Here is a 55,018-nt window from a genome sequence, read left to right on the forward strand (position 1 = left end):
CCGGTGCGCGACGAGGTCGTCGGTCCGGCGGGCCCGACCACCGCGACGCGGATGGACAAGTTCACCGAGATGATGCTCGACCAGACCGGCCTGATCGCGATGGTCGGCAAGGCCGAGCGCGGCCCGGCCGCGATCGAGGCGATCCGCAAGCACAAGGCCGCCTATCTGATGGCGGTGGGCGGCGCCGCCTATCTGGTCGCGCGCGCGATCAAGGGCGCCAAGGTCGTCGGCTTCGCCGACCTTGGCATGGAGGCGATCTACGAGTTCGAGGTGAAGGACATGCCGGTTACCGTCGCGGTCGACGCGACCGGCGAGAGCGTCCACCACACCGCCCCGCTCGTCTGGCGCGAGAAGATCGCGCGGGAGAAGCTGCTCGAAAACGCCTGATCCCGAGCGTCGCCCCGGCGGAGGCCGGGGCGACGCTTTTCAGGCGGGCCAGGCGAAGGTGAGGCGGGTCTCGCCCGTCGCCGCGCCGTCCGCGTCGAAGCGGCGCTCGAGGAACAGGCCGCGCCCCTCGCGGTCGATCGCGATGATCGAGCTGCAGCGCGTCCCGTAGACCGGATCGAGGATGAAGATCGGGCTGTGGTTCGGCTCGCGCGGCACGTCCGAGGGCGTCGCGGGATCGAGGCCGATGTCGGGCAGACGTTCCTCGCGCAGCGGGCCGAACAGCCGCTCGGGCTTGTCGGCCGGGCCGGTCAGCCAGTCGAGCAGCGCCGATTTGAGCCGCATCGTCTTGGGCCAGGGCTCGTCGAGCCGGCCGTTGGACAGGCCGTAGAGGCCGGGAGCGAGCGCGGTGCGCAGCGGTTCCGGCCGGTTGCTCAGGAAATGCGCCCGATCGCGATCGAGCGCGATCAGGTTGACCGGGTTGTAGGCATCGATCGCGACGCTCTCCGGATCGTCGCCGTCGAGCAGGCCGGTGACCAACGCGCCGCGCGAAGGGCGGCCGGGCTCGGGCAGGCCGAAGCCGCGCAGGTTGGTGACGACGACGCAGCGACCCGCTTCGGAAACGCCGAGCCAGGTGCCGCCCGATTGCAGGTCCCGCCCGGCGATCAGCGCGGGCCGATCCTCCCAGCGGGCGAGCGGCGCGGCCGGGCGGCGATGATATTCGTCGCGATTGCCGGCCAGCACCAGCCGCCAGTGCGGATGGGCGTTCCAGGCGAGGGCGACGACGCACATGGTCAGGCGCCGCGCGTCGGCCGCCGTCCGCCGGGCCAGCGCGTCTCCGGCACGAAGAAGGTCGTCACCAACGCCACCGCCATGCAGCCGGTGACGTACCAGAAGAAGGCGGATTCGATGCCCGCCGCCTTGAAGCCGAGCGCGACCGATTCCGCGGTGCCGCCGAAGATCGCCTGGCTGACCGCATAGGGCAGGCCGACGCCGAGCGCGCGGACGTGCGGCGGGAACAGCTCGGCTTTCACCACCGCGCTGGTCGCGCTCGATCCGGAGATGATCAGATAGGCGACGCAGAGCAGCAGGAACGCCCCCAGCCCGCTGGTGGCGGCGCCGAGCGCGGTGAACAGCGGCACGGTCGCGACGATCCCGCCGATCCAGCACCAGTAGAGCAGCGGCTTGCGTCCGATCCGGTCGGACAGCGCGCCGAGCATCGGCTGGATGACGATGTAGAAGATCAGCGCGCCCGAGCAGATCAGCGAGGTCAGGTCCTTGGCGAAGCCCGCGCTCGCGACCAGATATTTCTGCATATAGGTGGTGAAGGCGTAGAAGCTGACATTGCTGCCGATCGACAGGCCGAACACCAGCGCCACCTGCTTCGGCTGCTCGCGCAGCAGGGCGACGAGGCCGCCCTTGCGCCGCTCACCCGCCGTCTCCTCGATGAAGTCCGGCGTCTCGTCGATCCCGCGCCGCAGCCAGAAGACGCTGATCGCCAGCACCGCGCCGGTCGCGAAGGCGAGCCGCCAGCCCCAGGCTTCGAGCTGCGCCTCGTCGAGGAACAGGAATTGCAGCGCGACCAGCAGGCCGAGCGCGAGGAGCTGGCCCGCGATCAGCGTGACATATTGGAAGCTCGACCAGAAGCCGCGCCGGTCGGGCGGGGCGATCTCGGTCAGGTAGGTCGCCGCGGTGCCGAACTCGCCGCCCAGGCTCAGCCCCTGCGCCATGCGCGCGAAGGTGAGCAGCAGCGGCGCCCAGATACCGATCGAGGCATAGGTGGGCGCGCAGGTGATGATCAGCGATCCTGCGCACATCAGCGTGATCGACCAGGTGAGAGCGGCCTTGCGCCCGTAGCGGTCGGCCAGGATGCCGAGCAGCCAGCCGCCGAGCGGGCGCATCAGGAAGCCGATCGCGAAGACGATGCTGGTCGACAGGAGCTGCGCGGTGGGATCGGCCTCGGGAAAGAAGCTCTTCGCGAAATAGAGCGAGAAGGCCGAATAGATGTACCAGTCGTACCACTCGACGAGGTTGCCGAGCGATCCGCCGATCACCGAGCGGACGGCGTGACGGGGGCGGGCGGCGGCGCTCAATATAGTCCCAGGCCGTTCACCTCGACCTCGTCGAGGGCGATGCCGAAGACGAAGTTGAGGCGCAGGCGGTAGGCCTTGGCGCTCTCGATGTCGGCCTCGACCGCCTGGTCGCCCGCGCGGCGGCTATAGTGGCGGTCGGTGAGCGCGGCGAAGCCGGTCGGCAGGCACAGGCTGACGATCGTCAGGGTGGTGAAGCGCGTGTCGGGCCGGGTCGCGGTCCAGTGGTTCGCCATCTCCAGGTCGGACGGTGCGACCTCGTCGAGTGTGAAGCTGTATTGTGGATGCCAGTCGGCCCCCGGTTCACTTTGGCGTTCGAGCATCCAGTCGTGGCGCTCGTGCCGGGAGAGGCGGAAGGTTGCGCCGTCGGGCGCGGTCGCGGCCGATCCGTCGGCGAGCGGCATCGGCGGGGTGTAGCTGCCGCCGAAGCCGGCGTCGGCGATCCAGTCCTGACCGTCGATCCGGACCAGGTTGAGCGTGTGGGTGCGCGGCGGCGTCTCCTCTGTCGCCATCAGCCAGACGCGCGCGAGCAACGGCCGCGCCTCGAAGCCGAGCGCGTGGAGCGCGCGCAGGAACAGGCTGTTCTGCTCGAAGCAATAGCCGCCGCGCCGGCGGTGGACGAGCTTGTCGAAGACATGGGCGGGATCGATGCTGATCCCACGACCGAGCGTCACGTCGAGATTCTCGAACGGGATGGTCAGACGCTGCCCGCGCTGGATCGCGGCGAGGCCGTCGGCATCGGCGGCGGGCGGCGCCTTCGTCGCGATGCGAGCGAGATAGGCGTCGAGATCGAAGGGAGGGGTCATTTCTTGCAGGTTCCGATGCGTCGTCCGGTGCCGGTGGTCTCGATCCTGACCGGTTCGCCTTCCTTGGTGCCGGTCGACAGCGTGGAGATCGCGTAGCCGTCGGCGGTGTAGCTGCCCTTCGACGCGACCAGCAGCCCTTCGGGGAAGCGCTTGTTGGTGCAGAAGGTGTCGTACACCAGCTTGCCGCCCGCCATCGAGAAGCGTCGCAGCTTGCAGACGGCTGCATCGTCCTGGGTCAGCAGCGCCTCGGGTCGCGCGGCAAGCTCGGCGGCGCTGTGGCAGCTGCGGCGGGTGCGGTTGCCGGCGAACATCTTGATCACCCATTGCGGAACCCCCGGCACGTCGGCGCTGACGGTCACCGTCCGATGCTCCCATTGGCCGGGTGAGAAGCTGTCGGCGAGCGCCGGAGCCGCGCCGGTCAGCAGCAGGAAGGCGAGGATGGCCGGGGGACGGCCGATGATGCTGACGCCCCTGCGAAACCTGTCGTTCATTCCGGCATTTCTCCCTGTCGCGGGCGATCCTTAACGCCTGGCGACCAGGGTTCAAGCGCCAGCCCGTCGGGCGCGGGCGATTTCGATCGAAGATAAAAGGTGAACATCCGCCTCCGCTATCCTACATAGGCACAGCCATGACGATCCAGATCCGCACCAGCCTCGACGACGTCGACCTCGGCCAGACCTTCGTTCCGCATCGGCCCGAGCGGCCGGAGAAGACCGAAGGCGGCAAGCCGTTCAAGCTGGTGTCCGACTATGAGCCATCGGGCGATCAGCCGACCGCGATCGCCGAGCTGGTGGCCCAGGCCGCGGCGGGCGAGCGCGACCAGGTGCTGCTGGGCGTCACCGGATCGGGCAAGACCTTCACCATGGCCAAGGTCGTCGAGCAGCTCCAGCGCCCGGCGCTGGTGCTGGCGCCGAACAAGATTCTCGCGGCGCAGCTCTATGGCGAGTTCAAGCAGTTCTTCCCGGAGAACGCGGTCGAGTTCTTCGTCAGCTATTACGACTATTACCAGCCCGAGGCCTATGTGCCGCGGTCGGACACCTACATCGAGAAGGAAAGCTCGGTGAACGAGGCGATCGACCGGATGCGCCACTCGGCCACCCGCTCGTTGCTCGAACGCGACGATGTGCTGATCGTCGCGTCGGTCTCCTGCCTCTACGGCATCGGCTCGGTCGAGACCTATTCGGCGATGATCTTCGATTTGAAGAAGGGCCAGACCGTCGACCAGCGCGAGATCATCCGCAAGCTCGTGGCGCTCCAGTACAAGCGCAATGACGCCGCCTTCTCGCGCGGCAATTTCCGGGTGCGCGGCGACAATCTGGAAATCTTCCCGTCGCACTATGAGGACAGCGCCTGGCGGATCGCCTTCTTCGGCGACGAGATCGAGGAGATCGTCGAGTTCGATCCGCTGACCGGCAAGAAGGCGGCCAGCCTCGACCATGTCCGCGTCTTCGCCAATTCGCACTATGTGACCCCCGGGCCGACGATGAAGCAGGCGATGGAGGCGATCCGCTTCGAGCTGGCCGAGCGGCTCAAGGAACTCCACGCCGAGGGGCGGCTGCTCGAGGCGCAGCGGCTGGAGCAGCGCACCAATTTCGACCTGGAGATGATCGCCGCGACCGGCAGCTGCGCCGGCATCGAGAATTACTCCCGCTTCCTGACCGGGCGGCTGCCGGGCGAGCCGCCACCCACCCTGTTCGAATATCTGCCGGAGAACGCGCTGCTGTTCGTCGACGAGAGCCACCAGACGATCGGCCAGATCAACGGCATGGCGCGCGGCGACCACCGGCGCAAGATCACCCTCGCCGAATATGGCTTCCGCCTGCCGTCGTGCATCGACAACCGCCCGCTGCGCTTCAACGAGTGGGAGGTGATGCGGCCCCAGACCGTCTATGTCTCGGCGACGCCGGGCGGGTGGGAGATGGAGCAGACCGGCGGCGTCTTCACCGAGCAGGTGATCCGCCCGACCGGCCTGATCGATCCGCCGGTCGACGTGCGGCCGATCGAGAGCCAGGTCGACGACCTCGTCCACGAGGCGCGCGAGACGGCGAAGCAGGGCTATCGCACCCTCGTCACCACGCTGACCAAGCGGATGGCGGAGGACCTGACCGAATATCTGCACGAGGCGGGGCTCAAGGTCCGCTACATGCATTCGGACGTCGAGACGCTGGAGCGCATCGAGCTGATCCGCGACCTGCGGCTCGGCGTCTACGACGTGCTGGTCGGCATCAACCTGCTGCGCGAGGGGCTCGACATCCCCGAATGCGGGCTGGTCGCGATCCTCGACGCCGACAAGGAGGGCTTCCTCCGTTCGGAGACCTCGTTGATCCAGACGATCGGCCGCGCCGCGCGCAACGTCGACGGGCGGGTGATCCTCTATGCCGACAGCATCACCGGATCGATGGAGCGGGCGATGGCCGAAACCTCGCGCCGCCGGGAGAAGCAGCAGGCCTATAATGAGGAGCATGGCATCACGCCGGAGACGATCCGGCGTTCGATCACCGACATCGTCGGCCATCTGGCCTCGAAAGACCAGGTCACGGTCGACACCGGCATCGACGAACGGCCGCACATGGTCGGCCACAATCTGCGCGCCTATATCGAGGAGCTCGAGGGCAAGATGCGCACCGCGGCGGCCGATCTGGAGTTCGAGGAGGCGGCCCGGCTGCGTGACGAGATCCGCAAGCTCGAGCAGGAGGAACTGGGCTTGCCGGTCGAGCAGCACCATGCTCCGGTCAAGAGCCATAGTATCAGCGGCAAGCCCGGCACCCGCACTACCAAATATGGAAAGATGCGCGCGGCGCGCCGCAAATAATCGGCCCGTTGCATAAAGCCATCCAAAGGAGGCGCGATTTTAAGTGCAATATCCGCCTCGATGGCGTATGATCGGGCAAGCGCAGAACGCGTAACAGGAGGGAAGCAATATGCACGAGATCATTCGTGCGCCGCGGCAATTGCGAGCCCGTACAGCGCAGCTGACATATGAAGCCTGGCATGACCTCAGCCGTTATGTCGTCGCCTGCAAGGCGGCATCGGAACGGCGGACCGTCCCGCCGGGCGGCGGTTCGGACGACCGGAACGGGTAGGCGGATATCGGCTCCCGGGGGCGGGAGCCGGTCATGACGGTAATTTGAACGCGCCGCGCCGTGCGCGGCGTGCTCCTTCAATCTTCGTCCGGCCGATCCGGGGCGCGCGCCTCACCCTTGTGCTCGCTGTGCACCCATGCCGCGGGGTCGTCGTCGGCACGTCCGGTCGGGGGTAGGACGTCGCCTTCCTCGTCGGGGCCGTTCCATTCGGGTGGCGTGGCCGATGGGGCCTTTTCCCGGGCGAGCTGGGCACGGACCGAGGTTTCGGTGCGACCCAGCCGTGGCGCGATCTCGTCCGGCGACCGGCCGGCCGCGGCCAGCCCTCGCAATATCTCGATCTCTCCGCTCGTCCACCGGTCGGGCCGCTGCGCCATGCCTGTCTCCCGCTGTCCGCAACGCACCGGCGTCCCCGCCGTTCCGGCGGAGGGGCTTGAGGTTGTTCCTATTTCGTTCTAGACAGCTTCTGTCACGAACAGGGGATATCATCGCGAATGCTGAGGGGCGGCCAGAGGGCGGAGGAGATCATGGAGCAACGCTTCGATCTGGACCGGTTCGTGTCCGCGCAGGAGGCGAGCTACGAGGCGGCGCTCGCCGAAATCCGGCGCGGCCGCAAGCGCAGCCACTGGATGTGGTTCATCTTCCCGCAGCTTGCCGGACTCGGCCGGAGCACCACCGCCCAGCATTATGCGATAGCCTCGCTCGACGAGGCGCGCGCCTATCTCGCCCATCCGCTGCTGGGCGCGCGCTTGCGCAGCTGTGTCGAGGCGCTGCAGGACCTCGACCATGGCAGCAGCGCCGAGGCGGTGTTCGGCGACATCGACGCGATGAAGCTGCGTTCCTCGCTGACGCTGTTCGAGCAGGCGAGCGGCGAGCGGCTGTTCGCCGCCGCGATCGAGCGCTGGTTCGACGGCCGTCGCGACGAGGCGACCCTGCGCCTGCTGGGCCGGTCGGCGGCATGAGCGAGCGGACGCGCTGCCGCTGGGCCGATCGCGATCCGCTCGAGGCCGTCTATCACGACACCGAATGGGGCGTGCCCGAGCGCGATCCGCGCATGCTCTGGGAAACGCTGATGCTGGAGGGGTTCCAGGCGGGCCTCTCCTGGACGATCATCCTGCGCAAGCGTGAAGGCTTCCGCGCCGCCTTCGCCGGCTTCGACCCGGAGACGGTGGCGCGCTTCGGCGAGGCGGATGTCGCGCGGCTGATGGCCGATCCCGGCATCGTCCGCGCACGCGCCAAGATCGAGGCGACGATCGCCGGCGCGCGCATCTATTTGGCGATGCGCGACGCGGGCGAGGATTTCGCCGCCTATGTCTGGTCCTTCACCGACGGCGAGCCGCTGCGCGGCGACGGCGTCCATGTGCCGGCGAAGACCGAGCTGTCCGAACGCATCTCGAAGGACCTCAAGAAACGCGGCTTCAAATTCGTCGGGCCGACGATCGTCTATGCCTGGATGCAGGCGATCGGGATGGTCAACGACCATGCCGATTACTGTTTCCGGCGTGAGGCGGTGTAGGGACTCGACCTCTCCTTCCCGGTCATCCCAGCGAAAGCTGGGATCTCGCTTCTTCTGTGCTTCGCAGCCGGAACGAAGGCAGGAGATCCCGGCTTTCGCCGGGATGACGTGAGGGCGGCAATGACAATCCCACATGACAATGTTCCGCTTGCGTTCGCTTCGTGCGGGTGATCTGAACGGGATATGCAGATCGCGGTCCTCACCTTCGACGGCTTCAACGAGCTCGATTCGTTCATCGCCTCGTCCATGCTCAACCGGATGCGGGCCAGAGGATGGATGGCGCATATCGCGTCGCCGTCGGAGACGGTCACGTCGATGAACGGGGTGACGATCGCCCGCCAGAAGCCGCTCGAATTCGCGGCCGAGGCCGATGCCGTGGTGATCGGCAGTGGGATCAGGACCCGCGAGATCGCCGCCGATCCGGCGATGCTCGCCCGCATCCGGCTCGATCCCGTGCGCCAGCTCATCGCCGCGCAATGCTCGGGGACGCTGCTGCTGGCCAGGCTCGGCCTGGTCGGCGCGCTGCCGGCCTGCACCGATCTCACCACCAAGCCCTGGGTGATCGAGGCCGGGGTCGAAGTGATCGATGCGCCGTTCGTCGCGCACGAAAATATCGCGACGGCGGGCGGGTGCATGGCGTCGCACTATCTCGCCGCCTGGATGATCGCGCGCGGCGGATCGATCGAGGATGCCGCGGATGTGCTCCACTATGTCGCGCCGGTCGGCGAGAAACAGGCCTGGATCGATCGCGCGCTGGGCGTGATCGCGCCGTTCGTGCCGGCGGCAGAGATTAGCGCAGCCTGAACTCCCTTACCGCCCCTGCGGAGGCAGGGGCCCATGTCTCTCATCGCCCGAGATGGCATCTGAGAAGAATATGACATGGTAGCCAGCCTTCAGCCTCTGGCTGAAGTTTATCCCGAGCGCCTGCCTTGCAGGCAGGCGAGGGGCTGGCATGACGGCTATTGGTGCGTGCGGCGGGCAATCAATCCGCGAAGGGGTCGCGGACCAGGATCGTGTCCTCGCGCTCGGGGCTGGTCGAGACCAGCGCGACCGGGCACTGGATCAGCTCTTCGACGCGGCGGATATATTTGATCGCCTGGGCGGGCAGCTCGGCCCAGCTCCGCGCGCCGGCGGTCGACTGGCTCCAGCCCTCGATCGTCTCGTAGATCGGCGTGACGCGCGCCTGGTCCTGCGGGTGCGGCGGAAGATAGTCGTAGGTCTTGCCGTCCAGTTCGTAGCCGGTGCAGATCTTGATCTCGTCGAAGCCGTCGAGCACGTCGAGCTTGGTCAGCGCGACGCCGGTGATGCCGGAGACGGCAGCCGACTGGCGCACCAGCACCGCGTCGAACCAGCCGCAACGGCGTTTGCGACCGGTCACTGTGCCGAACTCGTGGCCACGCTCACCGAGCCGCTGGCCCATCTCGTCCTCCAGCTCGGACGGGAAAGGCCCCGATCCGACGCGGGTGGTGTAGGCCTTGACGATGCCGAGCACGAAGCCCGCCGCCGACGGGCCGAGGCCCGATCCGCCCGAGGCGGTGCCGGCGATCGTGTTCGACGAGGTGACGAACGGATAGGTGCCGTGGTCGATGTCGAGCAGCACGCCCTGCGCGCCTTCGAACAGGATGCGGCGGCCCGCCTTGCGCGCGTCGTTGAGGGTCAGCCAGACCGGCTTGGCGAAGGGCAGGATGAAGTCGGCGATCTCGGCGAGCTGGGCCTTGAGCGCTTCGCGGTCGATCGGCGCTTCGTTGAAGCCGGCGCGCAGCGCGTCGTGATGCGCGCAGATGCGGTCGAGCTGCAGCTCGAGATCGTCGAGATGGGCGAGGTCGCAGACCCGGATCGCGCGGCGGCCGACCTTGTCCTCATAGGCCGGGCCGATGCCGCGCCGGGTGGTGCCGATCTTGCCCGATCCGCTGGCGTCCTCGCGCAGCCCGTCGAGGTCGCGGTGGAAGGGCAGGATCAGCGGCGCCGTCTCGGCGATCTGGAGGTTGTCGGGGGTGATGGTGACGCCCTGGCCCTGGAGCTTGGCGACCTCGTCGCGGAAGTGCCAGGGGTCGAACACCACGCCGTTGCCGATCACCGACAGCGTGCCGCGGACGATGCCCGAGGGCAGCAGGCTGAGCTTGTAGGTCTGGTTGCCGACGACCAGCGTGTGGCCGGCATTGTGGCCGCCCTGGAAGCGGACGACGACATGGGCGCGCTCGGCGAGCCAGTCGACGATCTTGCCCTTGCCCTCATCGCCCCACTGGGCGCCGATTACCGTGACGTTGGCCATTGTTCCATCCTGTAAAAGCCGGTCCGTTCGTCCCGAGCGAAGTCGAGGGACGTTCGCTCTCGCAGGCGTGTCTCGACTTGGCTCGACACGAACGGGTGGAGGTCGTTCAAATCGGTTGGGGTATATTTCCCCGCAAGATATGCGTGCAGCCGAGTGCCGCGGCGTCGTCGCTTTCCGACAGCGCCGCGATCGTGATCCAGTCGTCGGCGCGCAGCGCCGCGCCGGTCGCGGCATCGGTGCCGAGCGGCAGGAACACCCGGCGATGCTCGACCACGCCGAGGCCGACGTCGACCAGCGGATCTATGAACAGCGAGAAGCCGATCGCCTTCTCCTCCGTCCCGTCGGGATGGACGATCGTGTAGCTGCCGCCGCGGCCGATCTCGCCCGACAAGCCGTCGCCGAACAGCGAGAAGCCGATCCACGTCTGATATTCGAAGCCGTGCCGCTCGGTCGGGTCGAGCGTCAGCGCGACGCGGTCGCCGATCGCGGCGACGATCGCCTCGATCGCTTCGAGCCGCTTGTCGAGCGTCTGCGCGCCGGCGATCGCACGCAGCTTGGCAAGCGCCGGGCCGACCGGGCCGGCGGCCTCGATGAAGGGGAGATAGGCGTCGGCGCCGAGGCTCGCGAGCCCGCCCGCATCCTTGGCGTCGAGCATCGCGCGCACCGCGTCGACCTTGTCGGCCGGCAGCGGCATCGCCCCGGCCGCGAGCGTCTCCACCAGATCGGGCAGAGTGAGGTCGACGGTGATGCCGGTGACGCCCGCCACTTCGAGCGCCTCGACCGCGACGCGCAATATCTCGATCACGGCGGCCAGGCTGTCAGTGCCGATCAGCTCGGCCCCCGCCTGGGTCAGCTCACGCTCGGGGCGAAGCTGGGTGGCGCGCAGCTTGAGCACCGGGCCGCCATAAGCGAGGCGGAGCGGGCGGGGGCGATGGCCCATCCGGGTCGCGGCGATGCGGCCGACTTGCGCGGTGATGTCGGGGCGCAGCGCCAGGGTGCGCTGCGAGACCGGATCGACGAAGCGGAGCAGGTCGCGCGCGCCAGCCGACTTGAGCTGGCCGACCAGCCCCTCCTCGAACTCGGCGAGCGGCGGCGACACCCGCGCATAGCCGTGCCGGCCGATCGCGACGATCACGCGATGGAGCAGCCGCGACCCGGCCTCCGCCTGCGGGGGCAGGCGATCGCGAAGTCCTTCGGGCAGCAATCCGGGGGCGATGGTCATGCGGAGAGGCTCATAGCGGCATGTGCGCGGCATTCAACATAATCGTCGCACCAGCGAAGGCTGGTGCCCATGTCTGTTTTCCCGCACGATGGCCTTCATGAAAGGCGGTTACGTCTACATCATGAGCAATGCGTCTCGGGAACGCTGTACGTCGGCGTGACGGCCGATCTCGCTGCCCGAATCTACCAGCATCGCATCGGCGAGGGCTCGACCTTCTGTCGCGAGCATGGGCTGACCCGACTGGTTTATGCCGAACAGCATGAGCGTATCGATGCGGCGATTGCCCGAGAGAAGATGTTGAAGGCCTGGAAGCGAGCCTGGAAGATCAACCTGATCGAGAAAGCCAATCCCGGCTGGCGCGATCTCTATGAGGAGATCATCGCCTAGCCGGGAGAGACATGGGCCCCAGCCTGCGCTGGGGCGACGGTTCTCCGGATCAGAAGCTCAGCGCCTTGGCGGTCTTCACACCGGGGAGCTGGGCGATCTTCGCCTTCAGCGCATCGTCGACCGGGGTGTCGACCGACAGCAGCAGCACGGCCTCGCCGCCGGCCGAGCGGCGGCCGAGGTGGAAGGTGCCGATGTTGACGTTCGCTTCGCCCAGGGTCGAGCCGAGGCGACCGATGAAGCCCGGCGCGTCGACGTTGACGATGTAGAGCATCGTGCCGCCCAGGTCGGCTTCGACCTTGACGCCGTAGATCTCGACGAGACGCGGCTCGGCGTTGGCGAACAGCGTGCCGGCGACCGACTTGGCGCCTTCGGCGGTGGTGACGGTGACGCGGACCAGGGTCGAATAGTCGCCCTCGCGGTCATGGCGCACCTCGCGCAGGTCGAGGCCGCGTTCCTTCGCCAGGAAGGGCGCGTTGACCATGTTCACCGTATCCGAATAGACGCCCATCAGCCCGGCGAGCACCGCGCCGGTGATCGGCTTCTGGTTGAGTTCGGCGGCGGCGCCTTCCACCTCGATCGCGACCGCCTTAATCGCGTCGCCCTCGAGCTGGCCGACCAGCGCGCCGAGATGCTCGGCCAGCGCCATGTACGGCTTCAGCTTCGGCGCTTCCTCGGCCGACAGCGACGGCATGTTGAGCGCGTTGGTGACGCCGCCCGACAGCAGGAAGTCGGCCATCTGCTCGGCGACCTGGATCGCAACGTTGACCTGCGCCTCGTTGGTCGACGCGCCGAGGTGCGGGGTCGAGATGAAGCCGGGGGTGCCGAACAGCGGCGATTCGGTCGCCGGCTCGGTGACGAACACGTCGAGCGCGGCGCCCGCGACATGGCCGCTGTCGAGCGCTTCCTTGAGCGCCGCCTCGTCGATCAGGCCGCCGCGCGCGCAGTTGATGATGCGCACACCCTTCTTGGTCTTCGCCAGATTCTCCTTCGACAGGATATTCCTGGTCGAATCGGTCAGTGGCGTGTGGAGCGTGATGAAGTCGGCGCGGGCCAGCAGGTCGTCGAGGTTGACCTTCTCGACGCCCATCTCGACGGCGCGCTCGGGGGTCAGGAAGGGATCATAGGCGACCACCTTCATCTTCAGGCCGATCGCGCGGTCGGCGACGATCGAGCCGATATTGCCGGCGCCGATCAGGCCGAGGACCTTGTTGGTCACCTCGACGCCCATGAAGCGGTTCTTCTCCCACTTGCCGGCCTGGGTCGACTTGTCGGCTTCGGGCAGGTCGCGGGCGAGGGCGAACATCAGCGCGATCGCATGCTCGGCGGTGGTGATCGAGTTGCCGAACGGGGTGTTCATGACCACCACGCCCTTGGCCGAGGCGGCGGGAATGTCGACATTGTCGACGCCGATGCCGGCGCGGCCGACAACCTTCAGGTTGGTCGCGGCGGCGAGGACGTCCTTGGTGACCTTGGTGGCCGAACGGATGGCGAGGCCGTCATACTGGCCGATCATCGCGATCAGCTCGTCCTTGGTCTTGCCGGTGATCTCGTCGACCTCGATCCCGCGGTTGCGGAAGATCTGCGCGGCGAGCGGGTCCATCTTGTCGGAAATCAGTACCTTGGGCACGGTGATTCATCCTTTGTCTGAACCGTCATGCCAGCGGAGGCTGGCATCCATGTCTGTCGTCTCTCGCGATGTCGTTCCATGTGGAGAGAGACATGGACCCCAGCCTTCGCTGGGGTGACGCAATAGGGGAGGGTATGCGGAGGAAGCCCGGCTTACGCCGCGCGGGCCTGGGCCCAGGCCCAGTCGAGCCAGGGGCCGAGCGCCTCGACATCGGCGGTGTCGACGGTGCCGCCGCACCAGACCCGGAGGCCCGGGGGCGCATCGCGATAGCCCGCGACGTCATAGGCCGCGTCCTCGAGTTCGAGCGCGCCGGCGATCTTCTTGACGAGCGCGAGCTTCGCCTCGTCGTCGAGACCCTCGACCGCACCGTCCGCGAACTTCAGGCACACCGAGGTGTTCGAGCGCGACGCCGGGTCGGCCGCGAGATGATCGATCCAGTCGGTCTTCTGCACCCAGGCGTCGAGCGCCGCGGCGTTGGCGTCGGCGCGGGCGATCAGCTCGTCCAGGCCGCCGATCGACTTCGCCCATTCGAGGCTGTGGATGTAGTCCTCGATGGCCAGCATCGACGGCGTGTTGATCGTCTCGCCCTTGAAGATCCCCTCGATCAGCTTGCCGCCCTTGGTCATGCGGAAGATCTTCGGCAGCGGCCATGCCGGGGTGTAGCTCTCCAGCCGCTCGACCGCGCGGGGGCCGAGCACGAGGATGCCGTGCGCGCCTTCGCCGCCCAGCACCTTCTGCCAGGAGAAGGTGACGACATCGAGCTTGTCCCAGGGCAGGTCCATGGCGAAACAGGCCGAGGTCGCGTCGGCGATGGTCAGGCCCTCGCGGTCGTCCTTGATCCAGTCGCCATTGGGGACGCGGACGCCCGAGGTGGTGCCGTTCCAGGTGAAGACGATGTCGGTCGACTGGTCGAGCGCGGCGAGGTCGGGGAGGCTGCCATAGGGCGCCTTGACCACGTCGGCCTCGATCTTGAGCTGCTTGACGACATCGGTGACCCAACCCTCACCGAAGCTCTCCCAAGCGACCATCGTGGCCTTGCGCGCGCCGAGCAGGCTCCACAGCGCCATCTCGACCGCGCCGGTGTCCGATCCGGGGACGATGCCGATGCGATGGGTGGCGGGGATACCCAGGATCTCGCGGGTCAGGTCGACGGCATGGTTGATGCGCGCCTTGCCCAGCTTCGACCGATGCGAGCGGCCGAGCGATCCGGTAGCGAGTTTTTCGGGGGACCAGCCGGGCGGCTTCGCGCAGGGGCCGGAAGAGAAATGGGGACGTGCCGGCTTGGAAGCCGGGCGAGCAATATCAGTCATGTAGACTCTCCTCACAGAGAGCACGCGCTGCGTTGGGACAGCGTGGCCCGCCGCCGCTTCTAGAGATGGAATGGGGCAAGTCAATGACCGAAAGGGTCGGCGACGAAAATATCCTTCGCTGTTGCGGCGAAGGGGTGAAGGCTGGAATATCAAAGGGTTATGTAGGCAAACTGTCACCCTGCGAAGGCAGGGGCCCATGTCTCTCCTCAGCCGGATGGCCATTGGGGGGGAAACAGACATGGGTGCCAGCCTTCGCCGGCATGACGCGAGGGGGGGTGGAGGGAAGGGCGCGCGCAAAGAAAAAGCCCCGGAGCCGAACCCCGGGGCTTCTATCCAGTCGCGATGCGTGCCGCCTTACTTGGCGGGCGCCGCCTCGTTGCCGCCCTCGGCCGGAGCCGCGGCATTGTCGGCCGCGCCGCCCTCGGCCGCCGGGGCCGCCGCTTCGGCGGGCACCGCCGGCATCGGCCGCGGCGCATTGCTCTGCTGGTTGAGATAGGCGATGACGTTGGCGCGATCCTCGGGCTTGGAGAGGCCGGCGAAGGTCATCTTGGTGCCCGGCGCGAATGCCTTCGGGCTCTTCAGCCAGTCGCTGAGATTCTGCCAGTCCCAGGTGCCGCCCTTCGACTTGAGCGCATCGGAGAAGGCGAAGCCATGCGCGCCCTGCCCGACGCCCTCGCCGAGGACGCCCCACAGATTCGGGCCGAGGGCGTTCGGGCCGCCATTCTCGGCATTGTGGCAGGCGGCGCACTTCTTGAAGACCTCGGCGCCCTTCGCCGGATCGGCGCTGGCGAGGTAGAAGGCGATCGGCTTTTCGGCTGCGGCGCCACCGGTGTCGCCCTCTTCCTCGACGCCCTCGACCACATAGCCCATCTTTTCCGGACGCTCGGCCTTGAAATATTCGCCGCTGAGGATCGAAAGGCCCAGTGCGGCAATGCCGCCAGCCAGCGCCCAGCCGGCAATAGTGTTCGCGCGATCGTCCATGTGCCCCTACAGCTCCCATTGGCAGCGTGGGGGGGAAGTGCCCACGCCGAATTCGCGCCCCCTTTAGAATCGCTTCCGGTGCTCCGCAAGCGTTGGAACGCGCTAATATGTCGCCGGGCGGCTTGCAGCCGGCGCGGCAGCCGCCTAATCCGCGCTCGTCATGCAGAACTATCCAGCTCCCGCCCAGGCGCTCGTCGCCGAAATGACCGCAGCCGCAGAGGCCGATCCGGCCCGGGCGGTAGCGTTTCAGGGCGCGCCCGGCGCCAATTCGCATATCGCCGTGTTGGAAGCCATTCCCAACGCTCTGCCCGTTCCCTGTTTCAGCTTCGAGGACGCGCTCGACGCGGTGCGGGATTTCCGGGCGGATTGCGCGGTGATCCCGATCGAGAATTCGCTGCATGGCCGGGTCGCCGACATGCATTTCCTGCTGCCCGAGTCGGGCCTGGTCATCACCGGCGAGCATTTCCTCCACATCAGCTACACGCTGATGGCGCTGCCCGGGCACGGCAAGATCACCAAGGTGATGAGTCATCCGCAGGCGCTGGGCCAGTGCCGCCATTGGCTGCGCGCCAACGGCATCGCGCCGGTCGCCTTCCCCGACACGGCCGGTGCCGCCGCCGCGGTGGCGGAGGCGGACGATCCGCATCTCGGCGCGCTGGCGCCGTCGATTTCGGCCGGCATCTACGGGCTCAAGGCGGTCGAGGAGAATATCGTGGACTCGGCCGACAACACCACCCGCTTCGTGGTGCTCGCCCGTGAAGGACGCGACATCCCCGCCGACGATGGCCCGGTGATGACCACCTTCATCTTCGAGGTGAAGAACATCCCGGCGGCGCTCTACAAGGCGATGGGCGGCTTCGCGACCAACGGCGTCAACATGACCAAGCTCGAAAGCTACCAGCGCGGCGCGAGCTTCTCCGCGACCGAGTTCTATGCCGACATCGAGGGGCACCCCGACGAGCCGCACGTCCGCCGCGCGCTGGAGGAACTGGCCTTCCACACCAAATGGGTTCGCCTGCTCGGCACCTATCCGCGGGCCCGCGAGCGCGGCTTCGGCTGAGGGTGGCCTATGCCCCGTTCACCCAGGCGGTGAGCAGGGTGTGGGCGATCGCGATCGGAAAGGGAACGCGGAAGGCGGTGTCGGGATCGCCCGCCAGCGCCGCGCGAACCTCGTCCTTCGTCGCCCAGAGCGCGTCGCCCAGCTCGTTGGTGTCGAGCGTCAGCGCGTCGCTCTCGACCGTGGCGATGCATGCGATCATCAGCTGTGAGGGGAAGGGCCAGGGCTGGCTGGTGACGTAGCGGACGCTGGTGACGACGACGCCGGCCTCCTCGTTCAGCTCGCGGGCGACGGCCTCCTCGATCGACTCGCCGACTTCGAGAAACCCGGCCAGCGCCGAGTAGAAGCCATAGGGCGCGCGGACGTTCCGGCCGAGCAGGACGCGGCCCTCATGCTCGGCGAGCATGATCACCACCGGGTCCGTGCGCGGGAAATGCTCGGCGCCGCAGCCCCCTTCCACCGCCAGGCAGAAGCGCGCCCAGCCGGATCGCGCGACGCTGGTCGGCCGGCCGCAATTGGCGCAGAAGCGATGGCGCGCATGCCAGTCGACCAGCGAACGGGCCGCGGCATAGGTCGCGCTGGCGCCGGGCTCGGTCATCGTCCGGGCGATCGCGATCGACTCGCCGCGCTGGTCGCCTTCGGCGGGGCTGGCGGTCAGTGCGACGAAGCGCGGTGCGTCGTCGATCAGGCCGAGCAGGGCGAGCCCGACGCCGGCCGGCGCCTCCGACAGCGGTCCCCAGCTTAGCCGTCCGTCCTCGTCGAGCACCGGCTTCAGGCCGTCGAGCCGCAGCAGGCGGGCGGCGGGGTGGATACGCTGCTCCTCGAACCAGGCGGGCTTGTCGCGTTCGATGTCGACCCGGGCGAGCGGCGATCCGGTGAACCCCGGGACGGGGAAGCTGGCCATGATATGCTCCTATACGCGGCTGGCGATGGCGCGCGCGGCGGCGCGGGCGAAGAGAGTGGGGAGACCGGCCTGCTCGATCTCGTCGATCGGCCACCATTCGCCGTCATTGGCGCTGAGCGCTTGCACGGCGGTGACGACGCGGAGCCGGAGCGCGAAATGGGTGAAGACATGGTCGACCGACCCCGCCTCGCGCCACGGCGCGTCGACCGGCGCGTCGGCGAGGCCAGGGTCCTCGTCGGTCCAGGGGCCGGAGGGCAGCGCGCGCATGCCGCCGAGCATGCCCTTGTCGGGCCGCCGCACCAGCCAGACGCGCGCGCCGTCCTCGATCCAGAAGGCGGTGCCGAGCCGTTGCGGCTTGGCCTTCTTCGCGGCCTTCACCGGATAGTCCTCGGGATTGCCGGCGATCCGCGCGGCGCAGCCGTCGCGCAGCGGGCAGAGCAGGCATTGCGGCGCGCGGATCGTGCAGATCGCGGAGCCGAGGTCCATCATCGCCTGGGCGAAGTCGCCGGCGCGCGCGTCGGGGGTGATCCGGTCGACCAGTGCGCGCAGCGCCGGGCGGGCCTTGGGCAGCGGTTCGTCGAACGCGAACAGCCGGCTCGCCACCCGCTCGACATTGGCGTCGACGACGACCGCGCGGCGGCCGAAGGCGATCGCGGCGATCGCGGCGGCGCTGTAGTCGCCGATGCCGGGCAGTGCGCGCAGTCCCGCCTCGCTGTCGGGAAAGCGCCCGCCATGATCGTCGGCGACGGCGCGGGCGCAGGCGATCAGGTTGCGGGCGCGGGCATAATAGCCGAGCCCCGCCCAGGCAGCCATCACTTCGCCCTCGTCGGCGCGGGCGAGGTCGGTGACGGTCGGCCACCGCGTCGTGAAGCGATCGAAATAGGGCTTCACCGCCGCGACGGTGGTCTGCTGCAGCATGATCTCCGACAGCCAGACGCGATAGGGATCGGTCGGCGCCTCGCCCGGCGCGGCGCGCCACGGCAGGCGGCGATGATGGGCATCGTACCAGGCCAGCAAATTTTCGGGGACGGCATCGACGGACATGGGGCGCCTATGGCATGAAGCGCGCAATGAGCGAAACCGGCAAGACACGATCCTCGACCAAGGGCCCGGGGACCCCGACCGCGAAGGCGGCGCGCGAATCCCGTCCGCGCGGCGGCGGCGCGCGGCGGGTGGCGGACATGGTTCCCGATATCGGCCGTGCCGCCTTCCGCCGCTTCGGCTTCGTCCAGAGCTCGGTCGTCAGCCGCTGGGCGGAGATCGTCGGCGAGCGTTACGCCCGCGTTTCGACCCCCGAATCGATCCGCTTCCCGCAGGGGCGGCGCGCCGACGGCGTGCTGACGCTGACGGTCGAGGGATCGCACGCCACCATGTTGCAGCATGTCGCGCCGACGATCATCGAACGCGTGAACCGTTTCTTCGGCTATTCGGCGGTCGCCCGGATCGCGATCAAGCCCGGTACCTGCGCCGCGCCCCAGCCGCCACGCGGCCGAGCCGCGCCGCCGTCCCTCCGGCCGGTGCCGGTCGATCTGGGCGAGAGCCTGCGCACGGTCGGCGATCCCGAGCTGCGCGCCTGCCTCGAATCGCTGGCCGGCGCGCTCGCCGCGACCAGCGGACCTCCCGTCATCGCATCCGGAGACAGCGACCGGTGACATCGATCCTCGTCCGGGCGGGCCTGTCGCTCGCCCTGCTTTCGCCCGCCGCGCTGCTTGCGGCCACCCCCGCCAAGCCTGCGCCCGCTGCGAAGCCCGTCGCCGCCGCGAAGAAGAACTGGCTGGCGACGACGAGCCGCACCGCCGAGGGCGCGATCGTCGTCGGCAATCCGGCGGCGAAGGTGAAGCTGGTCGAATATCTCTCGCTGACCTGCCCGCACTGCGCCGACCTGTCGACCCAGTCGATGCCCCCGCTCCAGCGCGATTACATCGCCAAGGGGCTGGTCAGCTTCGAGGTCCGCCACGCCGTCCGCGACGGCTATGATTTCGCAGCCTCGCTGCTGCTGCGTTGCGAGCCGCCGACCCGCTATCTCGAATCGCTGGAGGCACTGTTCGCGACCCAGGGCGACTGGATGGAGAAGGCGCTGACCGCCAAGGACATCCCCGGCTTCGACGGCAAGTCGGGCGACGAGAAGATGGTGGCGGTCGCCAAGGCGGCCGGCTTCGACAGCTTCTTCGCGAAGCGCGGCGTGACGCCCAAGGCCTATGCGGCGTGCATGGCCGACACCAGGGCGAAGGAGCAGCTCGGCCGGATGGCCGGCAACGCCTGGCAGCGCGACCAGATCCCCGGAACCCCGCTGGTGCTGATCAACGGCCAGCGGCAGGAGGCCGTCCATAGCTGGGCGGATCTCGAACCGCTGATCAAGGGCGCGTTGAAGTAGGCCGATCGGCCCGGAGGCCCTTGCGCCGACCGCCACCACGGCTATCACTATCGGCAACGGCCGGGTTCGGCTGCTTGGAGACTAGGATCTGATGAAGAAGCTGCTTCCCGTCGCTGCGATCGGCCTGGCGCTGGCGCTTACCGCCTGCGGCAAGAAGGATGCGGACAACGCCGCGACCAACACCGTCGCCCCGGTGGCGCCCGCCGCGCCCTATACCGGCAAGGACTGGACGGCGACGCTGGTCAAGACGCCCGAGGGCGGCTTCCGCATGGGCAATCCCGACGCGCCGGTGAAGCTGGTCGAATATGCCTCGATCACCTGCCCGCACTGCCGCGACTTCAGCAAGACCGGCGGCGACCCGCTCCGCCAGACCTATGTCCGCACCGGCAAGGTAAGCTGGGAATATCGCAACTTCGTGCTCAACCCGCTCGACGTCGCCGCGACCCTGGTCGCGCGCTGCCAGGGCGCCGAGACCTTCTTCCCGTTCATCGACCAGCTCTATGCCACCCAGACCGAATGGGTCGGCAAGTTCAACTCGGTCGACGAGGCGACGCTGCGCTCGGTCGGCGGGCTGCCGCAGCAGGAGCAGTTCACCAAGCTGATCGAGCTGTCGGGGCTGGGCGACTTCTTCAAGGAGCGGGGCGTGCCCGCCGACCGCATCCAGGCCTGCCTGTCCGACAAGGCCGCGCTCGCCGAGCTGCTCAAGATCCGCGACCATGGCGCGAACGAGGACAAGGTCGACGGCACCCCCAATTTCCTGATCAACGGCGAGCGCCAGGAAGGGGTCTACGACTGGCCGGGCCTCGAGGCCAAGCTGCGCGAGCGCGTTCGCTGACATGACGCGCGGGGGCGCATCGGTGGAGACGGATTGAACCGCCGATGCGCTTCCGCAAGCTCCGCCTGTCCGGTTTCAAGAGCTTCGTCGAGCCGGCCGAGCTGATCATCGAGCGCGGGCTGACCGGCATTGTCGGCCCCAATGGCTGTGGCAAATCCAACCTGCTCGAGGCGATTCGCTGGGTGATGGGCGAATCGAGCGCCAAGTCGATGCGCGGCGGCGGCATGGAGGACGTGATCTTCGCCGGCACCACGACCCGGCCGGCGCGCGACTTCGCCGAGGTTACTTTGTTCACCGAGCGGCCCGAGGCGGAGGCCGACGAGGATCGCGAGGTCGAGGTCACCCGTCGGATCGAGCGTGGCGCCGGTTCGGCCTACCGTATGAACGGGCGCGACGTGCGCCAGAAGGACGTCGGCCTGCTGTTCGCCGACGCCGCGACCGGCGCGCATTCGCCGGCGTTGGTCAGCCAGGGGCGGATCGCGGCGGTGATCGCCGCCAAGCCTGCCGAGCGGCGTCAGATGCTGGAGGAGGCGGCTGGCATCGCCGGCCTCCACGTTCGCCGCAAGGATGCCGAGCAGAAGCTGCGCGCGACCGAGACCAACCTGGCGCGGCTCGACGACCTGATCGCCGACATGGAGAACCGCACCGCGTCGCTCAGGCGGCAGGCGCGTGCGGCCGAGCGCTACAAGGCGCTGAGCGAGCAGATCAGGCTCGCCGAGGCGCGGCTGATCTATTCGCGTTGGCGCGACGCCGCCGCCGCTGCCGAGGCGGCACGCAAGGAGGCGACCGCCGCCGAGACGGCCGTCGCCCAGGCGACCGATGCGCAACGGGCGATCGCCGAGAAGCAGGCGGAAGCGGCACGCAAGGTCGGCGACGCGCGACAGGCGGCGCAGACCGCGCGCGAGCGATCGACCGGGCTGGCCCATCGCCTCGCGACGCTGACCGGTGAGCTGGAGAGCGTCCGGCGGCGGATTTCGGACATCGCCCAGTCGCGCGATACGCTGAGCCGCGACCGGGCGCGCGAGGACCGGCTGGCGATCGACGCGGCCGCGGCCTTGTCGGCGCTGGCCGAGGAGGAGAAGGAGCTCGCCCGCCGGATCGAGGAGGCGACCGTCCGCCAGGCGGCGATCGACGGGCAGGTCCGCGACGCCGAAACCGAGGCACGCGAGGCCGAGCTGGCGGTCGCCAAGGCACAGGCCGCCCATGCCGCCGAGCAGGCCGACATGCGGGTCGCCCAGGCCAATGTCGCGGCCGCGCGTCAGCGGCTCGATCGCGCCCAGGCGGAGATGCAGCGCATTGCTCGCGAGCTGGCGGCGCTGGGCGACGAGGCGCCGCTGGTCGCGCGCCGCACCGCCGCCGTCGCGGCGCGCGAGCTGGCCGAGCGCGCTATCGCCGACGCGATGGCGGCGATCGGCGCGGGCGAGGAGGCGCGCGCCGCCGCGGCCCAGCGCCGCGACGAGGCCGAGGCGGCGAGCGGCGCGGCGCGCGCGGCGCTGGCTGCGCTCGAATCGGAGGCGCGGTCGCTGGAGAAGGCGGCGAGCGCGGCGGGGAAGGGCGATCGTGCGATCGACCAGGTCCGCGCCGCGTCGGGGTACGAACGCGCGCTGGCGGCGGCGCTCGGCGACGATCTCGATGCGGCTGTGGGCGGTGAGGGGCCGTTGCGCTGGTCGGGGGCGGCGGCGGGCGACGATCCCGCGCTGCCCAAGGGGACCGAACGGCTGGCCGACCATGTCCGGGGGCCGGCCGAACTGGCGCGGCGGCTGGCGCAGGTCGCGGTGGTCGACGCCGACGACGGATCGATCGCGCTCGCGGCCGGGCAGCGGCTCGTCACCCGCGACGGGCGGATGCGACGCTGGGACGGATTCTTCGCCGCCGATGTCGGCGCGGCGGCGGCCGAGCGGCTGGTCCGCGCCAACCGGCTCGCCGAGCTCCAGGCGGCGCTGCCCGGCGCGCGGGCCGAGCTGGAGGCTGCGCAGGCGGCGCTGGCCGAGGCCAATGGCGCGACCCAGGCCGCCAGGGTCGCGATCGACGCGGCGCGCGCCGAGTTGGGTCGCGCCGAGAGCGCGCAGCGCAACGCGATCCGCGACGAGGACCAGGCCACCACCGCGATCGAGCGGCTCGCCGCCCAGCAGGCGGCGATGGCCGAGCGCCAGGCGCGCGCCAAGGCCGAAGCCGACGAGGCGGGCGCGCTGGTCGAGACGCAGATGGCGGCGATGCTCGTCTTGCCCGACGGCGAGGCGACCCGCGCCGAGGTCGAGCGGCTGCGGCAGGCGAGCGAAGCCGTGCGCGCGCGACTGTTCGAGGCGCGCGGCATGGCGATGACGCTGGCGCAGGCCGCCTCGGCGGACGCGCAGCGCCAGCAGGCGGCGCGGGGCGAGGCCAAGAGCTGGAAGACGCGCGCCGGCGACGCCGCCAACCGCATCGCCGAGATGGACGCGCGCGCCGTCGCGATCGAGACCGAGAGCAAGGCGCTCGAAGGCCGACCCGAGGAGCTGGAGGCGCTGATCGCCTCGGTCGGCGCCGACAGCCGCGCCGCCGAGCAGCAGGCCGAGACCGCGCGCGAGGCCGAGCGCGTCGCGGAGAACGAGCTGCGCACGATCGAGGCCGGCGTCGCCCAGGCCGGCGAGGCGCTGGCGGCGGCGCGCGAGGCGCGGGCCGGCGCGCAGGCGCGGCTGGAGAACCAGGAGCAGCGCCGGGTCGAGATGGGGCGCATCTCGGGCGAGCGCTTCGAATGTCCGGCGCCGGTGCTGCCGCAGAAGGTCGGCTTCGTCTCCGACGAGGTCGGCGATGCGGGGACGGAATCGGCGCGGCTCGAACGGCTGACCGCCGACCGCGAGCGGCTCGGGCCGGTCAACCTCGTCGCCGAGATCGAGCTTGCCGAGATCGAGGGCCAGCACGCGACCAGCATCACCGAGCGCGACGAGCTGTACGAGGCGATCAACCGGCTGCGCGGGTCGATCGGCAGCCTGAACCGCGAGGGGCGCGCGCGGCTGCTGGCGGCGTTCGAGGCGGTCAACGGCCATTTCCGCCGGCTGTTCACCACCTTGTTCGGCGGCGGCGAGGCGCATCTGGCGCTGATCGACAGCGACGATCCGCTGGAGGCAGGGCTGGAGATCATGGCCCAGCCGCCGGGCAAGAACCTCAGCTCGCTCACCTTGCTGTCGGGCGGTGAGCAGGCGCTGACCGCGGTCGCGCTGATCTTCGGCCTGTTCCTCACCAACCCGGCGCCGATCTGCGTGCTCGACGAGGTCGACGCGCCGCTCGACGATGCCAATATCGAGCGCTTCTGCGACCTGCTCGTCGCGATGACGCACGAGACCGAGACCCGCTACCTGATCGTCACCCACAATGCGGTGACGATGAGCCGCATGCACCGGCTGTTCGGCGTGACGATGGTCGAGCGCGGAGTCAGCCGGCTGGTGTCGGTCGACCTCTCTGGCGCGGAACAACTGCTCGCCGCCGAGTGATCCGGCCGGAGAAACAGGGATGGCTTCCGCATCCGCAGAAATGACTGCCGATAGTTTCGCCCCTGCGGCTTTTCCCGTTTCCGTGGCGCTGGTAAACAGGACGCAGCGGGCGGGTTTCGGTGCAGATGAAGCGGGTCTTGTCGGCGGTCATGATGATGACGGCTGCGGTGGCAGCGGCGGAGCCCCCCAAGGGCCCGGCCAAGGTCACGCCGCGCTTCGATGCCGAGGTGGCGGCGCTGGCGGCCCGGCCGCTTCCGATTGACGGCGTATCCACCCTGTTCCTCGGCAGCTCCAGCATCCGGCTGTGGGACGTGGGGATGAGCTTCCCCACGCTGCACGCGCTCAATCGCGGCTTCGGCGGCGCCACCACCGCCGATGTTCTCTACCATTACAACCGCGTGGTCGCGGGGCTGCAACCGGCGACGGTGGTTGTCTATGTCGGTGAGAACGACATCGCCGCCGGCGCGACCGCCGAGGCGGCGACCACCGACGTGCTGACCCTGCTCGCGCGGCTTCGGACCGACATGCCGCGCGCTCGGATCGCCTATCTGTCGATGAAGCCGACCCCGCTGCGCTGGGACCTCTACGCGCGGATGATGGCCGCCAACGCCGCGATCAAGGCGCAGGCGCCGACGATCGGGTTCGACTTCATCGATGTCGGCGGCGCGCTGCTCGACGAGGCGGGCAAGCCCGACTCTCGCTATTTCGGTGTCGACGGCCTGCACCTCAACGAGCGCGGCTATGAACGCTGGACGACGATCATCGAGCGCTATCTGAAGCCCAAGGCGCCGATCGGCGCAGCCTTGCCGGCCAAGGCGTCCTGACCGGGCGGGGCGCGACGTCGATCAGAGGATCTCGCGCACCTTCTCCGGAGGCCGGCCGAGGCGGACACCCTTCGGCGTCTCGACCAGCGGGCGCTCGATCAGGATCGGGTCGGCGGCCATCGCATCGAGGATCGCGTCGTCGCTTGCGCCTTTCAGGGCCTTGGCGCCGTCCTCGGCCTTGCGCAGTCCCTCGGCGGCGCTCATGCCCGCCTTGCGATACATTGCGGCAATCTGCGCGCGGCTCGGCGGCGTCTTGAGATATTCGACCACCTCGACCTCGACGCCCGGCGCGGCTTCGAGGATCGCCAGCGTCTCGCGCGACTTCGAGCAGCGCGGATTGTGCCAGATGGTCGCCTTCATGCACGTTCTCCCAGGGTCGCGAGTGCCGCCAGCGCGTCGTGCCGACGCGGCCAGGGCACGAAGATATGGTCATGGCGCCAGGCGGCGACGACGTTCGCGCTGATGCCCGCCTCGGCCAGCGCTGTCGACAGCGCCGCCGTCAGGCCCACCGCCGCGAGGTCCGAATGCACCGTCAGGCTGATCCGCGCCCAGCCGCCGTCGGACTCGGCCGCGATCAGGGTGCGGCCTTCCTCCTCGGCGATCAGCGCGAAGGCGCCGGCGGGCGGCGCCTCGCCGTCCGCCAGCGGCCGGATCGCATAGGGGCGGTCGTGCAGCCTCGGCTCCATCGTCGCGAGCAGCCGGGCGAGATCGCTCTCGCCGGTCAGGCCTGGTCCAGCCTGGCCAGCCATTGCTCGAGCCACTTGATGGTGTAGTCGCCCTTCTGGAAATCGGGATCGTCGAGCAGCGCCTGGTGGAGCGGGATCGTCGTCTTGACGCCTTCGACCACGAACTCCTCGAGCGCACGACGAAGGCGGCGGAGACAGCCTTCGCGGTCGCGCCCGTAGACGATCAGCTTGGCGATCATCGAATCATAATAAGGCGGGATGCGATAGCCGGCGTAGATTCCGCTATCGACGCGGACATGCATGCCGCCGGGCGCGTGGAACGCCTTCACCGTGCCGGGGCTCGGCATGAAGGTCTTCCAGTCCTCGGCGTTGATCCGGCACTCGATCGCATGGCCGCGGAATTCGAGGTCCTCCTGCGCGACCGAGAGCTGCTTGCCCTCGGCAATGCGGATCTGCTCGCGGACCAGGTCGAGGCCGGTGATCGCCTCGGTCACCGGATGCTCCACCTGCAGGCGGGTGTTCATCTCGATGAAGTAGAACTCGCCATTCTCGTAGAGGAACTCGATCGTGCCGGCGCCGCGATAGCCCATGTCGGCCATGGCGCGGGCGACGATCGTGCCCATCTCCGCGCGCTGGGCGTGGCTGATGACGGGGGAGGGGGCCTCCTCCAGCACCTTCTGGTGGCGGCGCTGCAGCGAGCAATCGCGCTCGCCGACATGGATGGCGTTGCCGTTGCCGTCGCCGAACACCTGGAACTCGATGTGGCGGGGGTCGGCGAGGTATTTCTCCATATAGACGGTGCCGTCGCCGAACGCCGCCTTCGCCTCCGAACTCGCCTGCGCCATCAGCGTCTCGAGCTGGGATTCGTCCGGTACGACCTTCATGCCGCGTCCGCCGCCGCCCGACGCTGCCTTGATCAGCACCGGATAGCCGATCTGCGCGGCGATCGCCTTGGCCTCCTCGATCGAACTCAGCGGGCCCGGCGAGCCGGGGACGAGCGGCAGGCCGAGCTTGGCGGCGGTCGCCTTCGCCTCGATCTTGTCGCCCATCGTGCGGATATGCTCGGGCTTCGGGCCGATCCAGATCAGGTTGTGCGATTCGACGATCTCAGCGAATAGCGCGTTTTCCGACAGGAAGCCGTAGCCGGGATGGATCGCGTCCGCGCCCGAGATTTCGGCCGCGGCGATGATGCTGGGGATGTTCAGGTAGCTCTCGGCCGCTGGCGGCGGGCCGATGCACACCGACTGATCGGCCAGGCGGACATGCATCGCATCGGCGTCGACGGTCGAATGGACCGCGACGGTCTGGATGCCCATCTCGTGGCAGGCGCGGTGGATGCGGAGGGCGATCTCACCGCGATTGGCGATCAGGACCTTGCTTATCGCCACGCCGGTTTACTCGACGACCGCGAGCGGCTGGTCATATTCCACCGGCTGGCCGTTCTCGACCAGCAGCGCCTTGACCGTGCCGGCGCGCGGAGCGGCGATGGCGTTCATGACCTTCATTGCCTCGACGATCAGCAGCGTCTGGCCGGCGGCGACCTTGTCGCCGGGCGCGACGAACGATTTGGCGCCGGGTTCCGGCGACAGATAGGCGGTGCCCACCATCGGCGACTTGACCGCGCCCGGATGGTCGGCCGGCGCATCGGCGGCGGCGGGCGCCGCGGCAGCCGCCGGAGCGGCGGCGGGGGCCGGGGCGGCGGCGAGGGCGGGCATGGCGACCTGCGCGGCGCCGACCGTCACGTTGCGCGCGACCTTGATCCGCCGTTCGCCGTCCTGCACCTCGATCTCGGTGAGGTTGGTGTCGTCCAGGAGCTGGGCAAGCTGGCGCACCAGTTCTGGGTCGACCTGCATTGCTTTCCCCTGCGTTTGATCGGCCATCGGTTGCTCTTCTATTGTTTCAACGAGTGTCGTGTGGCGCCCGCCATTGTCAGATGCGGGCGGCGGCGTCCAGCGCAAGCATGTAGGATTGCGCGCCGAACCCCATGATCGAACCCTTCGCCGCCTGTCCGACATAGCTGACGTGGCGGAAGGCTTCGCGGGCATGCGGATTGGACAGATGCACCTCGATCACGGGGATCGAAACGCCCTTGATGGCGTCGTGGAGCGCGATCGACGTATGGGTATAGGCGCCCGGATTGATCAGCACCGCCCTGGCGCCGGAGGCGTTCGCCTCCTGGATCCAGTCGACCAGATGCCCTTCGTGATTCGACTGGCGCATGTCGATCTCGAACCCCAGTTCGAGCGCACGGTCCTCCAGCATTCCGGCGATGTCGTCGAGCGTGGTCGTCCCGTAGATCTCCGGCTCGCGGGTGCCGAGCATGTTGAGGTTCGGGCCGTTGAGGACGAAGATGACCGGACGATCCGCCACGCGGCAAGCCTTTCCGTTGCGATGGTGCGACCCGCACCCCTATATGGCCCCCCGACGCAAAGCGAAAGCGCATACGGCGACGCGCATTGGAGAACTCATGACCAATCCCGACGGCACGATCCAGGTCCGCATCAACGGCGAGCATCGCCGGGTCAGGGCCGGGTTGACGATCGCCGACCTTGCGCTCGAGCTGGGGCTGGAACCGGCCAAGGTCGCGGTCGAGCGCAATCTGGAGGTTGTGCCCCGGTCGACCTTGGGGCAGGTGCTTCTCGACGACGGCGACGAGCTGGAAATCGTCCATTTTGTTGGTGGTGGAGATCATGGCGTGACGCTTGACGACGATAGCTGGACGGTGGCGGGGCGGACCTTCCGGTCGCGGCTGATCGTCGGCACCGGCAAGTACAAGGACTTCGCCCAGAACGCCGCCGCGGTGGAGGCGTCGGGGGCGGAGATCGTCACCGTCGCGGTCCGCCGGGTCAACGTCGCCGATCCCAAGGCGCCGATGCTGACCGACTATATCGACCCGAAGAAGATCACCTACCTGCCCAACACCGCCGGCTGCTATACCGGCGAGGAGGCGATCCGCACGCTGCGCCTGGCGCGTGAGGCGGGCGGCTGGGACCTCGTCAAGCTGGAGGTGCTGGGCGAGGCGAAGACGCTGTATCCCGACATGGTCGAGACGCTGCGCGCGACCGAGATCCTGGCCAAGGAAGGCTTCAAGCCGATGGTCTACTGCGTCGACGATCCGATCGCCGCCAAGCGGCTGGAGGATGCCGGAGCGGTCGCGATCATGCCGCTCGGCGCGCCGATCGGCTCGGGCCTCGGCATCCAGAACAAGGTGACGATCCGCCTGATCGTCGAGGGTACCAGCCTGCCGGTGCTGGTCGACGCCGGGGTCGGCACCGCGTCGGAGGCCTCGGCGGCGATGGAGCTCGGCTGCGCGGGCGTGCTGATGAACACCGCTATCGCCGAGGCGAAGAACCCGGTGATGATGGCCAGGTCCATGAAGCTGGCGGTCGAAAGCGGCCGCCTGGCCTATCGCGCCGGCCGCATGGGCCGCCGCATGTACGCCGATCCGTCGAGCCCGCTGGCCGGGCTGATCTGAAGTCGGACGAGCAGGTCGTCATCCCCGCTCACGCGGCCAGCACGTCGCGGATATTGCAGATGATCGGAGCGATGCCGGGTTCCTTCTTGGCCCGGTACATCAGCCGGTCGGCGGCTTCGAGGACGTCGTCGAGGCTGGCGAACTGCTGCGCGTCGACCATCACCGCGCCGGTGCTGATGCCGATCTTCCACGGCCGGTCGCTGCACAGCCGCCGCACTGCGCTGCGGAACTCGCCGATCAGCCGCAGCGCGGTTTCATGGTCGGTATCGGGCATCAGGATCACGAATTCGTCGCCGGCGATGCGGCAGATCGAGTCGCGGTCGCGCAATACCCGTTCGAGGCTGGTCGCCACGTCGCTCAGGCAACGGTCGCCCTCGGCATGGCCGAAGCGGTCGTTGACTGCCTTGAACCCGTCGAGGTCGAGATAGGCGATCACGCTCTCGCGGGGCATCCCGCCGAAGAGGCTGCCAAAATGCTCGGTCAGCCAGCGCCGGTTGGGCAGGCCGGTCAGAGGATCGTGCAGCGCGCGTTCCTCCGCCATCTTGCGACGGGTGATGTCCTCGACCACCGCGACGAAGAAGTCGGGCCGGCCCGCTCCGTTGCGGACCAGCGAGACCGTCAGATTGACCCAGACAATCTGTCGGTCGGCGCGGACGTAGCGCTTCTCCATGACATAGGAGACGATGTCCCCCGCCACGAGCCGATGGACATTATCGAGGTCGCTGTCGAGATCGGCGCTGTGGGTGATCTGCTGGAAACCGCCCTGCATCAACGCCTCGCGCGAATGACCCGCGATCGCGCAGAAGCGATCGTTGACCAGCAGGAAGCGGCCGTCGGGCGCGACATGGGCGATGCCGACCGCAGCCTGGTCGAAGGTCGCCTTGAAGCGGGTCGCCATCCGGTCGAGCTCGCTGTGCGCGTCGCGGCGGTCCATCCGGGCCAGGCCGGTGGTGATCAGCCCGGCGAGCAGTTGCGCGAGCAGCACGTCCTGTTCGTCGAAGATGCGCGCGCGCGGCCCATAGAGCTTGAGCGCACCGACCACCGCGCCTTCATGGACGACCGGGGCCAGCAGGATAGAGCCGATGCCGAGCGCACGGCAGCTTTCGGCGTCGACCAGCGGATCGTCCTGCGTATCGGGGCAATGATGGGCACGGCGCGACAGCACGCATTGCTCGAACAGCGTGCCGCTGAAGCGCTCGCGGGCGCCGACGAACGGGGCGGCCATGCCGCTGCCGGCGCGGAATTCGGCTTCGCTGCGGTCGCGCATCTCGACCAGTGCGCCCCCGGCGTGAGGGATGACCCGCAACGCGCCCGCGACGATCAGGTCCATCACCTGATCGATGTCGCCCGACGTCGCAGCGATCGCCGATTGGACGGCGAGCAGCTCCTTGGACCAGTCCGCATGGGAAGAAAGCTGCGCCATGAGACGAGCAACTCCGGCTAGGTGATCTTCCCCCCTCATGGCGATTATTGGCACAAATCGGCCGGATGGAAAGGGATTTTCCTGCGGTCGGATAGTCCGTTCGTCCAATGTTCCATTTGGTGTAAGGGTATGGGCGAGGAGACATGCCGTGCCGAAGATCGACCTCGACGCCGTGCCCGTGAGCAGCGGCTGCAGCTATCCGCACCCCTTCAAGGAGATCTGCCTGGGCGCCACCTGGCGCAAGCTGGGCGATGCGGCGGGGCTGGACGATTTCGGGGTCAACCTGGTCCGCCTGCCGCCGGGCCGCTGGTCGAGCCAGCGCCACTGGCACAGCGTCGAGGACGAGTTCGTCATGATGCTGGAGGGCGAGGTCGTGGCTGTCGAGGACGACGGCGACCATGTCCTGCGCGCCGGCGACTGCATCGGCTGGAAGGCGGGCGAGGCCAACGGCCATTGCCTGCAGAACCGGAGCGATCGCGACGCCGTCTATCTGGAGATCGGATCGCGGCGGCCGTCGACCGACGCCTGCCACTACCCCGACATCGACATGGACGCGCGGCCGGGCGAATCCTTCTACCGCCATCGCGACGGGACGCCCTATCCGAAGGAATGAGGGGAAGGACATCGAGCGCCCAGACTCGGTTCAGATGGATTGAAAATGTCCGTTCGTGTCGAACCCCTCGACTGCCTGCAAGGCAGGCGCTCGGGATGAACGGTGAAACTGGCTTAAATGTGACGCGACTTCTCTTCCGCTTGTCAGGATGAGCGGGTCAGATGAATGGTAAAGGGGCGCCTATTCGGCGGCGACGGCGAGGTCCTCGCTGCGGCCCTCGACGATGACGGTCAGATGCTCGACCCGCGGCGGGTTCTGGAAATAGGACCCGCACAGCCGGCGCCATTCGAGGAAGGCGTCCGAATTGCGGAACTCGATCATGTGATCCTCGATCGTCTCCCACTCGACGAACATCCGATAGCGGCTCGGCTGTTCCATCGAGCGGTGGAGGCGGAAGGCGATGCAGCCCTTCGAACCGAGGAACAGGTCCCTGGCGAGCACCGCTGCCTGCTCGAACGCCTGTTCGCAGCCGGGCTTGATGTCGATTTCCGCCAATTCCTTGATCATCGCGGCCTCCTGTTCCCTCGTGATTGGACAAAGTTCGCCGCAGGTCAACGCCCCGCCGCTGCCGATCGCGCCGCATGGGCGATTATTGGCGCCAGGCTGTGGCAATAATGGCGCGATCCCGAGCCATATCGCTGCAATGCAACATGAAATTCCCGTCTTGGCGGTTGACGCGGGCGGGATGGGCGACCTAGCTGCCCGCGATCTTCGGGGAGGTGCGGATGTTCGGGATGGTCGGCCGGGGAAGGGCGCGGCCTGCGTTGCGCGTCGCGGCGGCGGCGATGCTCGCGGCGCTGGCCGGATGCGCCGGCCGCAGCCCGCCGGCTCCGGTCCCGGCTTCACCCGCGAGCCCGCCACCGGGCATGCAATATCTCTACGGATCGGCCGAGGCGGCGGCGCTCGACGTCCAGGCATTCGGGATGCTGACCGCCTTTGTCGAGCGGCAGGCGGAGCGGCGCGCCTCGGTGGTGCTGGCGGCCGACGCTTCGCCCGATGGTACTGCCTTCACCGCTTGCGGCGACCGGCCGCCGGCGGTGGTGTTCGACATGGACGAGACGCTGGTCCTCAACCTCGGTTATGAAATGCTCGAGGGGCGCAGCGGCAAGGGTTTCGACGCCGATCGCTGGTCGCGCTGGGAACAGGCCGACGGCGCTGCGCTGGCACCGCTGCCGGGCGCGGTTGAGGCGGTCGCGGCGCTGCGCCGGCGCGGGGTCACCCCGATCGTCAACACCAACCGCGCCGCGGCCAGCGCCGCCGCTGCCGAGGTCGCGCTCGCCAGGGTGGGGCTGGGCGCGTTTCGCCATGGCGAGACGCTGTTCCTGGCCGGCGACGTCGACGGGCAGCGCGGCAAGGACGGTCGGCGGCAGGAGATCGCCCGCCGCTTCTGTGTGATCGCGATGGTCGGCGATCAACTCGGCGATTTCAGCGACGGCTTCCGCGGCGATCCGGCTGCGCGCCGGGCGCTGGCGACTGCGCCCGCGATCGCGCGGCTGTGGGGGCAGGGCTGGTTCGTGCTGCCCAACCCGGTCTACGGATCGGGGCTGGCGGGCGACTGGGACGCGGTTTTCCCGGCCGACAAGCGCTGGACCGATCCCGTTGAAGGGCAAGGGAAATGAGGCCGGAAGGGCGTGACGGCGGCGGTCCATCGCCCGATCGCGTATTTTCGCCGCGCCGGCCCCTTCCGGTGTCGCGCCGGATGGTGCATGGCGCGGGGCGAGCGGCGGTCGGCGGCTCGGGCGATCCTCGACCGAACTGCTATGGCTGCCGTCCCTCCTGTCTGCTGGTCCGATCGCTGCCGTGAATCTCGATCCTTCTCCGAACTCGGCCCCGAAACCCGTCGCCCCGAAACCCGCCGCGACCCCCGATCGCGCCGTCCCGCGCGAACCTCATGTCCCCACTGTCGTCCAGATCGAGCATGGTCTCGTCATTGCCGCCGTGGTGCTGGTCGCGGTGCTGATCGCCTTCGTCGCGGCGGGCGGCTTCTATCTGCGCAAGGTGACGCAGGATGCGCCCAAGCCGGGCGCGGAGCGCCTTTCGGTCGACCTCAGCCGGATCGGCATCAGCAAGGCCGGGCCGCGCCGGATCGACTATGCGCGGCTCGACCGGCGGATGCAGCTGCTGGCGGAGAAGAAGTCGGTGGTCGGCGTCGCGATCGTTACCATCGAGAATGGCGAGATCAGCTTCGCCAAGGGCTATGGCGTGACCACCGATGGGCCCGAGGGCAAGCCGGTCGACGCGCACACCGTGTTTCGCTGGGCGTCGGTGTCGAAGGGCGTCGCCGCGACCCTGCTCGCCAAGATGGCCGAGGAGAAGAAGCTGTCGCTGCGCGATCCGGTGTCGCGCTGGGCGCCGTCGCTCAAGCTGCCCGAGAATGCGCAGGACGTCGCGACGATCGACAACCTCCTGTCGCAGAGCCTGGGCATCTGGAAGAACGCCTATGACCGCGACCTGGAGGACGGCCACGACCCCAAGGAGATCCGCAGCCGGCTGAACCAGATCCCGCTGCTCTGCCCGCCGGGCAAATGCTACAGCTACCAGAACATCGCCTATGACGCAGCGAGTGAGGCGGCCGAGCATGCCGGCCACAAGAGCTATGCCGCGCTGGTCCAGCAGAAGCTGTTCGGTCCGCTCGGCATGCAGTCGGCGACGACCACCCGCGAAGGCCTCGAATCCTCGCCGAGCTGGGCGCGGCCGCACACCGGCCGCCGCGAGCTCAAGGTTTCCGACGCCTATTACCGGACGCCGGCGGCTGGCGGCGTCAACTCATCGATCATTGACCTCGGCATCTGGATGCGCGCGCAGATGGGCGGTGCCCCGCGCGTCCTGTCCAAGCGGCTGTTGCGGGACATCCACAGCCCGCGCATCCGTACCTTCTCGATCCATCGCCAGCGCGAGCTGGACCAGTCGCTCAAGGAGGCATCCTACGGGCTCGGCTGGCGGATCTGGCATTATCAGGGGCGCCAGGTGATCGGCCATCGCGGCGCGGTCGACGGCTATCGCTCGCTGATCCTGTTCGATCCGCTGCTCAAGGCCGGGGTCGGCATGCTGTGGAACTCGACCGCGGTCGAGCCGACCGGCATGCAGCTCGAGGTGATGGACATGCTCTACAACCTGCCGTTCAAGGACTGGATGGAGCTGGACAAGTAGGGCCTTCATCGACGTCATTCCGGCGAAAGCCGGAATCCCGGTGCCTTCGGGTCGGTGGCGACGGGAAGAGAAGGGAGATCCCGGCTTTAGCCGGGATGACGCGGAAGGGGATAGCCCAGCTTCTATCCTTCCTTTTCACTCTGCTTTGACTTTGGCCGCGTGTTCGGTAGAGCGACGGCCATGTCCAGCAAGCCCCGCACCCTCTACGAGAAGATCTGGGACGCGCATGTCGTCGAGCGTCGCGACGACGGCACCTGCCTGATCTACATCGATCGCCACCTCGTCCACGAGGTCACCAGCCCGCAGGCCTTCGAGGCGCTGCGCGTCGCCGGCCGCAAGCTGCGGCGGCCCGATCTCACCCTCGCGGTGCCGGACCATAATCTTCCCACCACCGCGCGGCTCGACGCGGACGGCAGGCGCGTACCCATCGCCGACCGGGAATCGGCGGACCAGCTTGCCACGCTCGAGCGCAACGCGCCCGAGTTCGGCGTTCGCTACATTGACGCGGTCGCGCCGGAGCAGGGCATCGTCCATGTCGTCGGGCCCGAGCAGGGCTTCTCACAGCCGGGCACGACGATCGTCTGCGGCGACAGCCACACCGCCGCGCATGGCGGCCTCGGCGCGCTGGCCTTCGGCATCGGCACATCGGAGATCGAGCATGTCATGGCGACGCAGACGCTGCTGCTCGCCCCGTCGAAGACGATGGAGGTGCGGGTCGAAGGCACGCTTGGCGCGGGCGTCACCCCGAAGGATGTGATCCTCCACGTCATCGGCGTGATCGGCGCGGCCGGCGGCACCGGCTATGTCATAGAATATACCGGCAATGTGTTTCGCGAGATGTCGGTCGAGGGGCGGCTGACCGTCTGCAACATGTCGATCGAGGGCGGCGCCCGCGCCGGCCTGATCGCGCCCGACGAGACGACCTTCGCCTATATGCAGGGCCGGCCGATGGCGCCCGCAGGCGCCGACTGGGACAAGGCGATCGCCTGGTGGCGGACGCTGCCGACCGATCCGGGCGCGACCTATGACAAGGTCGTGATCATCGACGCGGCCGACATCGCGCCCTGCCTGACCTGGGGCACCAGCCCCGAGGACGTCGTGCCGATCACCGGCGTCGTCCCCGATCCGATGAGCTTCGCCGATCCGTCGAAGCAGGTCGCCGCGCAGAAGTCGCTCGACTATATGGGCCTGACCCCGGGCACCCGGATGCAGGACGTGCCGGTCGAGAACATCTTCATCGGCAGCTGCACCAACAGCCGGATCGAGGACCTCCGCGCCGCCGCCGCGGTGGTGAAGGGGCGCAAGGTCGCCGCCAATGTCCGCCAGGCGCTGATCGTGCCGGGCTCGGGCCTGGTCAAGCGCCAGGCGGAAGAAGAGGGGCTCGACCGCATCTTCGTCGAGGCGGGCTTCGAATGGCGCGAGCCGGGCTGCTCGATGTGCCTGGCGATGAACCCGGACAAGGTGCCGGCCGGCGAACGCTGCGCCTCCACCTCGAACCGCAATTTCGTCGGCCGGCAGGGGCCGGGCGCGCGGACCCACCTCGTCTCGCCCGCCATGGCGGCGGCGGCGGCGGTGACCGGGCATCTGACCGACGTCCGCGAGCTGGAGCCGGTGGCATGAAGCGGCGGCTGATCGCCATCGCCGCGGCGCTGCTCGCATCGGCGGCGGCGCAGGCCGCGCCGGTGCCGGGCACGGTCGACAAGCTGTGGCGGCTCGATTGCGGCCGCTTCCGCGTCAATCAGCCCAACATCTTCTCGGACACCCAGGCCTATACCGGCCAGACCCGCGACCTGGTCGGCAGCTGCTACCTGATCAAGGACGGCGACGCCTATATGCTGTGGGATACGGGGGTGCCGGCGGCGATGCTCGGCGCCAAGCCCGATCCGACCCAGCCGATCGACGGTCGGCTCGACCGGACGATCGTCGACCAGCTTGCCCAGATCGGCGTCAAACCCGAGCAGATCGGTCTGATCGGCATCAGCCATTATCATTTCGACCATACCGGCCAGGCGGCGGACTTCCCGAAGGCGAAGCTCGTCATCGGCGCCGGCGACCTGAAGGCCGCGCGCGCCGACAGGGACGGCATCGGCAAGCCGATCGCCCCCTGGCTCGCCGACGGCGCCAAGGTCGAGGCGGTCGAGGGCGACAAGGACCTGTTCGGCGACGGCAGCGTGGTGATGGTCAACTTCACCGGCCACACGCCGGGTCATCACGGCCTGCTGGTGCGGCTGCCGAAGACGGGCGTCGTGCTGCTGTCGGGCGACGTCGCCCATTTCCACGAGAATCTCGACGGCGACGGGGTGCCCACCTTCAACACCGACCGCGCCGATTCGCTGGCCTCGATGGACCGTTTCCGCAAGCTCGGCGCCTCGCTCAAGGCGGTGTCGATCATCCAGCATGATCCGCGCGACGTCGCCAAGCTGCCCGCTTTCCCGCAAGGAGCCGAATGATGAAGCCGATCCGCGAGGTCGAGGGCCGTGCCATTCCGCTGGGCCTGAAGAACGTCGACACCGACGTCATCATCCCGGCGCAGTACCTCAAGACGATCACCCGCAAGGGGCTGGGTCGCGGCGCCTTCGAGACGATCCGCGCGCAGCCGGGCAACGTCTTCGATGATCCCGAGTACAAGGGCGCCAACATCCTGATCGCGGGCGATAATTTCGGCTGCGGGTCGAGCCGCGAGCATGCCGCCTGGGCACTGGGCGACCTCGGCATCGACGCGGTGATCGCGCCGAGCTTCTCGGACATCTTCTCTGGCAACGCCTTCAAGAACGGCATCCTGACGGTGGTGCTGCCGCAGGAGGCGGTCGATCGGCTGCTCGAGGTCGCCAAGACCCATCCGATCGGCATCGACCTGGAGAACCAGACGGTCACCACGCCGTTCCAGGACCGCTTCCGCTTCGAGATCGATCCGTTCCGCAAGCATTGCCTGCTCAACGGCCTCGATGAGGTCGGCATGACGCTGGCGCAGGACGCGGCGATCTCGACCTTCGAAGGCAGGATGGCGGCGGACCGGCCCTGGCTGTGACCGGGGCTCCGGCCGGAGCCTCTTTTGCGAGTCTGTGCTGTTGCGCGCATGCCAAGCCATGCCTATCTGAATATCCATCCACCGGTGAGCAGGGAACAAGATGACGACCTTCGATGATCGCGAGCAGGCTTTCGAGAACAAGTTCGCCCATGATCAGGAGATGGCCTTCCGCATCACCGCGCGGCGCAACCGGCTGCTCGGTCACTGGGCGGCGGGGCTGATGAAGCTCACTTCCGAGGAAACCGACAGCTATGCCAAGTCGGTGGTGCAGGCCGATTTCGAGGAGGCCGGCGACGAGGACGTGATCCGCAAGCTGCTGGGCGACCTGACCTCGGCGGGCGTCGAGATCGACGATGCGCGCATCCGCGCCGCGCTCGACGCGAAAACGGTCGAGGCGCGCCGCCAGCTGATGGAAGGCAAGTAAGCAATGCCGATGGCCGCCGACGAGATCGAGGCGATGATCAAGGCCGCGCTGCCCGATGCGCGGGTCGAGATCACCGATCTTGCCGGCGACGGCGACCATTATGCCGCGCGCGTGGTGAGCGAGAGCTTCCGCGGACTCAACCGGGTCAAGCAGCAGCGGCTGGTCTATGATGCCCTGGGCGGGCGGATGGGCGGGGTGCTCCACGCGCTCCAACTGTCCACCGCGACGCCCGATTGAGGAGCGAAAGATGAGTGACGACGTCCAGGCGCGCATCGCGACGGCGGTCAATTCCGCCGACGTGCTGCTGTTCATGAAGGGCACGCCGCTCTTCCCGCAGTGCGGCTTCTCCAGCCGCGCGATCGCGATCCTCGACCATCTCGGCGTCGAATATGCGACGGTCGACGTGCTCCAGGACCCGGCGATCCGTGCCGGCATCAAGGAATTCTCGGACTGGCCGACGATTCCGCAGCTCTATGTGAAGGGCGAGTTCGTTGGCGGATCGGACATCATGATGGAGATGTACGAGGCCGGCGAGCTGCTCGACCTGCTCGACCAGAACGGCATCGCCCACGCCTGATCGCATGCGATGCGCCGCCTGCCGGCCTTCGCCATGGCGCTGAGCATCGCCGCGTCCGCCGCCGCCGCGCCGGTGGTCATCGCCCATCGCGGCGCGTCGGGCGAGCGTCCCGAGCATACGATCGCCGCCTATGCCCGCGCGATCGAGCAGGGCGCCGATTTCATCGAACCCGACCTGGTGATGACGAAGGACGACGTCCTCGTCATCCGCCACGAGAACGACATCACCGACACGACCGACGTCGCCGAGCATCCCGAGTTCGCAGGCCGGCGCACCCGCAAGACTATCGACGGACGGGCGGTGACCGGCTGGTTCACCGAGGACTTCACCCTCGCCGAACTCAAGACCCTGCATGCGCGTGAGCGGTTGCCGAAGCTCCGGCCGGCCAATGCGGATTGGCGGGGCGAGCGGATCGCCACCTTCGACGAGGCGCTGGCGCTGGTCCGGTCGAGCCCGCGCAAGATCGGCATCTATCCCGAGACCAAGCACCCGACCTATTTCGCCTCGATCGGCAAGCCGCTGGAGAAGGCACTGGTCGACGCGCTGGCGCGGGCCGGCTTCACCCGCGCCGACGATCCGGTGTTCATCCAGTCGTTCGAGGTGTCGAACCTGAAGGCGCTGCGGACGCTGACCAGGCTGCGCCTCGTCCAACTCATCGAGGGCGGGACGCCGCCCTATGACCAGGTCGTGGCGGGCACCGGCCTGACCGTCGCCGACATGGTCAGTCCCGAGGGACTGAAGGCGATCGCGGGCTATGCCGATGCGATCGGGCCGTACAAGCTGCTGATCGAGCCGCGCGACGCCGCCGGCCGCGCGCAGCCGCCGACCACGCTGGTCCGCGACGCGCATGCGGCCGGGCTGCTCGTCCATCCCTGGACCTTCCGCAGCGAGAACGGCTTCCTGGCCGTCGGCGACCGCATCGGCACGGACGAGGCGGCGAGGGGCGACGCCGCCGCCGAATATGCCCGTTTCCTGGGTTATGGCGTCGACGGCCTGTTCAGCGACTTCCCCGGCGAGGCCGTCGCGGCGCGAGCGGCGTTCGTGGCAAAGGCGGCCGAATAGCCGGCCCCCGGAACAATCCCTTCACATTGGGCCCTGCCGATGCCACATGCAGCCCCATGAGCGAACAGACCGTCGGCGTGGCCCAGATGCAGCACCCTCTGGTGCGCCGGTTGCTGGCCGGTAATCCGAGTCCCTTCACCTATACCGGCACGCAAACCTATCTGGTCGGCGGGCGCGACGTGGCGGTGATCGATCCGGGTCCCGACCTGCCCGAGCATGTCGACGCGATCGTCGCGGCGATCGGCGATGCGCGGCTGCGCGCGATCGTCTGCACCCACACCCATCGCGACCACAGCCCCGCCGCCGCCGAACTGAAGGCGCGGACCGGTGCGCCGATCATCGGTTGCGCCCCGCTCGCGCTCGACGATACGGGGCCGCGGGCCGACGCCTCGTTCGATCGCGACTACAGCCCCGACGAGGCGATGGCCGAGGGCGCGACGATCGCCGGCGACGGCTGGACGCTGCAGGCGGTGCATACCCCCGGCCACACCTCCAACCATATCTGCTATGCGCTGCCCGAGGCGGGGGCGCTGTTCACCGGCGACCATGTCATGGGCTGGTCGACCAGCGTCGTGGTGCCGCCCGACGGCAATATGGGCCATTATCTCGAAAGCCTCGAACGCTTGCAGGCGCGCGAGCAGGACAGCGTCTATTATTCGGCGCATGGCGATCCGATCGAGCGGCCGCAGCGTTTCGTGCGCGGGCTGATCGGCCATCGCAAGCAGCGCGAGGGACAGATACTCCGCCTGCTCGAACGCGACGTCGCACTGATCCCCGACATGGTCCAGCAGATGTATGTCGGCGTCGATCCGCGGCTGCACGGCGCCGCCGGCCTGTCGGTGCTCGCCCATCTGATCGACCTGGAGACGCGCGGTATCGTCCGTCGCGACGACACGCTATGGAGCCTCGCGGCCTGAGTCTGAGGCTGAGCCGCGCACGTGGAGACTATCACGCGATGAACGCCCCTCTGGAGAACCTGACCGGCCTGGACCTGCGCGCCGAGATCGATCGGCTGCGCAAGGAGCGCAACGCCGTCATCCTCGCCCATTATTACCAGACGCCGGAGATACAGGATCTCGCCGATTTCGTCGGCGACAGCCTCGATCTGTCGCGCAAGGCGGCGGCCACCGACGCCGACGTGATCGCCTTCTGCGGCGTGCGTTTCATGGCCGAGGTGGCGAAGATCCTGTCGCCCGAGAAGACGGTGATCCTGCCCGACATGGACGCCGGCTGCAGCCTGGAGGACAGCTGCCCGCCCGAGGAATTCGCCCGCTTCCGCGCGGCGCATCCCGATCATCTCGCGCTGACCTACATCAACTGCTCGGCGGCGGTGAAGGCGCATAGCGACATCATCGTCACCTCCTCCTCGGCCGAGACGATCCTGTCGCAGCTGCCAAAGGACCAGAAGATCATCTTCGCGCCCGATCGCCACCTCGGCGGCTATTTCGCGCGCAAGACCGGCCGCGACATGCTGCTCTGGGAAGGCAGCTGCATCGTCCACGAGGCCTTTTCCGAGACCGAGTTGCTCAAGCTCAAGGCGCAGCATCCCGACGCGCCGATCGCCGCGCATCCCGAATGCCCGGTCCACATCCTCGACCATGCCGACTATGTCGGGTCGACCCGGGGCATCCTCGACTATGTGCTCACGTCGGACGCGCAGACCTTCATCGTCGCGACCGAGCCGCACATCATCCACCAGATGGAGAAGGCGGCGCCGCACAAGAGCTTCATCGGCGCGCCCGGCGCAGACGGCAACTGCAACTGCAACATGTGCCCGTACATGGCGCTGAACACGATGGAGAAGCTCTATCTCTCGCTGCGCGACCTGACCCCGCGGATCGAGGTCGACGAGGAGACCCGCATCGCCGCGAAGCGCTCGCTCGACCGGATGCTGGAGATGACCGGCGGCCTGTCGGGGCCCGATGTGGGGCGGCCGAAACTTTAGATATCACCGTCATGCCAGCGAAGGCTGGCATCCATGTCTGTATTCTTATCAGATGCCATCTGGCCGATGAGAGACATGGACCCCAGCCTTCGCTGGGGTGACGAAGCAGGGGCGGATATGACCTTCACTCTTCCCGATTTTGACCTCGACGCCTTCGTCCGCGCGACCCTTGCCGAGGATCTGGGGCAAGGGGGGGACATCACCTCCGCCGCGACCATCCCGGCCGATGCGTTGTTCGAGGGCGAGATGGCGAGCCGCGACGCGATCAGCGTCGCCGGCCTGCCGATCGCCGAGGCTTTCTTCCGCGCGCTCGATCCCGCGGTCGAGATCGAGACGCTGGTTGCGGACGGCGCCCGCGTCGCGAAGGGCGGGGTGCTGATGCGGCTGCGCGGCAAGGCACGCGCGCTGCTGACCGCCGAGCGTTCGGCGCTCAACACCGTCCAGCACCTGTCGGGCGTGGCGACTCTGGCCAGCGCCTATGTCGACGCGATCGCCGGCACCGGCGCGACCCTGCTCGACACCCGCAAGACCATCCCGGGCCTGCGCGTGCTGGAGAAATATGCGGTGCGCATGGGCGGCGGCACCAACCACCGGATGCGGCTCGACGACGCGGCAATGATCAAGGACAACCATGTCGCGGTCGCCGGCAATATCGGGGAGGCGGTGCGCCGCGCGGTCGCGGCCGGCATCGAACGGATCATCGTCGAGGTCGACCGCGTCGATCAGATCGAGCCGGCGCTCGCCGCCGGCGCCACCCATCTGCTGCTCGATAACATGGACCCGCCGACGCTGCGCGGCGCGGTGACGCTGGTCGGCGGCCGGGTGCCGACCGAGGCGTCGGGCGGCGTGCGGCTCGATACGATCAAGGCGATCGCGCAGACCGGCGTCACCTATATCTCGGTCGGGCGACTGACCCAGTCGGCGCCCGCCGCCGACATCGGGCTGGATTTTCGTCCGCTTCCCTGATCAGGGTGGGACGATGAGAATCGGTCTCCCCGTCCTGCTCGCTGCCCTGCTGGTGGCGCCCGCCTGCGCGAAGAAGGCGCCGAGCTGTGAGATTCCCGCGACCTTGCCGCGGCCGATGCTCGAGGGGCCGACGGTCGACCAGCCGCGCCGGTTGCTCCCGATCGGCGGCTATACGCTGGCGGTGAGCTGGTCGCCGCAATATTGTATAGACAAAAGCAGCAGCCCGCGGGACCATATCCAGTGCGGCGGGGCAAACAGCTTCGGCTTCACCCTCCATGGCCTCTGGCCCGACGGGGAGGGCGCGCTGTGGCCGCAATATTGCAAGCCGACCCGGCTGGTGCCCGATGCTGTGATCCGCGAACATCTGTGCAGCACGCCGTCGCCGCAGCTCATCCAGCATGAGTGGGAGAAGCACGGCACCTGCATGTCGAAGACGGCCGCCGACTATTTCGCGAAGAGCGGCAAGCTCTTCTCCGAGCTCGCCTTTCCCGACATGAAGGCGCTGAGCGGACGGACGATGACCGCCGCCGATTTCCAGCGGAAGTTCGCCGATGCCAATCCCGGCATGCGGCCCGAGGAGATGCGCCTGAACGTCAGCAAGGCCGGGTGGATGGAGGAGGTGTGGATCTGCCTCGACAAGCAGTTCCACCGCCGCGCCTGTTCAGCGCATCAGGGCGGCGCGGCGCCGGATCAGGTCGTGCGGATTCGCTGAACGATCCGTCACCCCGGCGGAGGGGGAGGGACTATTCGTCGTCCGCCTCTGCCGCCTCCGGCCGCCCCTTGAAGCCCTGCGCGATCACGTACCATTCGGACGAATCCTTGCGGCTCGCCGGCGGCTTGGCGTGCTTGACGGTCGTGAACAGCCGCTTGAGCTCGGCGACCAGGCTATGGTCGGCGCCGCCCGCCAGCACCTTGGCGACATAGGTTCCGCCGGGCCGCAGAACCTCGCTCGCGAACAGGCAGCCGGCTTCGACCAGCGCCATGGTGCGCAGATGGTCGGTCTGCTGGTGGCCGACCGTGTTGGCGGCCATGTCCGACAGGACGATATCGGCGGGGCCGCCCAGCGCCTCTGCGAGCAGGGCGGGGGCCTCGTCGCTCATGAAGTCCATCTGCAGGATGGTCGCGCCTTCGATCGGGTCGGTCGGCAGCAGGTCGATGCCGACGATCGCCGCCTGCGGGCAGATGCGGCGCACCACCTGCGTCCAGCCGCCCGGTGCGATGCCCAGGTCGACGACCCGCTTCGCACCGCGCAGGAAATGGAAGCGCTCGTCGAGCTCGATCAGCTTGTAGGCCGCGCGCGAGCGATAGCCCTCCGCCTGCGCCTTGCGGACATAGGGATCGTTGAGCTGACGCTGGATCCACTTGATCGAGGAGGCGCTGCGCCCCTTCGCGGTCTTGATCCGCTGTCGCCCGCCATTGCCGCCTCGGCTCACATCAACATCCTTGTTTTGTCGCGGGCCATCAGTGAACGGAGGATGCCTTCGCGGATGCCGCGATCGGCGACGCCAAGCCGTTCGGCCGGCCACATGTCGAGGATCGCATCGAGGATCGCACAGCCCGCCACCACCAGGTCGGCGCGCTCGTGGCCGATGCACGGCACCTCGGCACGCTCGTCGACGCTCATCCCGGCCAGTCGCGCGCTGATGTCGCGCATCGCGGTCACCGGCACGATCAGGCCATCGATCAGCCGTCGATCGTAATTAGGCAGGTCGAGATGGACGCTGGCGAGCGTGGTGACGGTGCCGCTGGTGCCGAGCAGCCGGCCCGGCCGGGTGCCCGGATCGAGCTTGGCGGCGAACTGCGCGAAGCTTTCGGCGACGCGCGCCCGCATCCGCGCGTAGCTGTCGAGCAGGCCGTCGCGGCTGTCGCCGACGTGCGGCTCGGTCTCGGACAACGAGACGACGCCCCAGGGCGCCGAATACCAGTCGATCACGCGTGGCGGGCTCTGGTCGGCATCGATCAGGATCAGTTCCGTCGATCCGCCGCCGATGTCGAACACCAGCGCCTGTCCCTCGCCGGGCTCGAGCAGCACATGGCAGCCGAGTACCGCCAGCCGCGCCTCCTGCTCGGGGCTGATGATCTCGAGCGCGATGCCGGTCTCGCGATAGACGCGCTGGACGAATTCGCGGCCGTTGGCGGCGCGCCGGCATGCCTCGGTCGCGACAGAGCGGACCAGCGAGACGCGGCGGCGGCGCAGCTTGTCGGCGCACACCGACAGTGCACTGACCGCGCGGTCCATCGCCGCGTCGGACAGCCGCCCGGTCGCCGCCAGTCCCTCGCCAAGCCGAACGATCCGTGAGAAGGCGTCGACCACCACGAACCCGTCGTCCGACGGCCGCGCGATCAGGAGCCGGCAGTTGTTGGTGCCCAGGTCGAGCGCGGCATAGTTGCTGCGCGGAGGAAATTGATGGGATGGGGAATGCGCGCGACGCCCCCCTTCACGCGGCGGGCGCGGCGCGACCATATTGGGGCCGTGCGCCATGATCGTCAGTCTCATTCTCTCACCATGCGGGAAAGCATCCGCATGGAACCTGGCAGCGAACCTAGAGGGAGAAGCCGGGGACGGCAAGGGCGGCATCCACCCCGTTGACAGGCCGCACGGCCGACCTTATGTGCGCCGCTCTGCCAGTGATGCCCCGTCGTCTAAAGGTAAGACTACGGACTCTGACTCCGTCAATTGAGGTTCGAATCCTCACGGGGCATCCAGGCATTTCCGATCCCGCAGATCCGCATTCCGAACCGCGCGTCAGAACCTTTTCGCGCGCGTCGCGTTCTCTGCTCGTCGGCCTGTGCCGTCCTGGAGGATGAGGATCGTCATCATGAACGTTCGTAGGACAACAATCCTGGCCTGTTCGGTGCCTTTGCTGCTGGTCTCCGCCTGCCAGACCAGCGATCCCACGGCCCGTGGCGCCGCCCGCGGGGCGGCGATCGGCGCGGCGGGCGGCGCTGCCGTCGGTGCACTCGCCAACGGAGTCGGAGTCGGCGAGGGCGCCGCGATCGGCGCGGCGGCAGGTGCGGTGATCGGCGCGGCGACCGCGGGCGACGGGCGCCGTTACTATCGCGACGGGCGCGGCTGCTATTATTACAAGGGCGACCGTCGCCGCTACGTCGATTCGCGGCGCTGCTGAGCCCTGGACTGGGGCCGGCCGCACAAAGGTGCGACGGCCCACAGCTTTTTTCGTTTCTCCCTGCTGACATGTTTCGCGCGCGCCGATAATCTGCCCGCCCGATGTGGCAGCTTTACCAATTCCCCCTTTGTCCCTTTTCCCGCAAGGTTCGCCTCCAGATGGAGGAGAAGGGCATCGCCTATGACCTCGTCCGCGAATCGCCATGGCTGCGCCGTGACGAGTTTCTCGATCTCAATCCGGTCGGGCAGACCCCGGTCCTGGTCGATCCGGGCAGCGGCGTCACGCTGATCCATAGCTGCGCGATCTCCGAGTTCATCGAGGAGACGGTCGAGCCGGTGCCGATGCTGCCGGGCAGCGCCGCCGCGCGCGGCGAGATTCGCCGGCTGGTCGCCTATTTCGACGAGAAATTCTACGCCGACGTGGTCGGCCCGCTGCTCTACGAACGCGCGCTCAAGCGCATCGTCCACCGCGCCTCGCCCGATGCGGGCGTGCTGCGGCAGGCGATGAAGGCGGTCAACGACCATCTCGACTATATCGACTATCTGGTCGGCAGCCGCCGCTGGATCGGCGGCCAGCTCCTCAGCCTCGCCGACCTCGCCTGCGCGGCGCACCTCTCGGTCGCCGACTATCTCGGCGGGATCGACTGGCGTGGCCATGAAGAGACCAAGCAGTGGTATTCCGGCATGAAGTCGCGCCGCTCGCTGCGCACCATCCTGTCCGAGAGGATGGAGCTGGTCAGTCCGCCCGAACATTATGAGAAGCCGGATTTCTGACGGCTGCTCGAGGGACGTCATCCCAGCGAACGCTGGGATCTCCCTGCCTTCCGGCGACGAAGGAAAGTGAGATTCCAGCTTTCGCTGGAATGACGATCATCGTTTCCCCCGCGCCTCCGCGCTCAGCCGCGACATCAGGATCGCGGCGCGCTTCGCCTGGGTCGGGATCGAGGCGAGGTCGACCGCCTCGCCCGGCGCATGGTCGCCGGTCGAATAGGGACCCATGCCGGCGAAGCTGTCGACGTCCTTGGCGACGAAGCTGACGTCGCCCGCGCCGCGCTTGAGCGGGTCGAGCGGCGGCATCTCGGGCAGGCCCATGTCGCGATTGACGCGGTTGAGCCGGTCGAGGATCGCACGGTTGCCCGGGGTTGGCGCCATCGCAGGATAGGCCCCCTTGTCGAACTCGATCGTGGCGCCGGTGCCGGGCAGATGCTCGGCGACGATCGCGGTCATCTTCGCCTTCACCCGTTCGGTCTGCTCGTCGGACAGGGTGCGCAGGTCGCCGCGCGCTTCCGCGATGGGGGCGATGATGTTGCTCTTGCCGGTCGCGGTCGCGCGGATGCCGTCGGCGTCGGTCGCCTCGGTCGCGCCGCCGGCGATCAGGCCGACATTGTAGGTCAGGTTCGGCTCGGGCAGCTCCCGGCGGAAGCGGTCGACGATCCGCGCCAGCTCGTAGATCGCGCCATAGCCGACCTTGTCGCTAAAGATGCCGCTCGAATGGCCGCTATTGCCGGTCGCCTTGACCACCCAGGAGCCGGCGGAGCGCCGCGCGACCGACCCCATGTCGCGGCCGCCGTCGCGGACCAGCCCCTCGAAGTCGAGCGCGACGTCGGCGCGCTTGCCGGCGGCGATCAGGTCGGCGCGGGCGATCTCGACCGGATCGCCGACATCCTCCTCGTCGCCCGTCAGCACCACCTCGATATCGGCATCCTTCAGCGTGCCGGCGGCCTTCATCGCGCGCAGCGCTGCGACGATCACCACCATGCCGCCCTTGTCATCGCCGGCGCCGGGCCCCTCGGCCCAATCCTTGCCCTTCAGGGTCCAGCGCTGGAACGGGCTGTCGGGTTCGAACACGGTGTCGAGATGGCCGATCAGCAGCAGCCGCTTGCCGCGGCCATTGCCCTTGTGGACCGCGACGATGTGCCCCGCGCGCCCGGCCTTCTCCATCGGCACCCAGCGGACCTCGAAACCGAGCGGTTCGAGCTCGTCGCGCATGATCGCCCCGACCTTCGTGACGCCGGGCAGGTTGCGCGATCCCGAGTTCACGTTGACGAGCCTTTCCAGCAGCCCGACGGTGCGGTCGCGTTCGGTGTCGACGGTCTTCGCCATGGCCGTTTCGGTCCTGGTCAGGGCGGCGGAGAGCGATGCCGGCACTGCGGCAGAAAGGACACAGAGCGCGAGAATCCTGGATTTTCCGAAGGTCATGTCGGCCTCATCTTGTATTTGCCGGCAACATGGATCATATGCCGCCCCGCGTCGATGCTGTTCCGCAGCATCTGGCCGTGAGCAGCGTGATCACCTGTCCATTCCAAAGGGACAGGCCGGCTCCGGCCCCCGGAACGCATCAGCCGAAGGCTTCCCTATTCACGCGGGTCGTCATGAGAACCCGCTGTCGCATGGACTGTGTCCGTGCGCCCGCACCCTTTGAAAGTGCAATTGTGACCAAATTTTCCGAGCTTGGCCTGATCGAGCCGATCCAGCGTGCGCTGGCCGCCAAGGGCTATGACATCCCCACGCCGATCCAGTCGCAGGCGATCCCGCCGCTGCTGGAAGGCCGCGACCTGTGCGGCATCGCCCAGACCGGTACCGGCAAGACCGCGGCCTTCGCGCTGCCGTCGCTCAACTATCTCCACGACAATCTCAAGCACACGCCGCCGCAGGGCTGCCGCATGCTCATCCTGTCGCCGACCCGCGAGCTGGCCAGCCAGATCGCCGAGAGCTTCGTCCAGTACGGCAAGTTCCTGCGCCTGAGCGTCGCGACGGTGTTCGGCGGCGTGCCGATCAACCGCCAGATCCGCCAGCTTTCGCGCGGCGTCGACATCCTCGTCGCGACGCCGGGCCGCCTGCTCGACCTGATCGACCAGCGTGCCCTCAACCTGAAGTTCGTCGAGATCTTCGTCCTCGACGAGGCTGACCAGATGCTCGACCTCGGCTTCATCCACGCGCTCAAGCGGATCGACCAGCTCCTGCCGAAGAAGCGCCAGTCGCTGTTCTTCTCGGCGACCATGCCGAAGGCGATCGCCGAGCTGGGCGACCGTTTCCTGACCAACCCGGTCAAGGTCTCGGTCGCGCCGCAGTCGACCACCGCCGAGCGGGTCGAGCAGTTCGCCACCTTCTGCAACCCGCAGGAGAAGCAGGCGCTGCTGACGATGCGCATCCGGTCCGAGCCGATCGATCGCGCGCTGGTCTTCACCCGTACCAAGCATGGCGCCGACCGCGTCGTGAAGAACCTGCGCGCCGCCGGCATCGCGGCGGAGGCGATCCACGGCAACAAGAGCCAGCCGCAGCGCGAGCGCGCGTTGGGCATGTTCCGCAGGGGCGAGGTCAAGATCCTCGTCGCGACCGACATCGCCGCGCGCGGCATCGACGTCGGCGGGGTAAGCCATGTCTTCAACTTCGAACTGCCCAACGTCGCCGAGCAATATGTCCACCGCATCGGCCGCACCGCGCGCGCGGGCGCCGCGGGCATCGCCATCGCCTTCGTCGCCGATGACGAGCGGCCCTATCTCAAGGCGATCGAGAAGCTGACCAAGGTCAAGCTCGACATCCAGCCGCTGCCCGAGAATTTCGTCGCCGAGAAGGCCAAGCTGCCCAAGCCGGCGCCGAGCCAGCCGCAGCCGCAGGGCCATGGCGATCGCAATCGCCGCCACGACGGCGGCGCGGGCGACCGCAATGGCCCGGCCAAGCGCCGCTTCAGCCGCCCCAAGGGCGCGCCGGGCGCGCATCGCAACGCGGTCAAGAAATTCGGCGGACGGTAAGGCTCATATCCTCCCCATGTTCTGCATGGGGAGGATATTTTACGATCGGGCCAGCACGTCGCGCATCCGCGCCAGCCGGGTGATGGCCTCGTCCAGCACCGCGTCCTCCTTGCAGTAGCACAGGCGCAGGATGTTGGTGACCGGTGCCTCTTCGAAGAAGGCCGAGACCGGAATCGTCACCACACCGCCTTCCATCGCCAGCCGATCAGCGGCGCTCACATCGTCGAGCGCGATGCCCGAGGCGGTCAGGTCGACCGAGACGAACCAGGTCGCCTGGCTCGGCAGCACTGCGTAGCCCGCCCTCTCCAGCCCCGCGACCAGCCGGTCGCGCGAGCGGGCGAAGCCGGCGCGCATCTCCTCGAACCAGGCCTTCGGCTTGGCGAGGCCCTGCGCCGCAGCCCATTGCAGGTTGGGCGGGGTCGTGAAGGTCAGGAACTGGTGCGCCTTGGCGACCTGCCGCGCGAGCGTCTCGCCGGCGACCATCCAGCCGACCTTCCAGCCGGTCAGCGCGAAGATCTTGCCGGCGGAACCGATCTTGACGGTACGGTCGCGCATGCCGGGCAGCGCGATCAGCGGGACATGGCCGCCATCGAACACGACATGCTCCCACACCTCGTCGCACAGCGCGATGATGTCGTGGCGGATGCAGCGCTCGGCGATCATCTCCAGCGTCGCGCGGTCGTACATGCGGCCGGTCGGGTTGGCGGGATTGTTGAAGATGATCAGCCTGGTCCGGTCGCTGATCGCGGCGTCCAGCGCGGTGGGGTCGAGCGTCCAGGCGGGCGGCTCGAGCCGGACCAGTTTCGGCACCGCGCCGGCGCGGCGGACCATCGGCAGATAGGCGTCGTAGAGCGGCTGGATCAGCACCACCTCATCGCCCGGCGCTACGAGGCTGAGGATCGCGCCCGCGATCGCCTCGGTGGCGCCTGAGGTGACGACCACCTCCTTCTGCCAGTCGAGCGCCAGGCCGTGATGCTTGCCATAATGGGCGGCGATCGCCTGCCGCAGTTCGGGAATGCCGAGCATCGGCGGATATTGATTCGAGCGTTCGATCAGCGCGTCGGCGGCCGCGCGGCGGATATCCTCAGGGCCCGGCGCGTCGGGAAAGCCCTGGCCAAGGTTGATCGCCCCCGTCTCGCGGGCGATCGCCGACATCTTCTCGAAGATCGTGGTCGGCAGGGCGGCGTAGATGGGATTGAGGCTCATCCGTCAGCGGATAGAGGGTGCCGCGCGCGCGCTCAAGCAATCGTCATCCCGGCGGGGCCGGGATCTCGGGAGAGGGGAGAAGGGGTCGAGGCAGGAGCCTCCTGAGATCCCGGCCGCCGGGATGACGGGTTGCTCAGATCGGGCGGTTGACGCCCCCGCCATCGAGCACCTCGCGCACCTTGGTGCCGAGCTGGCTGAGGCTGAACGGCTTGGCGAGGAAGGCGACGCCCGCGTCGAGCATGCCGTTGTGGATCACGGCGTTGCGGGTGTAGCCGGTGGTGAACAGGATCGGCAGGCCGGGCCGAAGCTCAAGCGCGGTGTCGGCGAGCTGGCGTCCGTTCATCTCGGGCATGACGATGTCGGTGAACAACATGCTGATCGTCGGCTGTGCGGTGAGCGCCTTGATCGCCTCGGCCGCGTTGGCGGCGGAGATGACGATGTAGCCGAGGTCTCGCAGCGCATCGACCGAGAAGTGGCGGACGCGCTGCTCGTCCTCGACGACGAGGATCGTCTCGCCGGTCCGGGCGCGGGGGACGTCGGTTTCGACGAGCGCCTGCCGACTGCGCGGATCGATCGCCAGCCCGTAGCTGCGCGGCAGATAGAGCTTCACCGTCGTGCCCTGGTCGAGCTCCGAATAGATCGCGACATGGCCGCCGGTCTGCTTGACGAAGCCGAAGATCTGGCTGAGGCCCAGGCCGGTGCCCTTGCCGACCGGCTTGGTGGTGAAGAAGGGATCGAACGCCTTGGCGAGCACCTCCGGCGCCATGCCGCTGCCCGTGTCGGTGATGCTGATCATCACATATTGGCCGGGCGTCACCTCGGGCCGGGTCTTGGCATATTCGTCGTCGAGATAGGCATTGGAGGTCTCGATGGTCAGCCGCCCCCCGTCGGGCATCGCATCGCGTGCATTGACCGCCAGGTTGACGATCGCATTCTCGAGCTGGCCGGGGTCGGCGAAGCTGCGCCACAGGCCGCCGGCGAGCACGGTCTCGATCCGATAGGGTTCGCCCAGCGTCCGCTGCAGCAGCTCCGACATGCCCGAGACGAGCTTGTTGATGTCGAGCGTGATCGGCGCGAGCGGCTGCTGGCGCGAAAAGGCGAGCAGCCGCGAGGTGAGGGCGGCGGCGCGCTCGGCGCCTTCGAACGCGTTGTCGATGTTGCGCGCCAGTCGTTCCGGATCGCCGGTCAGCCGCCGCCGGGCGAGGTCGAGGCTGCCGATGACGATCGCCAGCATATTATTGAAATCATGAGCGATCCCGCCGGTGAGCTGGCCGATCGATTCCATCTTCTGGAGATGGAGGATCTTCTCCTCCATTTGCGCGCGCGTGGCGATCTCCTCGCGCAGCGCCCGTTCGGCGGCGATCGCCTCGTCGCGGGCGGCGCTCACCTCTCGTTCGCGCCGGTTGGTGTCGCGGATGACGAGGCCGGCGATGATCAGGACGAGCAGCAGGGTCGCTACCAGCACCAATCCCAGGCCGAGGACCAGTACGTCGGTGGTCTTGCGCCGGTCCGCGAGCAGCCATTCCTCCTCCGTCATCATGCGGTGTATGACGGCGAGCGCGGCGTCCATCCGGCGGGCGCCTTCGCCCAGCGCCATCCGGGCGATCTCCTGGTCACGGCGGCCGGCGTCGACCGCCGATACGCCCTCCCGAGCATAATCGACCTTCGCCTGCACGGCGCGGCGGAGCTCCTCCATGTGTGCCGACTGGGCAGGGTTGTCGCGAACCTCATATTGGAGCCGGTCGAGCGCGGGCGGGAGCGCATCGACCTGTTTGCGGAAGTCGGCGCGAATCTCCCGGCTTCCTGAAAGGACATAGCCGCGATGGTTGGATTCGAGGGCGCGGACATGATCGGTGAGCCCGGTCAGCATCACCTGAACCCGCAGCGAATGTTCCGCCCAGTCGCCGGCCCGGCTCTGCGCACGCGTCAGGAACAGCGCGGCGACGGCCGCGATGATCGCAACCAGCAGTCCGGCCAGAGCCAGGTAGGGAGGTCGACGCCCTGCGAGCATGGCCCTTGTCTTACGGGGTCATGCCGTGCCCGCAAGCGGAAATACCCGCCTCGAGCGACGAGCGGCTCATTCCGGCGCCGTCATTGCGCGTCGGCGACGATTTTCGCCCAGCCCGCCTCGTCGGTGACGGCGATCCCCAGATCGGTCGCCTTCTTGAGCTTCGATCCCGCGCCGGGGCCCGCGACCACCAGATCGGTCTTGGCCGATACCGATCCGGCGACCTTGGCGCCGAGCGCCTCGGCCTGCGCCTTGGCCTCGTCGCGCGACATCGTCTCCAACGTGCCGGTGAACACCACGGTCTTGCCGCTGACCTCCGACGCGCGCGTTTCATGGATCACGTCGGCGGGCTGGAGCTGGCTCAGCAGGTCGGCCACCGCATCGGCATTGTGCGGCTCGGCGAAGAAGTCGACCAGCGCCAGCGCGACCTCGGGACCGACGCCGGGCGTCTCGACGATCGCGGCGAGTTCCTTGGCGGTGCGGGTGGCGAATTTCTCGTCGGGCTCGCCGACCGCCTGGATAGCGGCGTCGCGCGCCTCGATCGCCCGGTCGATCATCGCCTTGAGCGCGTCCCAGCTGCGATAGCGGCGGGCCAGGTCGCGCGCCGTCACCTCGCCGACATGGCGGATGCCGAGCGCGAACAGGAAGCGGTCGAGCGGCGGATTGCGCTTGGCGTCGATCGCCGCGATCAGGTTCCCCGCCGAGATCTCGGCCCAGCGCTCGCGGGTCAGCAGCGTATCCCTGGTCAGCCGGAAGATGTCGGCCGGCGATTGTACCAGCCCATCGCGGAAGAAGCTCTCGATATGGGTGAGGCCGAGCCCTTCGATGTCGAGCGCGTAGCGCGACACGAAATGGCGCAGCCGCTCGACCCGCTGCGCCGGGCAGATCAGGCCGCCGGTGCAGCGATAGTCGACCTCGCCGGGCTCGCGCTCCGCCGCCGATCCGCATTCGGGGCAGGTCTGCGGGAAGGGCCAGGGATCGCGCGTCTCGTCGCGCGACAGATTCTCGACGATCTGCGGGATGACGTCCCCCGCGCGCTGCACCACCACCCGGTCGCCGGGGTGGACGCCGAGCCGGCCGATCTCGTCGGCATTGTGGAGCGTGGCGTTGGTGACGACGACGCCGCCGACCGTGACGGGCTCGAGCCGCGCCACCGGGGTCAGCTTGCCGGTGCGGCCGACCTGGATGTCGATGTCCTTGAGCAGCGTCTGCGCCTTCTCCGCAGGGAATTTGTGCGCGATCGCCCAGCGCGGGGCGCGCGCGACGAAGCCCAGCCGCTTCTGCCAGTCGAGCCGGTCGACCTTGTAGACCACCCCGTCGATGTCGAAGGGCAGGTCGGCACGCTTCGCCTCGATCGCGCGATAATGCGACAGCGCCTGCTCGGCGCCTTCGACGCGGACGAAGTCGTCCGAAACCGGCACGCCCCAGGCGGCGATCGCGTCCATCACGCCCTTCTGCGTGTCGGCCGGCAGCGACGACACCTCGCCCCACCCATGTGCCAGGAAGCGCAGGGGGCGCGAGGCGGTGACGCCGGGGTCCTTCTGGCGTAGCGATCCGGCGGCGGCGTTGCGCGGATTGGCGAACTGGCGCGCCTTGGCCGGGTCCTCAGCCTCCGCCAGCAGGCGCGCGTTGAGTGCGGCGAAATCGGCCTTGGCCATATAGACTTCGCCGCGGATCTCGAAAATGTCGGGGGGGCTCGACAGCAGGTCGCCGCCGCTCAGCCGCTCGGGGATGTCGTCGATCGTGCGGACATTGGCGGTGACGTCCTCGCCGGTCGTGCCGTCGCCGCGTGTCGCGGCAAGCACCAGCACGCCCTTCTCGTAGCGTAGCGAGCAGGACAGGCCGTCGATCTTGGGCTCGGCGGTCAGCGCCACCGGCGCGTCGGCACCGAGGCTCAGATAGCGGCGCACCCGGCCGACGAAGTCGACCACGTCCTCGTCGGCGAAAGCGTTGTCGAGGCTGAGCATCGGCTGCGCATGCGCGACCTTGGCGAGATGCCCCGACGGTGCCGCGCCGACCAGCTTCGACGGCGAATCGGCGCGCACCAGATGGGGGAACTCGGCCTCCAGCGCGTTGTTCTCGCGCATCAGCGCGTCATAGTCGGCGTCGCTGATCTCGGGCGCGTCCTCGCCATGGTAGAGCGCATTGTGCCGGGCGATCTCGGCGGCGAGAAAGGCGAGCCGCTCGGCGGCCTGGGATTCGGTCGTCATGCCGCCCTTCTAGAATGTGTTTCGGTCGGATTGAACCGTTCCCGAGGCCTGCGGGGGCAGCGGGTGCGCCCTTTCGCCGGGACGACGGAGAAGGGGGCTAGGCTTTCGCCCGCCGCGTGAGGATCTGCTGGAGCGGGTTGGGCTTGCCCGGCGCGACGCGGGTCAGCCGGTTGCGGTCGCGATGCTCGAACAGCTCGGGGCGGCCGCGGACGGCGAGCATGGTGCGGATG

55 protein-coding genes, 1 tRNA gene and 1 pseudogene (2 of these 57 cut by a window edge) are annotated in these 55,018 nt (G+C 68.4%); 31 read left to right on the forward strand and 26 right to left on the reverse strand.

Going from position 1 to position 55,018, the window contains the following annotated elements:
- Nucleotides 1-387 carry the final stretch of a fumarate hydratase gene (locus B5X82_RS00260; protein ID WP_079646053.1) on the forward strand. It extends 1,137 nt beyond the left edge of the window, so only the last 387 of its 1,524 coding nucleotides appear in the window; its start codon lies beyond the left edge, outside the window; its stop codon occupies nt 385-387.
- Nucleotides 388-426: 39 nt separating this feature from the next.
- On the opposite strand, the gene B5X82_RS00265 is transcribed toward B5X82_RS00260, so the two are convergent.
- The 4 genes from B5X82_RS00265 to B5X82_RS00280 are packed head-to-tail and all read right to left on the reverse strand — an operon-like array spanning nt 427 to nt 3,771.
- Entirely contained in the window at nt 427-1,176 is a 750-nt protein-coding gene (locus tag B5X82_RS00265) for an NRDE family protein (RefSeq protein ID WP_079646054.1), read from the reverse strand.
- A gap of 2 nt (nt 1,177-1,178) precedes the next feature.
- Nucleotides 1,179-2,477 (reverse strand): MFS transporter, encoded by a 1,299-nt coding sequence (locus B5X82_RS00270; protein ID WP_079646055.1) that lies wholly within the window; start codon nt 2,475-2,477, stop codon nt 1,179-1,181.
- Nucleotides 2,474-3,280, reverse strand: a complete 807-nt coding sequence (locus B5X82_RS00275; RefSeq protein ID WP_079646056.1) for an arylamine N-acetyltransferase family protein — start codon at nt 3,278-3,280, stop codon at nt 2,474-2,476. The genes B5X82_RS00270 and B5X82_RS00275 overlap by 4 nt, the downstream gene beginning before the upstream one ends.
- Complete coding sequence (locus B5X82_RS00280) at nt 3,277-3,771, reverse strand: DUF3617 domain-containing protein (RefSeq protein WP_079646057.1); 495 nt, start codon at nt 3,769-3,771, stop codon at nt 3,277-3,279. Before B5X82_RS00280 ends, B5X82_RS00275 begins: the two co-directional genes overlap by 4 nt.
- 137 nt (nt 3,772-3,908) lie before the next feature.
- Between B5X82_RS00280 and uvrB the strand changes: the two genes are divergently transcribed.
- Nucleotides 3,909-6,092 carry an excinuclease ABC subunit UvrB gene (uvrB, locus tag B5X82_RS00285; protein WP_079646058.1) on the forward strand — a complete coding sequence of 728 codons (2,184 nt, stop codon included), beginning with the start codon at nt 3,909-3,911 and terminating at the stop codon, nt 6,090-6,092.
- A 348-nt stretch (nt 6,093-6,440) separates the two neighbouring features.
- On the opposite strand, the gene B5X82_RS00290 is transcribed toward uvrB, so the two are convergent.
- Nucleotides 6,441-6,737, reverse strand: a complete 297-nt coding sequence (locus B5X82_RS00290; RefSeq protein ID WP_079646059.1) for a helix-turn-helix domain-containing protein — start codon at nt 6,735-6,737, stop codon at nt 6,441-6,443.
- A gap of 150 nt (nt 6,738-6,887) precedes the next feature.
- Here B5X82_RS00290 and B5X82_RS00295 point away from each other — a divergent pair, with 150 nt between their 5' ends.
- The 3 genes from B5X82_RS00295 (at nt 6,888) to B5X82_RS00305 (ending at nt 8,680) form a co-directional block, all read left to right on the forward strand.
- Nucleotides 6,888-7,322 carry a DUF1810 domain-containing protein gene (locus B5X82_RS00295; protein WP_079646670.1) on the forward strand — a complete coding sequence of 145 codons (435 nt, stop codon included), beginning with the start codon at nt 6,888-6,890 and terminating at the stop codon, nt 7,320-7,322.
- The gene (locus tag B5X82_RS00300) at nt 7,319-7,876 is read left to right on the forward strand and encodes a DNA-3-methyladenine glycosylase I (protein ID WP_079646060.1); all 558 of its coding nucleotides are present in this window, start codon (nt 7,319-7,321) and stop codon (nt 7,874-7,876) included. The genes B5X82_RS00295 and B5X82_RS00300 overlap by 4 nt, the downstream gene beginning before the upstream one ends.
- A gap of 183 nt (nt 7,877-8,059) precedes the next feature.
- Nucleotides 8,060-8,680, forward strand: a complete 621-nt coding sequence (locus B5X82_RS00305; protein WP_079646061.1) for a DJ-1/PfpI family protein — start codon at nt 8,060-8,062, stop codon at nt 8,678-8,680.
- Between the two features lie 178 nt (nt 8,681-8,858).
- Here B5X82_RS00305 and B5X82_RS00310 read toward each other — a convergent pair whose 3' ends face one another.
- Together B5X82_RS00310 and B5X82_RS00315 are read right to left on the reverse strand one after the other, a co-directional pair.
- Nucleotides 8,859-10,148: an adenylosuccinate synthase gene (locus B5X82_RS00310; RefSeq protein WP_079646062.1), complete on the reverse strand. Its 1,290-nt coding sequence runs from the start codon at nt 10,146-10,148 to the stop codon at nt 8,859-8,861.
- Nucleotides 10,149-10,254: 106 nt separating this feature from the next.
- Nucleotides 10,255-11,370: an ATP phosphoribosyltransferase regulatory subunit gene (locus B5X82_RS00315; protein WP_079646063.1), complete on the reverse strand. Its 1,116-nt coding sequence runs from the start codon at nt 11,368-11,370 to the stop codon at nt 10,255-10,257.
- 88 nt (nt 11,371-11,458) lie between these two features.
- On the opposite strand from B5X82_RS00315, the pseudogene B5X82_RS00320 reads away from it, so the two are divergent.
- Nucleotides 11,459-11,757 (forward strand): annotated as a pseudogene (locus B5X82_RS00320) (GIY-YIG nuclease family protein).
- Between the two features lie 49 nt (nt 11,758-11,806).
- Here the strand turns inward: B5X82_RS00320 and serA are convergent.
- The 3 genes from serA to B5X82_RS00335 all read right to left on the reverse strand — a co-directional run bounded on the left by serA (nt 11,807) and on the right by B5X82_RS00335 (nt 15,675).
- Nucleotides 11,807-13,384 carry a phosphoglycerate dehydrogenase gene (gene serA / locus B5X82_RS00325; RefSeq protein ID WP_079646064.1) on the reverse strand — a complete coding sequence of 526 codons (1,578 nt, stop codon included), beginning with the start codon at nt 13,382-13,384 and terminating at the stop codon, nt 11,807-11,809.
- A gap of 152 nt (nt 13,385-13,536) precedes the next feature.
- On the reverse strand, nt 13,537-14,694 hold the full coding sequence (locus tag B5X82_RS00330) for a phosphoserine transaminase (RefSeq protein ID WP_079646065.1): 1,158 nt from the start codon (nt 14,692-14,694) through the stop codon (nt 13,537-13,539).
- A 354-nt stretch (nt 14,695-15,048) separates the two neighbouring features.
- On the reverse strand, nt 15,049-15,675 hold the full coding sequence (locus B5X82_RS00335) for a c-type cytochrome (protein ID WP_079646066.1): 627 nt from the start codon (nt 15,673-15,675) through the stop codon (nt 15,049-15,051).
- Nucleotides 15,676-15,835: 160 nt separating this feature from the next.
- On the opposite strand from B5X82_RS00335, the gene B5X82_RS00340 reads away from it, so the two are divergent.
- Entirely contained in the window at nt 15,836-16,735 is a 900-nt protein-coding gene (locus B5X82_RS00340; protein ID WP_079646067.1) for a prephenate dehydratase, read from the forward strand.
- Nucleotides 16,736-16,742: 7 nt separating this feature from the next.
- On the opposite strand, the gene nudC is transcribed toward B5X82_RS00340, so the two are convergent.
- Both nudC and mutY read right to left on the reverse strand, forming a co-directional pair.
- Nucleotides 16,743-17,636 (reverse strand): NAD(+) diphosphatase, encoded by an 894-nt coding sequence (gene nudC / locus B5X82_RS00345; RefSeq protein ID WP_079646068.1) that lies wholly within the window; start codon nt 17,634-17,636, stop codon nt 16,743-16,745.
- Nucleotides 17,637-17,645: 9 nt separating this feature from the next.
- Complete coding sequence (gene mutY, locus B5X82_RS00350) at nt 17,646-18,680, reverse strand: A/G-specific adenine glycosylase (protein ID WP_079646069.1); 1,035 nt, start codon at nt 18,678-18,680, stop codon at nt 17,646-17,648.
- Nucleotides 18,681-18,694: 14 nt separating this feature from the next.
- Between mutY and B5X82_RS00355 the strand changes: the two genes are divergently transcribed.
- From B5X82_RS00355 to B5X82_RS00375, 5 genes are all read left to right on the forward strand, one after another.
- Complete coding sequence (locus B5X82_RS00355; protein ID WP_079646070.1) at nt 18,695-19,288, forward strand: DUF721 domain-containing protein; 594 nt, start codon at nt 18,695-18,697, stop codon at nt 19,286-19,288.
- Complete coding sequence (locus B5X82_RS00360; protein WP_139385002.1) at nt 19,285-20,010, forward strand: thioredoxin domain-containing protein; 726 nt, start codon at nt 19,285-19,287, stop codon at nt 20,008-20,010. Before B5X82_RS00355 ends, B5X82_RS00360 begins: the two co-directional genes overlap by 4 nt.
- A 91-nt stretch (nt 20,011-20,101) precedes the next feature.
- Nucleotides 20,102-20,845, forward strand: coding sequence for a thioredoxin domain-containing protein (locus B5X82_RS00365; protein ID WP_079646071.1), 744 nt, complete (start codon nt 20,102-20,104; stop codon nt 20,843-20,845).
- A 44-nt stretch (nt 20,846-20,889) separates the two neighbouring features.
- A complete protein-coding gene (locus tag B5X82_RS00370; RefSeq protein ID WP_079646072.1) occupies nt 20,890-24,312 on the forward strand; it encodes a chromosome segregation SMC family protein in 3,423 nt (1,140 codons plus the stop codon).
- Between the two features lie 125 nt (nt 24,313-24,437).
- Complete coding sequence (locus tag B5X82_RS00375) at nt 24,438-25,136, forward strand: GDSL-type esterase/lipase family protein (protein WP_079646073.1); 699 nt, start codon at nt 24,438-24,440, stop codon at nt 25,134-25,136.
- Nucleotides 25,137-25,157: 21 nt separating this feature from the next.
- Here B5X82_RS00375 and arsC read toward each other — a convergent pair whose 3' ends face one another.
- Genes arsC through aroQ form a run of 5 tightly spaced genes read right to left on the reverse strand, consistent with a single transcriptional unit; the run spans nt 25,158 to nt 28,192 of the window.
- Nucleotides 25,158-25,496, reverse strand: coding sequence for an arsenate reductase (glutaredoxin) (gene arsC, locus B5X82_RS00380; protein WP_079646074.1), 339 nt, complete (start codon nt 25,494-25,496; stop codon nt 25,158-25,160).
- Nucleotides 25,493-25,885, reverse strand: a complete 393-nt coding sequence (locus tag B5X82_RS00385; protein WP_079646075.1) for an ACT domain-containing protein — start codon at nt 25,883-25,885, stop codon at nt 25,493-25,495. Before B5X82_RS00385 ends, arsC begins: the two co-directional genes overlap by 4 nt.
- A complete protein-coding gene (gene accC / locus B5X82_RS00390) occupies nt 25,858-27,210 on the reverse strand; it encodes an acetyl-CoA carboxylase biotin carboxylase subunit (protein ID WP_079646076.1) in 1,353 nt (450 codons plus the stop codon). The genes B5X82_RS00385 and accC overlap by 28 nt, the downstream gene beginning before the upstream one ends.
- Nucleotides 27,211-27,216: 6 nt before the next feature.
- On the reverse strand, nt 27,217-27,702 hold the full coding sequence (accB, locus tag B5X82_RS00395; RefSeq protein ID WP_235862561.1) for an acetyl-CoA carboxylase biotin carboxyl carrier protein: 486 nt from the start codon (nt 27,700-27,702) through the stop codon (nt 27,217-27,219).
- 49 nt (nt 27,703-27,751) lie between these two features.
- Nucleotides 27,752-28,192: a type II 3-dehydroquinate dehydratase gene (aroQ, locus tag B5X82_RS00400; protein WP_079646078.1), complete on the reverse strand. Its 441-nt coding sequence runs from the start codon at nt 28,190-28,192 to the stop codon at nt 27,752-27,754.
- A gap of 97 nt (nt 28,193-28,289) precedes the next feature.
- Here aroQ and thiS point away from each other — a divergent pair, with 97 nt between their 5' ends.
- Nucleotides 28,290-29,297 (forward strand): sulfur carrier protein ThiS, encoded by a 1,008-nt coding sequence (gene thiS, locus B5X82_RS00405; protein ID WP_079646079.1) that lies wholly within the window; start codon nt 28,290-28,292, stop codon nt 29,295-29,297.
- A 28-nt stretch (nt 29,298-29,325) separates the two neighbouring features.
- Here the strand turns inward: thiS and B5X82_RS00410 are convergent, their stop codons facing one another.
- A complete protein-coding gene (locus B5X82_RS00410; protein ID WP_079646080.1) occupies nt 29,326-30,720 on the reverse strand; it encodes a sensor domain-containing diguanylate cyclase in 1,395 nt (464 codons plus the stop codon).
- 148 nt (nt 30,721-30,868) lie between these two features.
- Here B5X82_RS00410 and B5X82_RS00415 point away from each other — a divergent pair, with 148 nt between their 5' ends.
- Entirely contained in the window at nt 30,869-31,333 is a 465-nt protein-coding gene (locus B5X82_RS00415) for a cupin domain-containing protein (protein ID WP_079646081.1), read from the forward strand.
- Nucleotides 31,334-31,513: 180 nt separating this feature from the next.
- On the opposite strand, the gene B5X82_RS00420 is transcribed toward B5X82_RS00415, so the two are convergent.
- Nucleotides 31,514-31,840: an antibiotic biosynthesis monooxygenase family protein gene (locus tag B5X82_RS00420; protein ID WP_047169088.1), complete on the reverse strand. Its 327-nt coding sequence runs from the start codon at nt 31,838-31,840 to the stop codon at nt 31,514-31,516.
- A gap of 218 nt (nt 31,841-32,058) precedes the next feature.
- Here B5X82_RS00420 and B5X82_RS00425 point away from each other — a divergent pair, with 218 nt between their 5' ends.
- From B5X82_RS00425 to B5X82_RS00485, 13 genes are all read left to right on the forward strand, one after another.
- Nucleotides 32,059-32,952 (forward strand): HAD family acid phosphatase, encoded by an 894-nt coding sequence (locus B5X82_RS00425; protein ID WP_079646082.1) that lies wholly within the window; start codon nt 32,059-32,061, stop codon nt 32,950-32,952.
- Nucleotides 32,953-33,133: 181 nt separating this feature from the next.
- Entirely contained in the window at nt 33,134-34,483 is a 1,350-nt protein-coding gene (locus B5X82_RS00430) for a serine hydrolase domain-containing protein (RefSeq protein ID WP_079646083.1), read from the forward strand.
- A gap of 180 nt (nt 34,484-34,663) precedes the next feature.
- Nucleotides 34,664-36,103, forward strand: coding sequence for a 3-isopropylmalate dehydratase large subunit (leuC, locus tag B5X82_RS00435; RefSeq protein WP_079646084.1), 1,440 nt, complete (start codon nt 34,664-34,666; stop codon nt 36,101-36,103).
- Nucleotides 36,100-36,933, forward strand: a complete 834-nt coding sequence (locus B5X82_RS00440; RefSeq protein ID WP_079646085.1) for an N-acyl homoserine lactonase family protein — start codon at nt 36,100-36,102, stop codon at nt 36,931-36,933. Before leuC ends, B5X82_RS00440 begins: the two co-directional genes overlap by 4 nt.
- Nucleotides 36,933-37,511 (forward strand): 3-isopropylmalate dehydratase small subunit, encoded by a 579-nt coding sequence (leuD, locus tag B5X82_RS00445; protein ID WP_079646086.1) that lies wholly within the window; start codon nt 36,933-36,935, stop codon nt 37,509-37,511. Before B5X82_RS00440 ends, leuD begins: the two co-directional genes overlap by 1 nt.
- A gap of 100 nt (nt 37,512-37,611) precedes the next feature.
- Nucleotides 37,612-37,935, forward strand: a complete 324-nt coding sequence (locus B5X82_RS00450) for a DUF1476 domain-containing protein (protein ID WP_079646087.1) — start codon at nt 37,612-37,614, stop codon at nt 37,933-37,935.
- A gap of 3 nt (nt 37,936-37,938) precedes the next feature.
- A complete protein-coding gene (locus B5X82_RS00455; RefSeq protein ID WP_012050884.1) occupies nt 37,939-38,172 on the forward strand; it encodes a BolA family protein in 234 nt (77 codons plus the stop codon).
- Between the two features lie 10 nt (nt 38,173-38,182).
- Complete coding sequence (gene grxD / locus B5X82_RS00460) at nt 38,183-38,512, forward strand: Grx4 family monothiol glutaredoxin (protein ID WP_079646088.1); 330 nt, start codon at nt 38,183-38,185, stop codon at nt 38,510-38,512.
- Nucleotides 38,513-38,521: 9 nt separating this feature from the next.
- Nucleotides 38,522-39,574 (forward strand): glycerophosphodiester phosphodiesterase, encoded by a 1,053-nt coding sequence (locus B5X82_RS00465; protein WP_079646089.1) that lies wholly within the window; start codon nt 38,522-38,524, stop codon nt 39,572-39,574.
- A gap of 56 nt (nt 39,575-39,630) precedes the next feature.
- Nucleotides 39,631-40,491 (forward strand): MBL fold metallo-hydrolase, encoded by an 861-nt coding sequence (locus tag B5X82_RS00470; RefSeq protein ID WP_176152421.1) that lies wholly within the window; start codon nt 39,631-39,633, stop codon nt 40,489-40,491.
- Nucleotides 40,492-40,529: 38 nt separating this feature from the next.
- Nucleotides 40,530-41,519, forward strand: coding sequence for a quinolinate synthase NadA (gene nadA / locus B5X82_RS00475; protein ID WP_176152422.1), 990 nt, complete (start codon nt 40,530-40,532; stop codon nt 41,517-41,519).
- A gap of 117 nt (nt 41,520-41,636) precedes the next feature.
- The gene (gene nadC, locus B5X82_RS00480; protein WP_079646092.1) at nt 41,637-42,485 is read left to right on the forward strand and encodes a carboxylating nicotinate-nucleotide diphosphorylase; all 849 of its coding nucleotides are present in this window, start codon (nt 41,637-41,639) and stop codon (nt 42,483-42,485) included.
- Nucleotides 42,486-42,498: 13 nt separating this feature from the next.
- Complete coding sequence (locus B5X82_RS00485) at nt 42,499-43,197, forward strand: ribonuclease T2 family protein (protein WP_079646093.1); 699 nt, start codon at nt 42,499-42,501, stop codon at nt 43,195-43,197.
- A gap of 31 nt (nt 43,198-43,228) precedes the next feature.
- Here B5X82_RS00485 and B5X82_RS00490 read toward each other — a convergent pair whose 3' ends face one another.
- On the reverse strand, nt 43,229-43,918 hold the full coding sequence (locus B5X82_RS00490; protein WP_079646094.1) for an RlmE family RNA methyltransferase: 690 nt from the start codon (nt 43,916-43,918) through the stop codon (nt 43,229-43,231).
- Nucleotides 43,915-44,982 carry a Ppx/GppA phosphatase family protein gene (locus B5X82_RS00495; RefSeq protein ID WP_079646095.1) on the reverse strand — a complete coding sequence of 356 codons (1,068 nt, stop codon included), beginning with the start codon at nt 44,980-44,982 and terminating at the stop codon, nt 43,915-43,917. Before B5X82_RS00495 ends, B5X82_RS00490 begins: the two co-directional genes overlap by 4 nt.
- A gap of 135 nt (nt 44,983-45,117) precedes the next feature.
- Between B5X82_RS00495 and B5X82_RS00500 the strand changes: the two genes are divergently transcribed.
- From B5X82_RS00500 to B5X82_RS00510, 3 genes are all read left to right on the forward strand, one after another.
- Nucleotides 45,118-45,191 (forward strand) — tRNA-Gln (locus tag B5X82_RS00500).
- 113 nt (nt 45,192-45,304) lie between these two features.
- A complete protein-coding gene (locus B5X82_RS00505) occupies nt 45,305-45,613 on the forward strand; it encodes a hypothetical protein (protein ID WP_176152423.1) in 309 nt (102 codons plus the stop codon).
- Between the two features lie 101 nt (nt 45,614-45,714).
- Nucleotides 45,715-46,386 carry a glutathione S-transferase family protein gene (locus B5X82_RS00510; protein WP_079646096.1) on the forward strand — a complete coding sequence of 224 codons (672 nt, stop codon included), beginning with the start codon at nt 45,715-45,717 and terminating at the stop codon, nt 46,384-46,386.
- A gap of 96 nt (nt 46,387-46,482) precedes the next feature.
- Here B5X82_RS00510 and B5X82_RS00515 read toward each other — a convergent pair whose 3' ends face one another.
- A complete protein-coding gene (locus B5X82_RS00515) occupies nt 46,483-47,811 on the reverse strand; it encodes a M20/M25/M40 family metallo-hydrolase (protein ID WP_079646097.1) in 1,329 nt (442 codons plus the stop codon).
- A gap of 191 nt (nt 47,812-48,002) precedes the next feature.
- Between B5X82_RS00515 and B5X82_RS00520 the strand changes: the two genes are divergently transcribed.
- Nucleotides 48,003-49,364, forward strand: coding sequence for a DEAD/DEAH box helicase (locus B5X82_RS00520; protein ID WP_079646098.1), 1,362 nt, complete (start codon nt 48,003-48,005; stop codon nt 49,362-49,364).
- A 39-nt stretch (nt 49,365-49,403) separates the two neighbouring features.
- On the opposite strand, the gene B5X82_RS00525 is transcribed toward B5X82_RS00520, so the two are convergent.
- The 4 genes from B5X82_RS00525 to B5X82_RS00540 form a co-directional block, all read right to left on the reverse strand.
- A complete protein-coding gene (locus B5X82_RS00525) occupies nt 49,404-50,570 on the reverse strand; it encodes an aminotransferase (protein ID WP_079646099.1) in 1,167 nt (388 codons plus the stop codon).
- 133 nt (nt 50,571-50,703) lie between these two features.
- Entirely contained in the window at nt 50,704-52,581 is a 1,878-nt protein-coding gene (locus B5X82_RS00530) for a CHASE3 domain-containing protein (RefSeq protein ID WP_079646100.1), read from the reverse strand.
- Nucleotides 52,582-52,661: 80 nt separating this feature from the next.
- Nucleotides 52,662-54,788, reverse strand: a complete 2,127-nt coding sequence (ligA, locus tag B5X82_RS00535) for an NAD-dependent DNA ligase LigA (RefSeq protein ID WP_079646101.1) — start codon at nt 54,786-54,788, stop codon at nt 52,662-52,664.
- Nucleotides 54,789-54,885: 97 nt separating this feature from the next.
- A protein-coding gene (locus tag B5X82_RS00540; protein ID WP_079646672.1) for an FABP family protein crosses the window boundary here: on the reverse strand, nt 54,886-55,018 show its 3' end. Its footprint extends 521 nt past the window's final position; 133 of the gene's 654 nt are visible here — the last part of the coding sequence; its start codon lies beyond the right edge, outside the window; it ends in the stop codon at nt 54,886-54,888.

Origin of the sequence: Rhizorhabdus histidinilytica (assembly GCF_900167915.1) — a bacterium.
In the GTDB taxonomy this organism is placed as follows: Bacteria; Pseudomonadota; Alphaproteobacteria; order Sphingomonadales; family Sphingomonadaceae; genus Rhizorhabdus; species Rhizorhabdus histidinilytica.

Excerpts from the sequence above, each read along its gene's own strand:
- B5X82_RS00265 (WP_079646054.1), bottom strand. The coding sequence starts at position 1,176 with ATGTGCGTCGTCGCCCTCGCCTGGAACGCCCATCCGCACTGGCGGCTG.
- B5X82_RS00275 (WP_079646056.1), bottom strand. The coding sequence starts at position 3,280 with ATGACCCCTCCCTTCGATCTCGACGCCTATCTCGCTCGCATCGCGACG.
- B5X82_RS00280 (WP_079646057.1), bottom strand. The coding sequence starts at position 3,771 with ATGAACGACAGGTTTCGCAGGGGCGTCAGCATCATCGGCCGTCCCCCG.
- uvrB (WP_079646058.1), top strand. The coding sequence starts at position 3,909 with ATGACGATCCAGATCCGCACCAGCCTCGACGACGTCGACCTCGGCCAG.
- B5X82_RS00290 (WP_079646059.1), bottom strand. The coding sequence starts at position 6,737 with ATGGCGCAGCGGCCCGACCGGTGGACGAGCGGAGAGATCGAGATATTG.
- B5X82_RS00295 (WP_079646670.1), top strand. The coding sequence starts at position 6,888 with ATGGAGCAACGCTTCGATCTGGACCGGTTCGTGTCCGCGCAGGAGGCG.
- B5X82_RS00300 (WP_079646060.1), top strand. The coding sequence starts at position 7,319 with ATGAGCGAGCGGACGCGCTGCCGCTGGGCCGATCGCGATCCGCTCGAG.
- B5X82_RS00305 (WP_079646061.1), top strand. The coding sequence starts at position 8,060 with ATGCAGATCGCGGTCCTCACCTTCGACGGCTTCAACGAGCTCGATTCG.
- B5X82_RS00310 (WP_079646062.1), bottom strand. The coding sequence starts at position 10,148 with ATGGCCAACGTCACGGTAATCGGCGCCCAGTGGGGCGATGAGGGCAAG.
- B5X82_RS00315 (WP_079646063.1), bottom strand. The coding sequence starts at position 11,370 with ATGACCATCGCCCCCGGATTGCTGCCCGAAGGACTTCGCGATCGCCTG.
- B5X82_RS00330 (WP_079646065.1), bottom strand. The coding sequence starts at position 14,694 with ATGACTGATATTGCTCGCCCGGCTTCCAAGCCGGCACGTCCCCATTTC.
- B5X82_RS00335 (WP_079646066.1), bottom strand. The coding sequence starts at position 15,675 with ATGGACGATCGCGCGAACACTATTGCCGGCTGGGCGCTGGCTGGCGGC.
- B5X82_RS00340 (WP_079646067.1), top strand. The coding sequence starts at position 15,836 with ATGCAGAACTATCCAGCTCCCGCCCAGGCGCTCGTCGCCGAAATGACC.
- nudC (WP_079646068.1), bottom strand. The coding sequence starts at position 17,636 with ATGGCCAGCTTCCCCGTCCCGGGGTTCACCGGATCGCCGCTCGCCCGG.
- mutY (WP_079646069.1), bottom strand. The coding sequence starts at position 18,680 with ATGTCCGTCGATGCCGTCCCCGAAAATTTGCTGGCCTGGTACGATGCC.
- B5X82_RS00355 (WP_079646070.1), top strand. The coding sequence starts at position 18,695 with ATGAAGCGCGCAATGAGCGAAACCGGCAAGACACGATCCTCGACCAAG.
- B5X82_RS00365 (WP_079646071.1), top strand. The coding sequence starts at position 20,102 with ATGAAGAAGCTGCTTCCCGTCGCTGCGATCGGCCTGGCGCTGGCGCTT.
- B5X82_RS00370 (WP_079646072.1), top strand. The coding sequence starts at position 20,890 with ATGCGCTTCCGCAAGCTCCGCCTGTCCGGTTTCAAGAGCTTCGTCGAG.
- B5X82_RS00375 (WP_079646073.1), top strand. The coding sequence starts at position 24,438 with ATGAAGCGGGTCTTGTCGGCGGTCATGATGATGACGGCTGCGGTGGCA.
- arsC (WP_079646074.1), bottom strand. The coding sequence starts at position 25,496 with ATGAAGGCGACCATCTGGCACAATCCGCGCTGCTCGAAGTCGCGCGAG.
- B5X82_RS00385 (WP_079646075.1), bottom strand. The coding sequence starts at position 25,885 with ATGGCTGGCCAGGCTGGACCAGGCCTGACCGGCGAGAGCGATCTCGCC.
- accB (WP_235862561.1), bottom strand. The coding sequence starts at position 27,702 with ATGGCCGATCAAACGCAGGGGAAAGCAATGCAGGTCGACCCAGAACTG.
- thiS (WP_079646079.1), top strand. The coding sequence starts at position 28,290 with ATGACCAATCCCGACGGCACGATCCAGGTCCGCATCAACGGCGAGCAT.
- B5X82_RS00410 (WP_079646080.1), bottom strand. The coding sequence starts at position 30,720 with ATGGCGCAGCTTTCTTCCCATGCGGACTGGTCCAAGGAGCTGCTCGCC.
- B5X82_RS00420 (WP_047169088.1), bottom strand. The coding sequence starts at position 31,840 with ATGATCAAGGAATTGGCGGAAATCGACATCAAGCCCGGCTGCGAACAG.
- B5X82_RS00425 (WP_079646082.1), top strand. The coding sequence starts at position 32,059 with ATGTTCGGGATGGTCGGCCGGGGAAGGGCGCGGCCTGCGTTGCGCGTC.
- leuC (WP_079646084.1), top strand. The coding sequence starts at position 34,664 with ATGTCCAGCAAGCCCCGCACCCTCTACGAGAAGATCTGGGACGCGCAT.
- B5X82_RS00440 (WP_079646085.1), top strand. The coding sequence starts at position 36,100 with ATGAAGCGGCGGCTGATCGCCATCGCCGCGGCGCTGCTCGCATCGGCG.
- leuD (WP_079646086.1), top strand. The coding sequence starts at position 36,933 with ATGAAGCCGATCCGCGAGGTCGAGGGCCGTGCCATTCCGCTGGGCCTG.
- B5X82_RS00450 (WP_079646087.1), top strand. The coding sequence starts at position 37,612 with ATGACGACCTTCGATGATCGCGAGCAGGCTTTCGAGAACAAGTTCGCC.
- B5X82_RS00455 (WP_012050884.1), top strand. The coding sequence starts at position 37,939 with ATGCCGATGGCCGCCGACGAGATCGAGGCGATGATCAAGGCCGCGCTG.
- grxD (WP_079646088.1), top strand. The coding sequence starts at position 38,183 with ATGAGTGACGACGTCCAGGCGCGCATCGCGACGGCGGTCAATTCCGCC.
- B5X82_RS00465 (WP_079646089.1), top strand. The coding sequence starts at position 38,522 with ATGCGCCGCCTGCCGGCCTTCGCCATGGCGCTGAGCATCGCCGCGTCC.
- B5X82_RS00470 (WP_176152421.1), top strand. The coding sequence starts at position 39,631 with ATGAGCGAACAGACCGTCGGCGTGGCCCAGATGCAGCACCCTCTGGTG.
- nadA (WP_176152422.1), top strand. The coding sequence starts at position 40,530 with ATGAACGCCCCTCTGGAGAACCTGACCGGCCTGGACCTGCGCGCCGAG.
- nadC (WP_079646092.1), top strand. The coding sequence starts at position 41,637 with ATGACCTTCACTCTTCCCGATTTTGACCTCGACGCCTTCGTCCGCGCG.
- B5X82_RS00485 (WP_079646093.1), top strand. The coding sequence starts at position 42,499 with ATGAGAATCGGTCTCCCCGTCCTGCTCGCTGCCCTGCTGGTGGCGCCC.
- B5X82_RS00495 (WP_079646095.1), bottom strand. The coding sequence starts at position 44,982 with ATGAGACTGACGATCATGGCGCACGGCCCCAATATGGTCGCGCCGCGC.
- B5X82_RS00505 (WP_176152423.1), top strand. The coding sequence starts at position 45,305 with ATGAACGTTCGTAGGACAACAATCCTGGCCTGTTCGGTGCCTTTGCTG.
- B5X82_RS00510 (WP_079646096.1), top strand. The coding sequence starts at position 45,715 with ATGTGGCAGCTTTACCAATTCCCCCTTTGTCCCTTTTCCCGCAAGGTT.
- B5X82_RS00515 (WP_079646097.1), bottom strand. The coding sequence starts at position 47,811 with ATGACCTTCGGAAAATCCAGGATTCTCGCGCTCTGTGTCCTTTCTGCC.
- B5X82_RS00520 (WP_079646098.1), top strand. The coding sequence starts at position 48,003 with ATGGACTGTGTCCGTGCGCCCGCACCCTTTGAAAGTGCAATTGTGACC.
- B5X82_RS00525 (WP_079646099.1), bottom strand. The coding sequence starts at position 50,570 with ATGAGCCTCAATCCCATCTACGCCGCCCTGCCGACCACGATCTTCGAG.
- B5X82_RS00530 (WP_079646100.1), bottom strand. The coding sequence starts at position 52,581 with ATGCTCGCAGGGCGTCGACCTCCCTACCTGGCTCTGGCCGGACTGCTG.
- ligA (WP_079646101.1), bottom strand. The coding sequence starts at position 54,788 with ATGACGACCGAATCCCAGGCCGCCGAGCGGCTCGCCTTTCTCGCCGCC.